The following is a 53,309-nucleotide window of genomic DNA, read 5'->3' on the forward strand; positions in this document are numbered from 1 at the left end:
CTGACCCCGTTGTCGCGGCGTTCATGGCATTGGCGAAGTCTGGGGTACGCTTCTCTGGGGGCAGCGCGGATCTGCTCTCCGCATTAGGTAGGTACAAACCCCGCAGCATCTCGGGCCGCACGAAATGGCCGGAGAGTGCAGACCAGCTCGGCAAGGCCATCTCCCGCGTAAAGGATGAACTCGCAGAGTGGGATGTCTTCCTGGAGACCAAGAACTCCAAGAAGGGCAGGCGTTATACTGTTGAATATGTACCGCCAGCGCCAGAGGCCGATAATATCGAGGCAACCGAGACCGGCGAGGGTGATGCCCAACAGCCTCAAAGGCTCGAGATTGTAAACCCGGTCACGGGCGAGGTCACATGCCCCCCCGCGCCGATGCCTTGGGAATCGCCTGAATCGCCTGACTACGTCCCACCGGCCCCATTCGGTCCTGAGGTGTCTTCGGCGGTCCTGGATGCCTTCTTCGTCGACGGCCTTAGCTTTGAAGCATCGTTGGGTCGGAACCATGTCCCAATGGCCCCCTTTGCTGTCGTGTCCACTCGCGAACGTCCAACCACTGATGACGTCTGGAGCTACGAGGAGGTTCAGACTACCTATGCCCAACAGACTCATCCGGGGTCCGGGAGCGATGAGCCTTTACCCACGGGCACAGCGGTACCAGATAACACCCCTACCGCTGAAAATGGCGGAGTGATGTGCAAGGGGTGTATGTACTACGATGGCCGCAAACAGGCCTGCTACGATAAGGGCGAGAACGTGCCGATTTCAAGTCCATTTGTGTTTCGTTTCTGCGGAAGGCACCTCAGCACTGATACATATGACAGGGAAGAGGCGGAGAGGAAGCTCGCTGAAGCTGAGATTGCTCATCAGAAGAACGTGCAGGACCTTCGGGGTCAGCTTGCTGAGGCTGAAGAGAGCCTCCGTCTTGCACTGATGACCGAAGAGGAAAGGCGTGCAGAAATTGATGCGTCGTTCGGTTCTGACGGGATCGACTTTTGATGGTTATCCTGGCTTCGCAATGTGAGTGACCATCTGAAGCCTTATGCTGTCCCATGGGGGGAGCCTTCTCCCCCCCCCTCTGGGATGCCAGTGGACCGGTGTGGGTTACCACCCTTCACCCAGTTTAAGTGTCTAACATATTGAAATATGTAAATAAATTTACGAGGTGGAGGGTGAAGGATGAACAATGGGATTTATTATTTTATTCAAAATAAATATATAATATAAAATTCAACCCTTCACCCTTCACCCTTCACCGTCCACCCTGTAAAAATGAAATTCTATGTTAACACTCCACGTAATGTTATGGATTCTAACAATTTAATCTTGAAGAGTGGTTCTATTGTTTGACTCTGACTACTAGGACAACTAATCTGGATACAATACTACGAACGAGTTCAATCTGACGACTTGATCAATATTTATGTAGTTATCAAAAATTCAGACGAAATTTGTATGGCTCGGATTTCCATGTTTTGATAGCAATAATTTTGTTAGTCTTGCCAAGTCTATCATGGCTGTATATTCTCAGGTTATATAGACAAATTATAATACCATACAATCTTGATTTTGCTTAACAAATCTTTCAAGAATATATTTTCAATAATACAGGTTCAATTGCTATGGGGGCCTTAATATTTGTCAACGTCAAATGCCACTGCTTTGTGGACGTAGTCTTTAAGATTGCGAGGTCAAAAAATACTGTAGTCTTTAGATGTAATAATAACTGATCGTTTCCATCGAATCAATATTCTGAAGATGAGCCTACTTGGTACTGCGCAAACAGGCCAGGGGAATTGGCTGAGACCTGCGAGACAGCCCGTAACATTCTGCTTAGGTAGATTGTGAAGCCAAGGTGGCGCACGCGTAGAGCGATGCTCATAGCAAGCAGAAGTTCAATATACGACACGTGTGTATGCGATTAGGAGCAGGATGTTTCTGAAGAACGATGACAAAGAACGAAGGGAAGTGATATATCAGTTCCGCGTGCAAACCATTTGGGAGCTCTTCTGGAAGAGGGTTCAATGATTATCACGGCTGCGTTTCGTAAGGAAACATCGTAAAGTGTGCAAGGAGATATATTGAGAGATTTTGCCGCGCAAGAATCAATCAATATTGCAATTCAATAACAACAAACAAAATTAACAATAATCATTAAGCACATTTTACGATTTCGCCGGATTCGGGAAAACCGAACATCCGGTGGAGACGGGCGCTGAGACTGGTGACAGGTTCTTCGACCCTATCTTGAAGCACCCAGTCGGGTCAGAACATCTATTCTGGCCTAGCTGGGTGCTTTGAGGGCCTGTATCTCAGGAGGCTGACCGCATCTGCGGCTGGCCTCCTTTTTTTGCGTGGATCCATCTCGCCCTGGAGGCACCGGCAGAGATCCCCACCGCCCAATTCCCATCCCGGGGGGAGCCCTTCCCCAAAACGGCCCCCTACCGCTCCCAACTGGACCGAGCCAGGGTTTCCCTTCCCCCGTGACCTTGGACCCAGGAGGGGGCAAATATGGCCCAAAGACTGAATTTGAGGACCGTGAGTGGGCTCAATTCTGATGAAATCGTCGTTTTTTGCGCGTTTTTTTTGCTGTTTTTGCGGCTAATAATGTATTTTCGACGCAATTATAGAGAAATATGGTGATCAATTACCAAACATCATTACATGGAGAATGTTATGGCAAAGAAGAAGAACCAAGACGGAAGTGAAGGTTCATCCGGCATCCCTGAATCCAGGTACAATGCCAGAGTTCTTCGTGAACTCATCAACGCTGGCGACAGTGCCACTGAGATCATGGAGAAGCTGAACATTCGGCACAAGCAGACTTTGAGGCAACACGTTCTCAAGCTTATCAGCGATGATAAGCAATACTACGAAGTTCGAGGTTTATACATGAAGTCCTCTTCAAGACCAAAGGTCAAGAAGAATGGAGTCCTCTGTATCAACCTGAGCGGCGTGAAGTTCGACGGACGTGACGTTGTCGAGGGAGACGAGTTCGTTGTGAACATCGAATCCGACCACATAGTCTTGCGCATGTAATGATGCAATTGGAACGTTGTGGGTCTCGTTGAAAAACGAGGCCCTCTTTTTGTTTTTGATGGCGAGCAGAGTTTGAATATTGTGCAACTACATAGAGAAATCATCACAATAGGAAAGTACGTTTTGTACTAGAAACGTACTTTCCAGGCATATCTTGGGCTAAGCCTATTGATTTTAACGAGTTACCAGGTGTTCTCTGGCAGGAGCCCCTGGAGCTGACGTTTTCAATGTCAGTTTCCGGGGCTTTTCCAATTGTAAACATGCATTGGAGGTTGTGATGAAAGTCGAACCGTTCATTGAACTGAAAGACATCAAGAGCATCAAGCGGATGCTCAAGGACAATCCTCGGGATTTTCTGCTCTTCATCATGGGAATTAACTCAGGACTGCGAGCACAGGATCTTCTTGAACTTCGGGTGCGAGACATCCAGGACGTCAAGATCGGGTCGCGCATTTCGCTAAGAGAGAAGAAGACGGGCAAGGAGAACGTCTTGATCATCAACCATGAGATCAAGGCTGCTGCCGATGCCTACTTGGGTACAACCCCGGCAGAACCGGAGCATTACCTGTTCAAATCCCGCAAGGGAAAGAACTATCCGCTGACTACCTTCGCCGTGACCAAATACGTGAAAACCTGGGCGGCCGCGCTGAACCTGAAAGGCAACTTCGGTGCGCATACGCTCCGTAAGACCTGGTGCTTCCATCAAAGGAAGACCTACGGTGTTTCCTGGGAGGTCCTCGCCAAACGGTTGAACCACTCGAGCCCCTCCATCACCCGCCGGTACCTCGGCATCCAGGAAGAGGAGGTCGAGGAGATCTTGCTCAACATCATCTGATCATCAGGGGCCATCCGGCCCCTTTTTTCGCGGAGGGGCTTTACATTTCCATGGAGGGCGCATAAACATTCCCTGCCCGGATTAGCCATAGTGGTTTGTATTAGAACCGCCTATTGCATATTCAACCTCATTCGAGGTGGATATGTCCCCAGCTCCCGCTTTCCTGACCCAAGCCCAAGCTGCTGAGTACCTGAGCTTCGCGCCCCGCACCTTCCGCGACCTGTCAAAGAAGTATCTCCTGCCGACCTACGGCCCTAAGCGCAACCGTTTCCGCAAGGAAGACCTGGAGGCGTTCATGTCCAATCCCGTGATTTTTCTGGAAGAGTCGGTGACCATACGCCGTCCCAGAAAAGCTATCATCTAAGGGAGATGGACCATGATACGTCAAAAGGGAAACTCCTGGTTCGTTCGCTGGCGCGAGAACGGTGCCCAGAAGCAGAAACACTTCGGTATCGGTCCTGAGGCGAAGCTCAAGGCTGAACTGTACGAGTCCGAAATCAAACTGGCCAAGAAGCGCGGCGAGGATCTGTCCCAGAAGCGCCACCGCCAGGGACTGTTTTTTAATGAACTGGGCCAACTGTACGTTGATAACTTACGGGCAACTGGCCGCTCCGAAAACCACATCAAGAACATGGTCACGCTCCTGAACAACGTGTTCGTCCCATTGATGCCGGACAGGCCGGTTGCGGAGCTGACCTTTGAGCACCTGCTTACGTTTGCTGGAGAGTTTTCCGGGAGGGCTCAATCGACCCGGAACCGGTACATGGACTACATCAACGCCATCTTCAATTTCGGCGTGGCGCACAAGCTGATCAGCGAAAATCCCATGGCGAACTGGAAGAAACCGAAGGAAGCCAAGCGGGACGTCCAGCTCTCCGTGAACGATCTGGGCCGGATCATCCAGCACGCAGAGCCGCATCTTGCATGGGCACTGGAGGTATCATTCAATCTCGGTGTCCGCACCGGAGAAAGCGAACTGCTTGCACTCCAATGGAGGCAGGTCGACTTCGGCCAGGGAGAGATCAAGGTATTTGCCCCTAAGACCAGGACTCACCGGATAATTCCTATCAAGGCTGAGTTCCTTGAAAGGCTTCGAGGGAAGATGGCCGAATCCGCTTCCAGCTCCGTCGTGGAGTACAAAGGGAAAGCGGTAAAATCCCTGCGCCGGTCGTTCCGGTCGGCCTGCGAGAAGGCACGGATTGAGTATCCGGTCCGATTCTATGACGTGCGCCACCTGTACTGCACAACGCTTCTGAACAATGGCGCGGATTTGGCCGCCGTGAGCAAGCTCATGGGCCACAGCACAATTAAGATGACCACGGATTCCTACTACCATACCCAGAAAATTGAGAAGACCCGTGCAGTGGGCCTCCTCCCCAACATTACTAGCGTTTAGGGGGATATCTCTATGGCATGGGTAAAGATCAAGAAAGGCTCTTTCGATCGCGCTTCGGAATGTCGCGTGAGCATTTCCAAGGGCGGGATTTTGTCCGTGGGCAAGGGGGCCATGAGGCAGTTCGGGTTCACCGGTGGTAAGATCGAGATGATCGCTGACGACGAGAACCCGGACAGGATCGGCTTCAGGTTCGTTGAGGAAGCCGATGATGAGGCGGATACCGTTTCGTTCCGGGAACTCAAAAAAGATGATGGCCAGATCACGGGCTATTCAGCTTCAATCGGGTCGTTCTTGTCTGAGTTGGACAAGTTTAAGGTCGAAGAGACGATGAGCTTTCCGCTCCTCAAGGACGAGACCGAGGGTGTGTTTTATTTCCTGAGGAGCCGGGGTCTTGCTAACTCGCGGAAGAAGGTGCCCGCACCGGATGCGGAGAGCAAGGAGGGCGAAGAGGTGGATATCGTCAGTGTCGAGGCTGGCGAGCAGTTGCAGTAAGCGGAAGTGAGGGCAGCAGGGCCGGGGGGTGACTCCCGGCCCTTTTGGCCTGTGGGGACATAGGGGCGACATAGGTTGTCATTTGTGGCGACGGTAGCCGTTCCAGGGATACAGGTTCATCAAGCCGGTAATAACCTCGATGAGGGGCCGTCACGGGCTTCCAGCGCGATGCGTAGTCCAAGATCGAGCGTGAGGTAGGCAACAGCGCCCCTCTCTGTGTGGTGACAACCCGAGTTTTGTCGCGAACGTCACCTGCTGGCGGCAGGCTGGTGCGCCTACCATTGTTTTGCCGTGATCTTCTTCATCACCTCGATTTCGAGGTCACGCTCGACCAGGAGTTTCTTCAGCCTGCGTTCTCCTGCTCCAACTGGCGGAGCTTTTTCACATCATCAGCGTTCATGCCGTTGAAGCGTTGCCGCCACGTGAAAATGGTCTGCTCGCTGATGCCGTGCCGCTTGGCCACCTGCGCCACCAGGTCGCGGTCAGCCTCACGCAGGATGCTCACCATCTGCTCTTCTGAAAAGCGTGTCTTCCGCATGGCTCCCTCTTCTTCGTCGGGAGCCACCTCCTCAAGTTTCAGCTGGTCCGAAAAGTGCCGATCAGGTCATTCCAATTCGCTCCCTTGGGGATAAAAACTAGAATGTCATCAGGTACTCGGAAAGCATGGCTTGAAGCCGGGAGAATTTGCCTGGGTTCGTCCTGGGTACGACTACGACCTGTGAGTTGGATTATGACCAGCAGTCGAGGGCGTTTTGCTTCTACCTGGGCACCGGTAACATTATGGCGCGCAAAAAGAAGTCCAAGGCCTCCGACGATTTTAAGGAGGCACATGGAGCCAGTGCGGTAAGCCCCGTGGCCGAGTACGTAGGAGCCAAGGAGGACGTCTCGTAGGGCGTCAGACAACGACCAGATAGCCATGCACGGGGGGAGACATTCGGATATTTAGGGGAACATGGTTGACATGGGCTGCACCATGTGGAAAATAAAAATAAAAAAATAATGATTGCACTTGGTTGGGCGGGATACAAATATTTCATAGTATTTGGTTGTGATTGTAAAAGAGAGGAAGGTTGGAAGTATGCTCTTAGAAAAAGTCAAAATGCTTTTAGAAGACAACCTTGCTAAGTGGTGTGAACTAGAAAAGCTGTGTCAGGAGCACGGTTTTTTTGATGAATTTGATTTTAGCGGCTTATCACCTGACTCTGGCAAGTTGTCTAAAATATACGAATTCCTAAGCTGCCCTCCACTCACATTAACCGTCGCGGGTACGACTTCTTCTGGCAAAAGTACTGTCCTCAATATGATGCTAAAGGCGCAGTTGCTTCCATCGGACCCGAGGGAAATGAGTGCTGGCATAGTAGAGATTGTAGACTCTAAGACAACTGAGTTTGAATGTTATTATGATTTAAAGATTGATGAAAATAGCGCACCATTCCTCAAGTACCATGATATTTCCCAGGATGATGTTTGCAAAAATCTTGAAATTTACATGAATGATGACAGGGAAAATGGTAGGAACCGGTTTTATCGGGTTAAGCACCCAATGCATGTCAAAGAGGTTCTTTCTAATGTCGTTTCGAAAAATATCGACATGCGACTTGTCGACTTGCCTGGATGGTCTCATGCCGCACACAATGTTGTTGATGACATCTATAGCTTAGTTGATGGGTCACTTTGGCTTTTTTTAATTGATTTTGTAGATCCTGATGAGGAGAAGTTGAAACAAAATGTGCAAAAAATGCTTTCGCGGGTGAAGCTTTTAGGTGCGTCACTCGACTCTATATTGTTTGTGTTTACGAAGTTTGATGTTTATTTGAAAAATAATATGAAGGGATCTGCTCAAGAGAGCGGTGATTCGCGCCTTGTGAAGGCGAAAAACAGCCTTCAAAAAATTATAACGAGTGTGGCAAGGTCGGTCTTCGCACAGGGAAAAGACAACAAAGAGATTGAGTTAAGTGACATTAGGTTTACTGCGATATCGCCAGAGCCAGCTCTCCATGCTCTTATTTGTGAAGAACTATTGAAAGGTGACCCTGGAGATGACAGGTTGATTGACTCGATTAGGTTCTTGCGCGGTAGTTATGCCTGTCTAATTGAAGCTGATTTCTTAGACAATCTACAGGGGAATCCTCGACTCTGGTCGCAGGAAGACAAAGTTCTGTTTGTTGAGCAGGTTAAGGAGAATAGTGGCGCAAATTCTTTTTATCTGGGTCTTCAGAATCACTTAAGAGATAGTTTTGAGGGTTTGGTCATGCCCTCATTTTTTAGACTTATCGACTCTGTTGTTGGCGTCGGTGCTTATGATGATATTGATGGTGGCACACTTAATATAGGGCCCCTTGCTCGATTTCAAATTTCCCTTGATAACGTGAAAAGCACCTTGGAGCATACAAAGGTAGAAATTTTAGAAAAATTTGAAAAACTACGCGCCAGCATTAATCAGGCTTATGAGAAAGACAAGGGCGTATTGAAGCAGTTTATAAATAATCTGAAAACTACTGTAAAAGAAAGTCTTAGGGATGACACGGCGACTCTTCGCTTTTCGCAGTCAGTAAAAGAAGAGGTTGCTAGTTTTCATTTGGCTCACGCAGCCAAATGGGGAATGAACATAAATGATTTATATGTATTTGGAGCATTGCCAGAGCGCCTGGACAGTAAATACAGGAGCCAAATTGACGTTTTGACAAGACAATTTTCATCACTAGACTTTGACGAACTATTGTCAATTTTTAAAGAGTCTGTTTTGCATGAAACATATATTAAAACAAAAGCAGATTTTGATGTGTTTAAGGGGTTTCTTCAGGGGTCTGCGATCGCGAAAAAGGCATACGAAGAAGGTTTGACTGGACATGTTGGAACAATTGGAGGCAGGGAGCCAGACCTTGATAAGTATTTAGTGTATTACGATGGAATTCGCAATAACGTTGCATATGCAATTGTCTTTTCTTTCGAGCAGGCACTTGACAGTATTCACCAAGATCTGAAAAGAGCAGTCACAACCTGTCTTGAGTGTTATCATTTAAATACAGTTACATCGATAAGGCTGTTGGCGATCGATCATTGCGTTAATCTTCCTTCATTGCCAACAGTGTCGTTTGATAAGTATGGAGCCATTAAGATACCAAAGTTCAGGCCGAAGTGTTTGATAGAGAGTGTTATTGAGCCGATGAAGATGTTTATACCCTATGTGGAGAAAGAAAAAAGAACAGTCTATTGGACAATAGATATATTCAAATGGTTCCCTCGAGAGAAAGTAGTTGAAGTTAATAAGGTAAAAGAGAGCGAAATTACAAAATATACTATTGCGCCAATCAGGAGTCTATTTGATGAAAACGCTGCATATATTAAAAATAGTAGCTTTGAGATGACCATGATTTTGCTGGATAACATTGTGGCTGCCTTTGAAGAGCAAATAAACAATCATAACACGTCATATGATACTATCATCTCTACAGTTATACAGGACGCTGTCAGAGAAAGGGAGTCGTTTGAAAATTTAGAGATTGAGCAAAGGCAGTGTTTAATTTCTTCGATAGCCACAAGTTTTGATGCACTTTGTGGTTCATATGATATGCTTAAGGGTGAATGCTTGACCGGGTATTAGTGCAAATCTCCCTGGAGGGGTCTTTCTATGAAGGCTTGGCGTGAAGCTTGTCTTGACCTGGAGAAAGAAACAGCAAAGCTAAAATTGCTGTATCAATTTTTTTGTGATTATTCTGCCAAAAAGGCTACTTACTCAAATTTAGTCAGTGATTCTAGATGGTCAGAGGCTTTAAATGCTCTTGAAAGTAGAATTAAGGACAGGCTTTTTAAAATTGCAGTAGTTGGGATGGAGAAGGCTGGCAAAAGTACATTTATAAATGCTTGGCTGGGCGATGAAATTTTGCCGTACGCTCCGGAACGTTGTACATATACAACTACAAATATTATATCTGTTGATTCTGACGACAAGCAAGCGCTTTGTGTAAATTTTCACACACGTGAGTCTTTCGAAGAAATGGTGCAGAATCTGACATGCGAGTCTGGGACTGAAACAGATGAACAAAGGCGAGCGCTATCTGACTTGAACAACATTAATACTTATAACAAATCCATACACGAGCAATTGAAACTCGCTGAGGCTTCGAATTTCAGTTGGCGTTATGGCTTTACTAACTTGTCCAGCATTAAAGATCAGCTTTCTAAGTATGTTTCAAACCCAGAATATATATATGCCGTCAGAGGTGTCACTTTATATACTTCCAGACTTATACAAGTTCATGATGTGGCCTTTTATGACGTTCCAGGATTAAATTCTGGGCTTAGACGTCACCAGCAAGAAACTAAAGACATCTTGAATGATTGCGATGCAATAATCATTGTTCAAGACATAGAGAGGCCAAGTTTAACGGATAGCGAAAAGAGAATCATTCAATACGCAACCGAAAAAGTGTATGGCTCTTCAATTTCAGATAAGGCGTTTGTTTTTTTATCGAAAACTGATAAAATAAGATCGGGAAGTGTTTTACGCTCAAATTTAGGCATTGCCAAGCAACAGTGGCTTGAGTTGGCGAGAATACCTGATAATAAAATTTTTTTTGGTTCCCCAGGTGCCCATTTAATTTTGAATACAAATGCGTCTGAGGATTTAATTGAGCAAGTTGGAAGTAAAGACAAAATTGCGCATTTCGTTAATTATCTTTCTGACGAATCTGGTTTTTCGAAGGAAGAGATTCTAGGCGTAAGTCGATCAGTTGAAAGGATTAACAACTTTGTTTTGAATGAAGCAACTCAAAATTTGAAACAATACTTTAACACTATAAAAAGTACCCTAGTTGCAGAAGTTAGCGCTGCTATCATTGATGGAGCTAGGGACGCCGAAAGCGCTGAACTTGTATCGCTTACTGATGAAGCTCATTACAAAAGCCTGCTTAAAGCGCATATGATGAACGTCATACGCGCACTCGATGCAAAGTTACTCAGTGACTTGAACGGCTCGGCAGGTGATGATTCGTTTACAGCTAGAGTTTCTAAATCTATGCACTCTGCGCTGATAAACTTAGTAGAGTCAAATCCTCTTTTCGCTGAATTTTCTTCGCAGAAGGCTTGCATAACCAATATTTTGCTTTCACTTGAATTGGCTAAGTCTTCTCCTGGTTTAAGTAATGAAGTTGTACGGCAGGCTGTATACCGTACTGTTTTATCAGAAATGGAAAACATTGCCTATAAGCTTTCATCAAGATTAGGAGACGAAATTGATTTGCTTTTATCGCGAAGGCAGGGCGAGCTTTATGATTTAATAGATCTTAGAAGGGCAATTGAAAATAATTATAAAATCTCAATCACTAAAGAATTGGCGGTGGCGTTTAGGTGCTTGTTCATGCGCTACGGCAAAATGCTCATGGATTTATTTTTATTGTATCCCTTGGGTAACGAACAGCGAGAAAACTTTGCTAAATATGAATCTGATCTATCTGCTTTTGAATCATATATAGTTGGCATAGAGGTTGACAATTCCTTGGATTTCAAAAAGATTCGGTCTCGTATTAGACCAGGAAAAGGAAATCTTTCCTCGGGATCTAATAATGATGATTCGGTTTCTGGAGCAATATTTGAAGAAATTTTGAATGACTTAAATGCTTTCAAGTATTATATATCTTACCCAAATTTTTATGCATCTGGTTTTACAGCGTTTATCGATATAGAATTAAATTCTTTGTGCGCTAAACTTACTGACGACCGGGTTAGAGATGCAATTTGCCTGCGCTTTATCGATTCTGTTTATTCAAACGAGCCTGCCGTAATTTCTCAGTTGCCTAAGGAATTAAAAGATTCAATGCATCGCGCCTCAGAGGCATTAGCGTCATACAACGCTATGTGCGAGTTTTATGATCAAAATTATATTGGCTAGCTGATTATGTACTTGTTGGAGTGCCCCGGGAATGGGATTTGCTATGCAAGCTCAAACGAACTAGCTCAGTATAAATGCATTTATTGCAATGGTTTTTTCATTTATAATGCTGTGTTGGATTGTTATGAGCATGCCCCTGGCGCTCTGCTCAGATGTTGCAAGTGTAATACAGTGTCATCGATACCGCTAAATATGTCAAAGCATTATTCCTGCAGTTGTGGAGAAGTTTATGAAAACACACTGTGTCTTCCTGATTTTGGTACAAATTTTTCAGCAGGCTCTTCCATGTATTTACTTCGAAATCCGCGATCAGAAAATACCAACATTAAATCGTTAGTCCTTGTGCATGGCTATCTCTCTAATGTCCAATCTGTTGGTGATAAATATTTTGAAAATTTTCTTGAGGTTTTGGCTGGTTCAAATTGGCTTGGGGCTGTGTATGGTTTTTCTTGGGATTCTTTAGGCATTGACACCTTGATAACCCAAGTTCTTTGGGGTGCATTGACGCCGATTGCTTTGCTACGTAAATTAAATGTTTTCTCATGGCCGCTTGCCTTGTTAAATGCGTATAGTAATATAGTTAGACATTGGGAGTCAGCAAAGCTGAACGCAAAAGTCGCTTCGAATTTCCTTCCTTCACTACTTGTGCAAGAGTTTTGCGGTCACAAATCTAGGCCTAAAATATCATTCCTAGCACACTCTTTGGGTGCTAAACTAGTGCTAGATGCCATGTCGATGCATGACAAAAGCAAATCACTTTTTGACATCGACAATTTAATACTCTGTGGGGCTGCCTGCGGAAATGATTATGATTTTGCAAATATTCTCAATAATATCGAAGGTTCAATTTTCAATTTTTTTAATTCTTCAGATTATGTTTTGGGGAAAATATTCGCTGCAGCTGAATCTTGTGTACCTTTAGGCATTTCGCCATTGACCATTGGCTCCAATCGCGTGATTAATATTGATTGCGAGGGTTGTGGTCATTCTTATTTGAAATACATCTCAAAATTTTCAAATAATTTGATTTTCATGAATTGAATTATGTCGCTCAAAAATTTAATCAGATCTGATCTTCACCCCTGTGAATTTTCTATTCTTAATAATTTTCTGAATACTTTATTTTATGACAAAGATTTAAAGCTCTCCAGGAGCACTTCTCTAGGTGGTGCAGATATTTCCCTATATCAAAGAGGGTCTACTATCACTAGAAAGGCCATAGGAAAATTTGATGATCTTTTTGATTCCGTCAACTATGATCATTTTATTCGCACGGCTTCTTTCGTAGGCAGTGGGGTTTCTAGGCTCGATTTTGCAAATTTATTTTTTGCCTCTGTATTGAATTCTAAGGTTACAGTTAATGCTGTTTTTGGCCACGATTCTTCTTGCGAGCTATATGATTTATGTAACGTGGCTGAGTTTTACTCAGAATATTGTAAAAATACATATTTTCCTTATGACATTGAAACTGCTAGGGCAGGTGGAAATTTATACATCAAATTTTCCTTCGATGTGTATGCAAACATTGTAGACTACTCTGATGATGTTTCTCCTGAGTTACGTGGCGAGTATAAAAATTACTTCTTGTCAGGTGCTTACAACTACGCGTTAACTAAATATTCATTAAGCAGGCTCCGGCAAAGGTTTGATAACTTTTTAGGATACGCACATTTGTTTCATGGTGTAAGTGATTTGAATTTTTCGAGTTTAAATCGATTTAGTGTGCTTGTAGAGTCTCAATCTGGAGCTATTTTCGAATTATGCTCACGAAAACCGTTATCATTGAATCCTCCACTGCGCTCACATCATTATTCACACGCTCCTGCTAATGTCAGGTCATCATTTTTTTTGCTCAACGATTTGAACTGCATTTTTTCTGCCGCTAATAACATAGTATCTTTTTATAATGGCGGACTCTTTGAGTACGCATATTTAGAGTCTTGGATCACCATCGAAAAGTATTTTGGTTGCAATTTTGATATTTCCGAGACCTTGTCTTCAAGGCTTGCTGTTGTTTTCCATGTTGCATGGCATACGAATTATAGTTTGGGGAAGCGCCTTTTTAAGTCTTTATATAGAATCCGTTCGACTATTGTTCACGAGCGTAATGCTTGCGCAGAGGATGTTCGCAAGGCTTTTCGCACGATTGCCAAATTTTTTGAAAAGAGTATTATTAGTTATCGCGCAGGAAATTCCATCACACTTCTGGATGAGTCTCTACATTTAATCTCGTACCCCGATAGATTCGTATTTCCAGATTTGTGCAGGTTCATGTTTTCGACACTGAATTTTCTTAGCTATTCTGTGGCCAACTATAACCTGCAAATCGGCGAGGAAAGTGATAGTCTTTCTTCATTTAGAAAAATCATTGACTCAATGTCAAGAGAATTGTATTCTAAAGATAGTTGCGACAAAACGGATTACTTTTCATCTGAATACTTGTCCATGTTAGAGCTTGGCTTTTCAGAATGCTTTCTTCCACTCTTGAAAAACTAGAATATTCATTGCATCAATTTTAAATAAATTTTTAATTTTTTCTTATACTTTAGTCTTTAAATTGAGATGTGGTTCTTGTGGCCTGATGTCACCACATTTCATAACTTTCTGCCGTTATTTACCACTTGGCGTGTGACATCACTTTGATAAACTCGCCGTATTTCAAGGTGTTACCACTTTGGCACCCATTCATGGTATTCAAGAGGTCGTCGGTTCGATTCCGTCCAGCTCCACTACACATTTCAAGGGGTTAGATCGCAAGATCTAACCCCTTCGACTTTTTTCGAAGTCAATATCGGTGGGCAAGGCCTATCGTCCCCCAGGCTGCGCTAGCCCAGCGACGCTCCATCACCCCTGCTAGGTCATCCCAGAAGTATGCCACTCGAGGGGTGCTCGATCCATCCCTCTGACGACGATAGATATCTGAGTTCGTCAGCCTGTTCTCCCAGGACGCTCATGATTGCGCCGTCAGTGCGATTTCCGAACCCGGTGCGCCATGCAGCAGCAGGTAGGCGCCATCGCCGGTTGCGCCCACGACTGTCTTTTCTCCCATGCCCCAGCCCTTGAGGTCGAATCCGGCGTCATACAGGTACCAGGATCGCGCGCCGGTCAGGCCGAGAGGGGCAGCCGCCGGCCACCGGAACCACTCGCCCAGCCCTTCGGAACCGATAGCCACCGCGCCTCGCCCTGGCTCAAGGGTGGGGACGGTCTCCAGCGGGCGATACCGGGTGCCGCACCAGGAGAGGCATTCCTCCCCCTCCCGCTCCTCGATCACCAGGTCGCTGAGGCCCCAGCCGTTGTCGATGGGAATTTTGAGACACATGCGGGCCACATGGTCGCTCTCTCCCGGACAGACGATTTGCAACAAGTCGAATCCCGCCGAGCGGAGCGATACGGCGACGTAGCCTTCCAAACCAGGGACCGTTGCCAGGGAGATCAGCGGGGGTTGCCGCCCCAGGGCCAGAAAGACGCTGTAAGGTTCATTGACGGCCAGCCAGCGTCTGCCGATGCGCGCCTGCCATCGGGCAGACAGGGGGGGAGCGGGGGGGAGCTCATGACCGGCGGGAAGCTCCATCGCGTAGTGCCTCATCCCGAAGGGGATGCGCACAGCCAGATAACGGCGGCCCGCTGCCGCAAATCCGCGGTAGGACGTGCCGGAGCAGCTGTCGGCCGAGAAGCGGCCATCCTGGCGGAGCCTGAGCCCTTCGAGGGCGGTTTGCCAGCAGCCGCCGGTGAAATTGGAGAGGGTCAGCGTGCGGTCCGCGCGGGCGTCCAGCCGCTGCACGCCGTAGCTGCCGGCGTAGATTCCGGCAATGGCGGCCAGGTCGCCGTCACTCGCCGGGCTGGCTGGAGGATCGGCTGGTTCCAGCGGCGCCGGGACATGGGTGATGCTCCTCCGCTCGGCTAAGGCATGGAGCAGCATCCGTTCGGCGAGGGGGATGGCAATGCTCCCCATACCCATGCGGTTGGTGACCATGACCACGGCCGCGAGGCGCTCGTCGGGGGCGACGATGAAGTAGCTGTGGTAATGGTCCGCGTCACCCGCCTTGTGCCACGCCTTCACCCCGGCCGCCGCGAGCCCTCCCTGGCGGACGCCGTCCCAGCCCAGGCCAAAGTGGGCATGGTGATCCGTGACCGGGTTGAACGGCAGGTTCACGGTCTGGTCCCGGCCCATCTCGGCCACTGCCGCCTCGGAGAGGATTCGGCGGTCCCCCAGCCGTCCGCCATTGATGAACATCATCGCAAACCGCCCCAGGTCGCCGGGTGTCGAAAAGAGACCGCTGGAATAGATGTTGGCATATTCCTGCGGCTCAGGCCGCCCTGCGCCGTCCAGGGCGGGGGCGAAGCTGCCCTGGGGAAAGGGGGACCGGGCGAAGCGGCTGCGGCTCATCCCGAGGGGTTCCAGGATCTCCTGCTCGACGAACCCGGTATAAGGTCGGCCGGTGAGGGCGGTGACCAGCAGCTCGACAAGCAGGAAGCCGTCGCTGCCGTACGCCGCCATTTCCCCCGGCGCGTGCTTGAGGCGCTCGGTTGCCAGCATGTCCCGAACTTGGGCGGCATAGCCTGGGCACGGCATGACGGTGAGGACGTTGGGGAAATGGACGCCGGGCAGCCCGGACGAGTGGTTGAGCAGCATCCGCACGGTGATGTCTCGCCAGGGTTCGCCGTCGGCCATGCGGAAGTCGGTCATGTAACGGACCAGCGGTGCATCAAGCTCCACCACCCCCCGGTCCACCAGGATCATCGCCGCGACGGCGGCGATCACCTTGCTGCAGGAGGCAATGCAGAAGAGGGTATCCGTCGTGGGCGCCACAGCACGGAGCCGGTCGACGGAGCCGAAAGCCTCAGCCCAGATGATGCGCTCGCCATCGACGAGGGCGACGGAAACCGCCGTCGTCTTGCTCTCGCTCCCGTCCAGCTGGTCCAGAATCTCGGCGCGGGAAGCTGAGATCGCGCCGGCATAGGTGAACGGCGGATCGTCTTGATGCTTGCTGTGCGGAGGCCGGGTGCGGCGGTGGCGTGGGCCTCGGGCGGAGGTGCTCATCATGGCTGTCTCCTCTGCGGATACCGGGGCGGGTGCTTTCATCCTGCCCCCAGTTTGACGAGCGGTTGCGCTGACTGAGTTTTCGCGGCTGTCCCAGGGGGGCAGCCTATGAAACGAGGAAGTGGAACCCGGAGCAGAAAGCACGCATCGTCCCAGAAGGCCTTCGAGGACCGTCAGTCGGCGAGCCATGCCATGAGCACGGAATGTCCCAGGCGCAGCATTGCCAGTGGTGAGGCCGGTCGCCTGGCAACGCCCGCCGTGTGTTCGAAACGGCCAGGGCGGCCGATTCCGGCCGGGCCTTCGCGTGAAGGCCCGGCCGGAGTTGTTTCAACAGGCCGGGTTACTTGACTTCCTTGACCGCGGGAATGGTCCATGAGCCGTCGAGGATCGAAGGCTTCGTCGCCTTGGGCCAGTAGAGCCGCATCATGAGGATGAATGTGTCCTTCGGCGCCGGAAGCCAGTTGGATTCCTTGTCCGCTCCGGGGCTTTGATGCTGGATGTAGAGGTCCACGGAGCCGTCCGCGTTCGGCTTCAGATTCTGCCTGGCGCTGATGCTCTGACGGTTGATCGGGTTTTTGACGAAGAAGTAGTCCTTATCATACATGGTCAGCGACCAGAATCCCTCCGCGGGAGGGAGCTGGCCCTTCTCGAAATGCATCACGTAGTTCTTCCCGCCATTATAGGACTCAAGGGCATTGGGGCCTTCAGAAGTGGGATAGACAGCATCCTGAGGCCTGTTGGCGCCCAGCCCGATGGCAGTGATCAGGGCGCGCTGGATGTAGTTGGTGCCGTAGAGGCCGGTCTTGGTCGTAAAGACCCAGCCGTGTTCAAGCTTCATGTCGCCCGCGATGATGCCTTCCTTCAGCCAGAGCATGATCTTGTCGTTGGCGATCTTCGGGACGGTTGCGAACGCTTCGCGCGCCAGCGGGTTGAGCTTGCTCCCGTCGAAGGTCTGCCCGGGCGCGATGCCGAGTTTGGCCAGCTTTGCGAGCATGGGCTTGTCGGCGGGGGCGGGCGGGTTGTCCTTCATGAGTTTCGCCAGCAGATTGAAGTAGTCGTGCGCGCTGAGAGCGTTGACCTGGTCGCGCACGGCGCGTTTCATGTCGATGGAAGGGTCCACTTTCCCGGCCGGGGGCGTGTAGGGCTTGCCATACGAGCTGAGCGGAACGAGCGAGATCTCGTCCTGCATCTTGTGCACGGCCGCATAGTCCTCGGGGGTTCCGGTGCAGTAGATGCGCCCGAGCAACCAGACGATGCCGGTGGGCGACTTGTACTCCTTCACGCCCGCAGGCAGCTTGCCTTTCCAGCCGGGGCCGGTGATGGCGTATTTCTGCGGGCCGGTGCCGGTGGTGCGTTTGCCGGGCACCTGGAACACATTCGTCCAGCCGTCGAGCATGGGGAAGAGGTAGTAGCGGTCCTTGGCGTCCGGCAGCGTGAGCACGTAGGGTTCCTGGCTCACGTCGATCCAGGCGGTGGTGTAGAGCGTGTCGGCGTTGGGAGCGGTCACGTCCCGGAAATCCGGCGAAGGGTACTCGCGCATCCGGACGAACTGGCCCATCGGAGCGCGCGAGCCTTCGGGTTTCTCGATGTTGGTCATGACGCGCCTGGTCATTTCCATCGTTACCAGCGGGTACCCGTAGATGTAGGCTTCCACGCCAAGTGATACGGCCTCGAAGGCGTTTTCCTTGGCCTGGCTTGCGTTCAACGGAACCGTTAAGGATGCCAGCAGGACGTACAAGAAGAGTTTCGTTTTGGACAATACGCTCATGAAGCTTTGCTCCTGTTGCAAAAGATTGTGTCCGCTTACGACGAGATGCATGCAGCTGGTACGGAAAATTCAGACGTTGAAGAGATCCAACCGCATCGATGGGCCTTGCGCCGAGGCAACACAACAGATTCACTCTCGAAACGTGAAGCCCGCGGCAAAGCCGGGCTTCAGCGTGGGCGAGAACGCGGGGCACCGCACAACCGCTATCGGACCTGTGATTATATAACCACAGGACGGTTTGCCGCGCAACAACGGGCGTATTGATTCTGCCTGTGCGTAAACTCAACCCGCGTCGAATGCCAGACGCGGGTTGAGTCTTGCAGCGGGCTGGCGTCCGGCCGACGCCCCCCGCAGCGCCATAAAAAACGGCGAGGCCCCTTCAACCGGAACCCCGCCGCGCTTGCCTTATCCCCTGGCCATCTAACGATTCGTCACTGCCCCTGCCTGTTGGCCATGGCCTTCTGGATCTGCTCCTTGACCGCCTCCAGGTTGAAGCTCGCGCCCGCCTGCATGGGCGGGAAGTCGAGCGCGGTCTGGGCCAGCTTGCCGACCTCCTGCTGGACGAACACGAAGCGCCAGAACTCGAACGTCCACCAGTTTGCGGCGTAGAGCGAATCGCCGATGCTCATCTTCTCGAACGGGTCGAGGCGCAGGTTGACGATGCCCGGCCAGTCCAGCTTCACCTTCGGGCCGAACCAGCCCTCCGGCTGGGCGATGAACGTGTACTTGAAGTCCCCGATGCGGGCGGCGGCCAGGGTCGACTCGGTGAAGTACCACACTTCCTTGCGCGCCGACTTGGCGCCCCTGGTCAGCATGTCCACCTGGTTGTAGCCGTCCAGATGGACCTTGTACTGCTTGCCGGCCAGCGTCCTGCCCTTCTTCAGGTCGGCGGCGATGTCCCCCGAGTATCCGGCCGCGGCGGCGAAGGTGGGGAACCAGTCCAGCCCGGACATGACCTCGTTGATGACCTGGTGCGGCTTGACCTTGCCGGGCCAGCGGATGACGCAGGGCGCGCGGAAGCCGCCCTCGGTGCCCATGCCCTTCCAGCCCTTGAAGGGGGTGGTGCCGCCGTCGGGCCAGGTGAATCCCTCGGTGCCGTTGTCGGTGGAGACCACGACGATGGTGTTGTCCGCGATGCCCATCTCGTCGAGCTTCTTCATCACCCCGCCGATGACGTCGTCGAACTGGGCCATGCCGGCCTCTTCCAGGCTCCAGCCGTTCTCAGCGGTCCGCATGCCCTGGTATTTGGGGGACAGGTGCGTGGCCACGTGCATGCGGGTGGGGTTGAGCCAGATGAAGAAGGGTTTGTTGCTCTTGCGGGCGTTGTCCATGAAGCCGAGGGTGCGCTCGAGGATCACCTCGTCCATGGTCTCCATGTTCAGCTTGATGCCTTCGGTCGGATGAGGCGGGAGGGGGCCCATGTCCACGATCTTCTGCTTGCCCACCTTGCCCCAGCGCGGGTCCACCGTGGGGTCGTCCTTGTCCGTGGCGAAGGTGTGCAGCACGTTGCGCGGGCCGACCTTGTCCAGCAGGTCCTTGGGGTAGTTGGGGTGGAAGGGGTCCTCCATGGCGTCGAGGTGGTAGAGGTAGCCGAAGAACTCGTCGAAGCCGTGGAGCGTGGGCAGATATTCGTTGCGGTCGCCGAGGTGGTTCTTGCCGAACTGCCCGGTGGCGTAGCCCAGCTCCTTGAGGGCGGTGGCGATGGTCGGGGCCTGGTCGGGCATGCCGACCTTGGCCCCGGCCTGCCCGACGGTGGTCAGCCCCGTGCGGATGGGCAGCTCGCCTGTGATGAAGTTGGCCCGGCCCGCCGTGCAGCTGGCCTCGGCGTAGTAGTCCGTGAAGATGGCCCCCTGCTCGGCGAGCTTGTCGATGTTGGGCGTGCGGCCCGCCATCATGCCCCGGTGGTAGGCGCCGATGTTCCAGATGCCGATGTCGTCGCCCATGATGAAGATGATGTTGGGTTTCTGGTCCGCCAGGGCGGTGTTGGAGATGAGCGTGAACAGAAGCGTTGCCAGAACGGCCGGCAAGGCTTTGCATGTACGGGACATAGCGGCCTCCTCCGTGGCTTCGATTTTCAGCATGTCTTTCATAGGCGACACGGGCCAGAATGCAAGCCGAATTCGGGAGGCTGAATGCAGGATCGTCCGTGCGCAATGCGATTCTCTGGTTTTAGAAATAAGGACATCCCGGTGCCGAAGCTCTCGGCACTGCGGCGAACCGGCATGTGGCCCGGTACGGCACGAAATGGTGCGGCGCACGGGCAAAAGCCGGAATCGGACCCGCCAGCGCCCGCGTTCCGCCGGAATGCGCCCGAAGCCCAGGCTTTGCAAACGGGGGCCGACCCACCTGTTCCATGAACAAAGTTTCACGTAGCAGGCGACCAGCCTTGTTCCGCAACAGGCTGATTTTTCGAAGGAATATGCCTGGTTGGCGCGTGGCCGCTTTGCGTTGACCGCAAGAGTGACTCTGTTTATCCTTCCGATCAAGCCTTTAGAATCTTTTCATTCGCATAAGCTCATTTCGGCCAGCATGTAAGCTCATCGTTGTATTGCAGGGGCTGGTTCGTTCTTATTATTCTAAGTTGCTGAACAAAGCTGCCTTGCGTGTCTTTGCATCGCCGGGATTACGGCTTCAGAGACGTGGACGTCGAGCGTGTTGGATTACAGAGTTTCTGACTGCCGTTGGAGTTGCTTAATCAGTTGCGGATGCAATGTGTTTCGCTCACCATTTCGGATGTACGTCAAATTGCGGGTGTACCAACCCGGGAACCCGTGCAGGGCTGAGGGCAGCCGGGAATTTCCCGGAGTCTGAGGCTGGCGCCACTGCCCGGCCGGGGCCGACGCGGACCGCAATCGCTCCGCCCGGTACACGGTCCGCACGGTATTCATGCACGGACGCACAGCCCAACCCGCCATCAGGAATAGCAATGTGGTATAAAGATACAATCATCTACGAACTTCACGTACGCTCCTTCGCGGACAGCGACGGAGACGGCATCGGCGACTTCAACGGCCTGACATCCAGGCTGGGCTATCTTGAGAGGCTGGGGGTCGGCGCGCTGTGGCTTCTGCCGTTCTATCCTTCGCCCCTGCGCGACGACGGGTACGACATCGCCGACTATACCCACATCCATCCGGACTACGGCACCATGGCCGATTTCCGGCGCTTTCTGCGCGAGGCGCACGAGCGCGGCTTCAAGGTCATCACCGAACTGGTGCTCAACCACACATCGGACCAGCACCCCTGGTTCCAGCGCGCCCGGCGCGCGAAGCCCGGCTCCAAGGCGCGCGATTTCTACGTCTGGAGCGAAACCCCGGACAAATACCGGGACGCCAGGATCATCTTCAAGGATTTCGAGCAGTCGAACTGGGCCTGGGACCCTGTGGCCAAGGCCTACTACTGGCACAGGTTCTACTCCCACCAGCCGGACCTCAACTTCGACAACCCATCCGTGCGGAAGGCCGTTTTCAAGGTGCTGGACTTCTGGCTGGACATGGGGGTGGACGGCTTGCGCCTGGACGCCGTGCCCTACCTGTTCGAGCGGCGCGGCACCAACTGCGAGAACCTGCCGGAGACGCACGCCTTCCTGAAGGAGCTGCGGGCGTACGTGGACGCCAAATATCCCGGAAGGATGCTCCTGGCGGAGGCCAACCAGTGGCCCGAGGACGCCGTGAACTATTTCGGCAAGGGCGACGAATGCCACATGGCCTTCCACTTCCCGGTCATGCCGCGCATCTTCATGTCCCTCTGGACCGAGGACCGCTACCCCATCATAGACATCCTCGAACAGACGCCGGACATCCCGGCCAACTGCCAGTGGGCCATATTCCTGCGCAACCACGACGAGCTGACCCTGGAAATGGTCACTGACGAGGAGCGGGACTACATGTACCGGGCCTACGCCAGCGACGCCAAGGCCCGGATCAACCTGGGCATCAGGCGCAGGCTCGCCCCGCTGATGCAGAACAACCGCAGGCGCATGGAGGTTATCAACTTCCTGCTGTTCTCCTTCCCGGGAACGCCCATCATCTATTACGGCGATGAGCTGGGCATGGGCGACAACTACCACCTTGGCGACCGCAACGGCGTGCGGACCCCCATGCAATGGAGCCCTGACCGCAACGCGGGTTTCTCCAAAGCCAATCCGCAGAAGCTGTATCTGCCGGTGGTCATCGACCCGGAATACCATTACGAGGTCGTCAACGTGGAGACGCAGGAGCGGAACCAGACGTCGCTCTTCTGGTGGATGCGCCGCATCATCGCCATGTACAAGTCGCTTCCGGCCCTGGGGCAAGGTACACTGGAGTTCGTGCGGGGGGAGAACACCAGGGTGCTGAGCTTCCTGCGCATCCACGAGGACCAGCGTCTGCTGGTTCTGGTCAACCTCTCGCGCTACGCGCAGGTGGACACGCTGGACTTGTCGCACATGGCTGGCAGCACCCCCGTAGAAGTGTTCGGCCAGTCCAGGTTCCCCCAGATCGAGCAGTCGCCCTATACGGTCATCCTCGGCCCGCACGACCATTTCTGGCTCCTGCTGGAGGACGTTTCGGCCAAGTCATGCCCCATGCAGCCAAAATCACTGGGCAAGCTGTTCCTGGACAGGGGCGTCCCCTCGCTGGACGAGCTCAACGCCGAGCTGGGAAAGGTCCTCCCCATGCTGCTGGCGCCGTCCGGCGCGGCGGTGTCGACCTCGGCCTTCTACGAGGAGGCGAACATCGTCGAGTCGCTGCATCTGGGCGGGGGGGAGTTCATCCCGATCATGGCGCTGGTGGAGGGCAGGCACCGCCAGAACCACCTGAGCACCCACCTCGCCATGCCCGTCGCGGTCCGGGGCGGCGCGCTCCAGGAGACGGAGGCCCACCTTGCGTCGGGCCTGCTGGGGCGTTCGGAGCATCGGGGGGAAACCGCCGGGCTTGCCAACGGGTTCGAGAACGCCAGGGCCATGAGCGTGCTGGCCGAACTGGTCCTCAGCGGGCAGGAGAAGCATGCCCAACACGGCGTTTTCTCCTCGGAGCTCTACATCCCCAGGAAGGAGCGGAGCGCCCTGACCGTGCAGGCCGACACCTGCCGCCTGGTTCTGGATACGCGCCACTCCGTGTGCTGGACCCTGGGCGACCAAGGTTTCCTGAAGGTGTTCAGGGAGTTGGGCGAAGGGGTCAACCCCGAGCTGGAGATGCTGCGGGCCTTGGACCGCCAGGATTTCCCCGGCGTGCCCCGCCTGACGGCTAGCCTCACTTACAAGAGGCGGCGCGGCAAGGGCTTCACCTTGGCTGTGATCGAGGAATACTTCCAGGGCGCTGAAGACGGGCAGAGTTTCGTGGCGCAGGCATTGGAGCAGATGTCCGAGCGGGCCCTGGCTTCCGGGGTCGAGCCGCTGGACGTCTCGGCCCTGCCGGTATTCACCCCGCCCGAGCTCGGCAAGGGCCAGCGCGAGGTCATCGGCGAATACACGCTGGACTTCTTCCGCAGGCTCGGCGTCAGGACCGCCCAGTTGCACGAGTCCCTCGCCGGGGTTCCGGGCCAGGCGTTCCAGCCGGAGCCGTTCAACAAGCTCTACCTGCGCTCCTGCTACCAGAGCATGCGCAATACGGCGCACCAGGCCAACAACGTCATGCTCACGCACAGGTCCAACCCGGCCGAGGAGGCGAAGCCCTTCCCCCTGGACGTGGTGCTGCGCCGCTTCGCCAAAGTGACGCACCTGACCCCTTCGGGCCTGAGGATCAGGATCCACGGGGACTTCCAGATGAACAACATCCTGCACCGCGGGCGGGATCTGTTCATCGTCGACTTCGACGGGGACGACTCCCTGCCTCTGGGCGAGAGGGTCATCAAACGCTCTCCCCTGCGGGACGTGGCCAGCCTGCTCGTATCCATTGGGGCGCTGGTGGCGGGGTGGAAGCGCCGGCAGTCCGGGCTGCTCACAGCCGACTCCGACAGGCTCGGCGCCTGGATAGCCTTATGGCGTCGCAGCGTCGCCCATTGCTACCTCCAGGCCTACCTGGAGACCTGCGGCGACGGGCCGCTGCTGCCCGCGACCCGCGAAGACACGCACACCCTGCTGGAGGTGTTCCTGCTGGAGCAGCTTCTGCGCCACATCATCCGCGACTCCGAGGGCGCGGGCGATGAATTCGAGGATCTCATGTACATGTTGCACGCTTACCTGAAGGTTTTCCCATGAAAGATACGCTCCCCGGCCTGGGTCAACTGCTTGAAGACCCGCTGGCGAGGCAGGTCCTTTCCGGCAGGCGGCCCTGGGTGCTGGCACTTGATTACGATGGGACCCTCGCGCCCTTCCGTCCCGACCGGGACCACGCCTGCCCCTACGCGGGCGTGCGCGACGTGCTGAACCGCCTCCCCACCAAGGGGAGGAGCCGCTTCGTCATGATCAGCGGGCGCGACGCCTCGAGCCTCTCCCGGCTTCTCAACATCCATCCCATTCCTGAGATCTGGGGCTGCCACGGCGCGCAGCGCCTCATACCCGGGGAGGGCGAAGCCGTGATCCCGCTCACCCCGGAGCAGCAGGCGGCCCTGGAGCAGGCGCGCGCCCTCGTTGAGGATGAATCACGCACGGAGACGAAACCCTGCGGCATTGCCTTCCACTGGCGCGGTCTCGCTCCCGACGAGAAGCGGGAGTTCATGGCCCGCCTCGAACCGCGACTCATGGAGCTTGCGGGGCGGGCCGGGTTCGAGCTGCATCCCTTCGACGGAGGCCTGGAGCTGCGGTTGCCGGGAGCCAGCAAGGCCACGGCCATCCGCTCGCTTCTGGAGGAGCACCCGGAGGCGCTGGTCATCTACCTCGGAGACGACCGCACCGACGAAGACGCCTTCAAGGCATTGAAAGGGCGTGGCATAGGGGTGCTGGTCAGCGCCCGGCCGCACGCTTCGGAGGCGTCCTTCTGGATCAGGCCGCCGCAGGAGCTGCTTGCGCTGCTCGGACGGTTCACCAGCCTCAACCCCAAGGCGAGGAGGCCAGAGTATGCCCAATGAAAGCAGGAGAGATAAACGCCTCGTCGTGGTTTCTAACCGCTTGCCCGTCAGCGTGGTCCGCGAGGCAGGGGCACTGCGCCTGAAGCAGGGGGCCGGGGGCCTGGTCACGGCCATGGCCCCGGTCTTGCGGGATAGGGGCGGGCTGTGGATCGGCTGGCCCGGGGCAGTGGAGAAGGACATGGCCAGCCTGTGCAGGGAGTTCTCCCGCGAGGCCGGATACCTCCTGCGCCCGGTGGAGTTGGACGAGGAGGACGTGGACGGTTTCTACCACGGCTTCTCCAACGAGATTCTCTGGCCGCTTTTCCACGAGTTCCTGATGCCGTGCAACTTCGACCCCTCCTTCTGGGAGGCATACAAGCGGGCCAACGCCAAGTTCAGCGCGGCAGTGGCCGCGGCCACCAAGCCGGGCGACTTCGTCTGGGTGCACGACTACCACCTCATGCTCCTGGCGGCCCAGGCGAAGGAGGCCGGACGGGACACGCGCATGGGTTTCTTCCTGCACATCCCCTTTCCACCGGCGGACATCTTCCTCAAGCTCCCCTGGCGCAAGCAGATCATCGACGCCCTGCTGGAGTTCGACCTGCTCGGCTTCCAGACCGTCCGCGACCGCGTGAACTTTTTCGAGGCCGTACAGCGCATCTACCCCAAAGCCTACAAGCGTGGCAGGGGGCAGGTCATCTCCGTGTCCGCCGGGGGGAAACAGACCCGACTTGGCAGCTTCCCCATCAGCATCGACTTCCGGGCCTTCGTCAATGCAGCCTCCCAGCCAGCCTCGCAGGTTGCGGCGGAGCAAATCCGCAAGGACGTGGGCGACAGGTACCTGCTCTTCGGCGCGGACAGGCAGGACTACTCCAAGGGGATCCCCGAGCGCATCGCCGCCTTCGGGCAGATGCTGCGCATGTTCCCCGAGCTCAAGGAGAAGGTCTGCTTCATCCAGATCATCGTGCCAAGCCGCGAGAACGTTCCCATGTACCGGGAGATCAAGACCCAGGTGGAGAGCATGGTCAGCGAGATCAACGGGCGCCACGCCACCCCGGGCTGGACCCCGCTGCACTACTTCTATCGCAACCTGCCCCATGAGGAGCTGATCCACTATTACAGGGCCGCGGACGTGGCCCTGGTCACACCGCTCCGCGACGGCATGAACCTGGTGGCCAAGGAATATGTGGCCTGCAACACGCGGGAGAACGGCACCCTGATTTTGAGCGAATTCGCTGGGGCGGCCATGGAGTTCCACCGCCACGCGCTCATGGTCAACCCCTTCGACACCCTGGGAACGGCCGAGGCCATACGCCGGGCCATGGATATCAGCCCCGCCGTCCGGAAGAGGCACATGCGGGCCCTGCGCGACATCGTCCGGCGCTTCGACATCTTCCACTGGGTCGACTCCTACCTCATGGCGGCAATCTCCAAGCGACTCGGAGACTTCCCCACGAAACAGGGGGACTTCTATCAGACCATTCGCGACAGGCTCGGCCCCCCCTGGGACGCCGAGGACGACTCCGCCTCCGACAGCAGGTTATAAGCGAGTGCCCGATGCCCGCCTGCCATCCTCCGGGGCATGGTGGGCGCCGGTATTGAGCGTTTGACATCCCGATGGTATTATCAACGCCTTGAACGCGCGGCGGCAATGCCGGGCGGGAACGGGATCGATACGCACGCCGGACGGAAAACTCCATGAAGCTCGACATCATGACCCTTCTGGTCATGAACCTCATCATCGTCGCCGTGAGCGTCTGGGCCACGGCAATCCTCTGGGTTGAGCACCGGCGCAGATATCGCGGCACAGGCTTCTGGCTGGCCAGCATGGTCTGCCAGTCCGCCGGCCTGAGCCTGGTGCTGCTCAAGGGACTGGTGCCGGATTACGCCAGCATCGTGCTGGCCAACCTGCTGATCCAGTCCGGCTCGGTGGGCCTGCTCGCCGGGTTCGCCGCCTTCGTGGGGGAGAGCGCCGGACAATGGCGCAACGTCGCGCTCCTGGCCCTGTTCACGGGGGCCATGGCGGTGTTCACCTACCTCCGGCCGGACATGCAGGCGCGCCAGATCACCGTTTCGGTGGTGATAATCCTGATCATGAGCCAGGCCTGCTGGCTGCTGTTCAGGAAGGCTCCGCCCCGTTTCAGGGCCATCACCAATCTCGCGGGCTACGTGCTGTCAGGCTACATCGCGGCCAGCGCGCTGCGCATCGCCATGACCCTGGCCAACCCACTGCACACCAACGATTTCTTCATTTCCGGCGTGGCGGACGCGCTGGCCATCACCTTGTACACCACCCTCAACGCCTGCCTTTCCATCTGCCTGACCCTGGTGGTCAACAGGCGGCTGCTCGCGGACGTCCAGGCCCTGAAGGACGAGATGGAGGTCATGGCCACGCACGACGCCCTGACGGGGCTGCCCAACAGGTCGCTCTTTCGCGACAGGTTTGCGGTGGCGCTGGAGAACGCCAAACGCGGCGGGACCATGCTGGCCGTCATGTCCATAGACCTCGACGGCTTCAAGCAGGTCAACGACACGCTGGGGCACGCCGCCGGCGACGAGCTGCTGGTGCAGGCGGCCGGGCGTATCACCGGCGTCCTGCGCCGGGTGGACACCGTGGCCCGCTTCGGGGGCGACGAGTTCGTGCTCCTGCTCTGGGAGCTGGAAACGGCCCAGGCCGCCGGGCTTGTTGCCGAAAAGGTCCTCGCGTCCCTGCGAAGCCCGTTTCTTCTGGATGGGACGGCCGCTTCCGTCACCGCGAGCATAGGTATCGCCCTGTTCCCCCAGAACGGGGACGACGCCGAGGGGCTTGTCAAGAAATCGGACCAGGCCCTCTATCTGGCCAAGGCGGACGGGAAGGACGGTTTCAGGTTTTCCAGCTGAGCCGGGCCCGCAGGCATCACGCGATGCGCCGCCCTTGACGCGGTGCTCCCCGGGGACGACAAGGGCGGGCCAGGGCCGGGCGCCTCGCTGTCCCGCCCGGGCGAAGTCTCCAATTCACGAAGGGCCGAGGAATGTTTCAGGATATCGATCCCCACACGATCACATACGACCCCGGCAGGGGCGCGCCTGATGGGCAGGACCACGTCGTCTTCGTGAGGGACGGCCAGGTCCTGCTCTGTGACAGCGGCGGCGGGCCGTCGCTCCCCCGGTTCGGGGAGCTGCCGCCCGCGCTCCAGGGCCGGGCGGACGCGCTGACCTACATGTTCTCCATGGATGGCGCGGGTTTTTACGGTTTCACCTCCGAAGCCGAGGCCTTCGGGCCGTTCGGGTATTCGAACATGCGCCTGTTGTTCAGGTTGGAGCCGCCCCAGCTCGCCTTCGCCTGCGCCACGGCGGTCCACATCGCGGCCTGGTACGGCAGGAACCGCTACTGCGGCCGGTGCGCCGCGCCCATGCGGCCCAAGGCGGACGAGCGCGCCCTGGCTTGCCCGGAGTGCGGGGTGGTGAAATACCCGAACATCCACCCCGTGATCATCGTGGGCATCGTGGACGGCGAGTCCCTTCTGCTGGTGAAGACTGCGCGGGGCGAGTACCGCAATTACGGGCTGGTGGCCGGGTTCGTGGAACCGGGCGAGACGCTGGAGGCCGCCCTGGCGCGCGAGGTGATGGAGGAGGTGGGCCTCAAGGTGGCCAACCTGCGCTACTTCAAGAGCCAGCCCTGGGCCTTCTCCCAGTCCCTGCTGATGGGCTTCTTCGCGGACCTGGACGGCGACCCGGCCGTGACGCTGGACACCGCCGAACTGGCGGAGGCGCGTTGGTTCGGCCGGCACGAGCTGCCCGCTGCCGAATCCCTGATGAGCCTCACCTGGGACATGATCGAGGCCTTCCGCAACGGCGGGGCGTGAGCGGCGGCTTGCCGGGGCCGGGCGAGGCGCGCAGGCACGGCGAACCCATCCGGGCGGGGCGACGGGCAGCGCGGCACCGGGTTGCGGAGCCCGGGCCGGAGCAGCCGCGCGAAGGCTCAGCCGATGGCGGCGCAACGGCGGGATGGTCCTGCGCCCCCTCGGGGGCTTGGGCGCTCAGGCCATCTGGAGTTGCGGCACGCCGAACTCTATGAAGGCGTCCATGTCCTGGGGGCTCAAGGGGCGGGAAAAATAGAAACCCTGCACCAGCCTGCACCCCAGGCTGAGCAACAGCGCGACCTGCCCGGCGTTCTCCACCCCTTCCGCGACCACCTCCTTGCCCAACGTCCTGGACATGGCCAGCACCAGCTGGACCATGTCCTCGGTTTTCTTGTCGTGGCAGAGCCTGGTGATGAACGAGCGGTCGATCTTGAAGGTGTCCACGGGGAAGTCGCGGAGGTTGCCAAGGGAGGAGTAGCCGGTCCCGAAGTCGTCCAGGGAGAGGCCGACCCCCAGGTCCTTGAGCCTGTTCATGATGCTCAGGGCGTTGATGGTGCTGGCCATGAGCATGGTCTCCGTGATCTCCAGGTTCAGCAGGTGAGCGGCCAGCCCGTTGGCGTTCAGTTCGCGCGCAACCTCCTGGACCAGCCCGGCGTTGCAGAACTGCTTGGGCGAGAGGTTCACGTGCACGATCAAGGACTGCCCGGGGCCGAGGGCCCTGTTCCAGCGGGCCGCGTATCCGCAGGCCCGGGCGAGCACCAGCCTGCCCAGCGGCAGGATCAGCCCGGTCTCCTCGGCCAGGGGGATGAACTTGGAGGGGGGGATGGCCCCATGATCCGGGTGGCGCCAGCGGGCCAGGGCCTCGAAGCCGTGGAGCCTGCCCGTTTCCAGCTCCATGATCGGCTGGAAGTATACCTCGATTTCCAGCCTTTCGATGGCCTGGCGAAGGTCCAGCTCCATGTTCAGGACGCGCAGGGCCTGTTCGCCAAGGCGCGGAGTGTAGACCTTGAACTTGCCCGCGCCCTTCTTCTTGGCGTCGTACATGGCGATGTCGGCGTCGCGCAGGATGTCCTCGGGCTTCTGCCCCTTGGGGTTGATCGAGATGCCGATGCTCGCCTGGACGATGAGCCCGAACCCGGACACCGAGATGCGTTTCGATATGCGGGCCCTGATCCGCTTGACCACCTGGATGACCTCCCGCCGGGTGCGCAGGTTCTCCAGCAGGATGGCGAACTCGTCGCCGCCGAGTCGGGCCACCGTGTCGCCGTCGCGGACGCACTCCCCGAGGGTGCGCCCGAAGGTCTTGAGCACCTCGTCCCCGCACTCGTGCCCCAGGCTGTCGTTGATGATCTTGAAGCGGTCGAGGTCCAGGAACACCACGGCGAAGAAGTAGTCCGGGTTCTTGCGCGAGGCGATGATCGCTATTTCCAGGCGGTGCAGGAGGTGCGTCCTGTTGGGCAGCCCGGTGAGCGTGTCGTTGAACGCCAGGGAGGTGAGCTGGCCCATCTGACTGCCCAGAGTCCCGGCCATGGTGTTGAAGGTGATGAAGACGGCCTGGAATTCGTCGAACCATGCCGAATCCGCGTCCACCCGGTGCCCCAGGTCCTTCTGGAGCATGTGGGCCTCGCTGGCGATGCGCTTCACCGCCTTGGACAGCTGGGAGCAGTAGGCGATGAACAGGACCGCGAACACCATGATGACGGCGATGAAGGTGGTCTGGAGAATGTCCGACCGGAGCTGGGCCTTGCGCACCTCGGCGTCCTGTTCGGCGAGGAATTTCAGCGTGGTGACATTCAGGGCCGCCTTGCTCTCGGCCAGCTGCCGCAGGAGGCGCACGCGCTCCCTGGCCATCTCCACCAGCCCGGAAAAGGACTGCTCGAAGTTCTTGCCCGTGAGCAGCAGTTCCTCGATCAGCAGGCCGTCCTGCGCGTCCAGGGAGTAGTCCTCGAAGGAGGAGATCGAAGCGTTGAACCGGGCCATGTGTTTGTGGAAGAGTTCCCCGACCCCCTCCGGCCCGGCCTGCTGCAGCTTGAAGAACACGGCGTGGATGTCGAAGAGGGACGTATAGATGTTCAGGGACTCGCGGATGATGGACAGCTCCGTGTTGGCGGACTCGTTCAGCCTGCGCCGGGAGTCGCGGTCGGAGGGAGAGGCCACCGAGATGGCCTCGCGGTTGACCAGGTTCTGCAGGTAGGCGGCATGGTGCTGGTGGATGTAGCGGATGGCGTCCGTGATATCCAACAGCTTGGAGAAGACCCTGGTGTGTTCGTCCTCCATGCGCCGGGTCAGGGTCAGGAGCTGGTCGAAAACGGCACCGCGCGTGGCCAGCATCTGTTCGACCTCGGGGGTCAGTTGGCCCTTGAAGTTCTCGGATACCCGCAGGTGCCCGGAGGGCATCGCGAGGGTCTCGCCCCGCAGGGCCGCCTCCTCGTCGGCGTCGAGGCTGCTCAGGGCCTTGTCGAGCCGGAGCGCCTCCTGCGTCCGCTCCTGAATGTGGGAGTCGACCCGTTTCAGCACCAGCATGGAGATGGCCAGCCCCACGAGCAGGCACATCAGGACCACAAGCTGGTAGAGGCGGGTTCCTATGGAGGGCAGAGGCATCGTCTTCCCTAGGCTATTCTATGGGCAGCTTGCTCTTGATCCATCCGCGCATGCCGAACTCCAGACCCTTCACATTCGTGTAGCCGAACAGGCTCAGGTAGCGCATGGCTACATCGTCCCGGTTGCCCGTCTCCGTGATGGTGACCACGAGCCCCTCCTTGGGTATGCGGGCCCGCTGTTCCGGCAGGCGCACCTCGTCCAGCAGGCAGGTGATCACAGGGCAGCGCGTCTTGATGCGCTTCAGGCCGCCGTCCGCCTCCTCCAGCGAGTTCTCGATGCGGAAGTCGAGGATGGTCAGCAGCGGGTTGCCGTTTTCGTCCGTGCAGTTCTCGCTGCGCTGCATGATGGCGTAAACCTCCTCCCCGGTGACCATCGCGCCGGAATATTCCGGCAGGGGTTCGATGGAGGCCACGGGCAGCCCGGCCTTTTTCCAGTCCTTGATGCCGCCGTTGTAGATCTTGATGTTCGTGTAACCCTGGTTCTTGATGGCGACCGCCACCTTGTAGGCGAATACTCACCTGGAGCCCATTCAGTAGAAGACGAGGCACTTGGCCTTGTCGCCGCCGAGCACGGGCTCGTAGTCGGCCACCCGGGTCCAGGGCAGGCTCACGGACCCGGGGATGTGCTCGTGATGGTAGATGATGTCGTCCAGGGTGTTGACCAGCAGGAAGTCCTCGCCGGTGCCCGCCTCGCGGGCGGTGAGCATCTCCCGGACCTGTTCGGTGGTCACGATGTCGAAACGGTCGAAGGCGGACGCAGGGAACGGCCACAACAGGAACGTCATCAGGGGGACCATGAGGAATTTCATCGATCTGCCCTCGCAACGCGTTGAGGTTGTCCAGTAGTCCTGACGCCATCCACATTGCGGAGATGTACGGCACACGCAACGGCCGGGCGTCGCCCGCGAGGGCTTGCCGCCTGGCTGCTTGCCCCAGAGCTCCGGCCGTGCGTGCAGATGTGCGCCCCGGGTCGCGATCCGCAACCCGTTTGGTTTGAGTGACCATGAATATCAATTTGAGTCGACGTGGCAACAGAAATATTCGCCAAGCGGCATCGTCAATGGGGTAGGCGCCGGTGCGGCGGGGAGGCGCGTCCCGAATTGTCTGTCCGAGGACGGGCTTGAATATTCGGGGCCTTCGGGTGCATGTTCATCCCCGTGGCGGGGCAACGCCGCCTGCGGGCCGTCCGGCTCGCCAGGCATCAACAACAAGGCGTAGGCTGCTTCCGGGGGCGATTGTGCGAACAGGTTGGTTGTGGAGGGCTCTGGCCTTGACCCGCACCGTCTCCGGCGTGACGTTCGCCCTTGCGGTCATGCTGTCCACGCTGGTCTTCCCTGCCCCGGGGCTTTGCGCGGAGGCGGCGTTGACCGACCTGGAGCGCTATTACCTCGAGAAGGAAGGTGATGTGGCGCTCTGCGTGGATCCAGACTGGGTCCCCTTCGAATCGATCAACGAGAAGGGTGAGCATGAGGGCATAGCGGCCGACCTGCTCAAGCTCGTTTCGGAGAGGACGGGCCTGCGTTTCCGCCTGGTCCCGACAAACTCTTGGGAGCAGAGCCTGGACTACTCCAGGAACGGTCGGTGCCAGGCCCTGAGCTTCCTCAACGAGACCCGCGCCAGGAGCGAATGGCTGTCGTTCAGCGAGCCAATATTCACGGACGTCAACGTCTTCATCACCCGCGAGGAGCACGACTTCATCTCGGACCCGGGGGGCCTGGTGAACGAGACCCTGGTGCTGCCCAGGGGCACCTCCATCGAAGAGTTCATCAGGAAGGACTACCCCAACATCAAGGTCGTCATCGTGGAGAGCGAGGCGGACGCCTTCAGGATGGTCTCGGAGCGCAAGGCGGACATGGCCCTGCGCTCGATGATCATGGCCGCCTACACCATCAAGAAGGGGGGCTGGTTCAACCTCAAGATCGCGGGCCAGCTGCCGGAATACACGAACAAGCTGCGCGTCGGCCTCGTGAAGGACAAGGAGAAGCTGGTCGGCATCGTCAACCGCGGCATCAGGTCCATCAGCGGTCAGGACCGCGGGGCCATCGTCAACAGGCACGTCTCCATCAACGTGCAGACCGTGGTGGACTATTCCCTGCTGTACAAGGTTTCCGCGGTGCTGCTGGGGGTCGTGGCCCTGGCCGGCGCCTGGGTCTGGCAGCTCAGGAGGCACAACAGGGAGTTGGAGCGCATCTCCAGGACCGACGCCCTCACGGGTCTGGCCAACAGGACCAAGCTCAACGCCGTGGTGGCTACGAGTGCGCCAGGGCCAAGCGCAGCGGGCGGCCCCTCTCCCTCGTGCTGATCGACCTGGATTTCTTCAAGCTCATCAACGACGAACTGGGGCACCTGGCGGGCGACCGCGTGCTCGCGGAAGTCGGGGCGCTGCTGCGGGCCAACGTCCGGGATATCGACGTGCCCGGCAGGTGGGGCGGCGAGGAATTCCTGATCGTGTGCCCCGAGACGGACGCCGAAAGCGCGCTCAAGGTCGCGGAAAGGATCGTGGCCGTGATCGCTGGGCACGGCTTCTCAAGCAAGAGGCCGCAGACGGCCAGCGCCGGGGTGGCGGCCCTGGCCGATGGCGACGAGCCGGACGGCCTGCTCTCCCGGGCGGACGCGGCCCTGTACTAGGCCAAGAAGGGCGGCCGCAACCGCTCCTGTTGCGCCTGAGCGCGCCGGAAACGGCGGCTCCCTGATCCGTCCGTTCTCGGGGCGGAGCGCCTCCTCATCCCGCGGGCCCCAGCGCGCTCCGTACAGGAATCCCTGGAGACCGCCCAGGAGCGCCGCCTGCCGAAGTGACCCAGTTTGCTCCAAGCGGATTCGCTGTTCCTAAGGGCCTTCGGCCCGTGTTACGGCATGGCAGCCCGGCCATGATTTCCGCTCCGGCCGGGACTGCTCAGGCATGGCCACCGCGGCGGGGAGGCTCCATGAAGAGGATGAGACGGACGGTCGCATACGCCGCCCTGGCGGCGCTGGCGCTTGCGGGCTGCGCGCCCAAGACCAGCGACGGGGTGGATCTGGCCAAGGGCTTCGGGGTGAGGGTAGGTTTCAAGGCCGTGGAGATGTGCCAGAACATCTCCCCCGAGATGCACATCGACAACATCCCGCCCGAGACCAAGAAACTCAACGTGAAGGTGCTCAACTTCGAGTTCGGGTCCGAGATATTCAACCAGGATTTCGGCTTCACCACCACCAATACGGGCCTTTACATCAACGGGGCCCAAGCCATGGTGCCCAAGGGATCGATGTACGGGCCCGGGCAGATGCCCTGCCCCAAGGAGAAGCCGGGCCAGGTGCAGGTGCAGGTCAAGGCCCTGGACGCCAGGGACCGCGAGCTGGCCAAGATTTCCGTGACCAATAGCGTCGAACCCGCTCCCTGAACGGGCCGCGCGCAGCCTTGAGGCCGAAGTGCGGCCCCAGACGCCCGCGGCTGTGCGCGGATATCGGAACGAAAGAGGCCGCCCGGTGACGGGCGGCCTCTTTGCGTTGGTTGGCCGGTTCGGCTATTCGCCGCCTCCCCCCTCCCGCCGGGCCGCCTCGGCCGCCTCCACCAGGGCTTGCACGCTCACGTAGTCGGTCTTGCCGTTGCCCAGCAGCGGCATCTTCCCCAGTACCTGAATGGCCTTGGGCGCCATGAGCTCCGGCAGGCCCGCCGCCCGGAAGTGCGCCAGTATCTCGGAGCGCGTGGCCCCGGCATTTGTGGTGGCCAGCACCAGGCGCTCGCCCTTGCCGCCATGCAGGGCGACGACGGCGTGGGCCTGCTTGGGCCAGAGCGCGGAGATCTCGCTCTCCACCCGGCCCAGGGGCACCATCTCCCCGCCCACCTTGGCGAAGCGCTTGGCCCGGCCCAGGATGCGCACGTAGCCTGCCTCATCCACCGAGACGATGTCCCCGGTGTCGTACCAGCCGTCCGCGGGCGGCTCCAGCACGCCGGGCTTCGAAGCCCACAGGTAGCCGAGCATCACGTTGGGGCCTTTGACCCACAGGCGGCCGCCTTCCTCCACGCCGGGAACCGGCTCCACGCGGCGTTCGATGCCGGGCAGCAGGCGGCCCACGGTGCCCGCCTTGTAGTGCATGGGCGTGTTCACGGCCAGCACCGGGGCGGTCTCGGTGGCCCCGTAGCCCTCCAGGATGCGCAGCCCGAACGCCTCCATCCACTGCCGCCGGGTCTCGTCGCGCACCTTCTCCGCGCCCGCGAACACGTAGCGCACGCTGTAGAAGTCATAGGGCGAGGCCACGCGCGCGTAGCCGGCCAGGAAGGTGTCCGTGCCGAAGATGATGGTGGCGTTGGTGTCGTAGGCCATCTCGGGCACGATGCGGTAGTGCAGGGGCGAGGGGTAGAAGAAGGTGCGCAGCCCCGAAATCAGCGGCAGGATCATGCCGCCCGTGAGCCCGAAGGAGTGGAACACGGGCAGGGCGTTGAAGACCACGTCCGAGGCGGAGAAGGCCACCCGCGCCGCCAGCTGGCCGCAGTTGGCCAGGATGTTGGCGTGGGAGAGAGCCACGCCCTTGGGCGCGCCCTCGGAGCCGGAGGTGAAGAGGATCACGGCCGGGTCGTCGCAGGAGCGGCGCAGCCCCGGGGCGAACCTTTCGGGGAGGAGCGACGCGCCCAGCCCGTACAGCCTGTCGGCCAGCCCCATCCGCGCCTTGAGGTCCTCCAGGAAGACGAGGTTCACCTTGGCGGCCAGGGCCTCGGCCAGGGCCTGCAGTCCGGCCTGCTCGATGAAGCGCCGTGAGGTCAGCACCGTGGCGATGCGCGCCGTGTCGCAGGCGGAGAGCACGTTCTGCACGCCGGAGGTGAAGTTGAGCATGGCCGGGACGCGTCCGAAGGCTTGGCAGGCGAAGAATGCCACGGCCGAGGCGTTGGAGTTGGGCAGCATCAGGCCCACGGTCTCGCCCGGGGCGGCCATGGCGGCCACGCGTCGTCCCAGGGCCATGACCCCGGCCGCGAGCCTGCCGCAGCTCAGGGGCGAGCGGTTCACGTCCTCGCAGGCCACGGCCCCGCGCCCCCGGGTGCGCATGGCCTCCAGCAGGGCGGCGAAGAGGGTGCGGCGGCGGTCGTAGGTGGCGAACATCATGTCGGACATGATGTCGTAGAGCTTGAGCCCGATGACGCGGCGGCGCTCCCGCCCCTTGGCCCCTTCGGGCAGCTCGAAGCGCTGCGGGGGCTGGACCGTGATGGTGATCTTGGGGAACAGGCGGCGGCGCACCTTGCCCCCCAGGCGCGAGAAGGGCGTGTACTGCGCGCCCTCGATGCGCACGGGCACCAGGGGCGCGTCGGCCTTGTCGGCGATCATGCCCGGCCCGGCGTAGACTTTCATCAGCGCACCGGTGGTGGTGATGCGCCCCTCGGGGAAGATCACGCAGACCCGCCCGGCCTGCACGGCCTGGATCAGGCCCCTGGTGGCCATGGGGTTGGTGGGGTCCATGGGGAAGGCCTCCACCAGCCTGAGGAAGGGCCTAACCCACCAGAGCCGGGCCACGAAGCTGTTCACCGCGAACACGGGCCGCCCGGGCAGGAAGGCCGCCAGGAGCACCGGGTCCAGGAAGGAGACGTGGTTGACCACCACCACGGCCCGCTCCCCGGCGGCCAGCAGGTTCTCAACGCCCCGGACCTCCACGCGGTAGAGCGCCCTGAGCAGCCAGACGAAGAAAGCCTTGAACAGGGCGTCGGGCAGCAGCTTGCAGATGTACACGGCCACCGCCAGGGTGGCCACGGCCACGGCCAGGAAGACCTGCTCCACCCCGAAGCCCAGGGCCAGCATGCCCGCCCCGGCCAGGGAGGCGGCCACCATGAAGGCCGCGTTCATGATGTTGTTGGCGGCCACGATGCGCGCCCGCTCGTGCTCCTCGCTGCGGGCCTGGAGGATGGCGTAGAGCGGCACGATGTACACGCCGCCGGCCACGGAGAACAGCAGCAGGTCCGCCAGAACCCGCCACGCGCCGGGCATGGCCAGCAGGGCGGAGAGCCCCATGACCGGAGCCTCGGCGGGCAGGTGCGCGAAGTGGGCCGAGGAGAGCCAGAGGTCGAAGGCGAAGGCGCTCATGGCCAGGGCGGCCAGGGGCACGTGCCGGGCGGAGATTTCGCCCTTGAGCATCCGGGAGCACAGCGCCGAACCCAGGCCGATGCCCACGGAGAACACGGTGAGCATGAGCGTCACGGCGTGCTCGCCCGCGTGGAGCACGTCCTTGGCGAAGGCCGGGAACTGCGAGAGGTAGGTGATGCCCACCAGCCAGAACCAGGAGATGCCCAGCACCGAGAGGAACACGTCGCGCCTCTTTTTGGCCAGGCCCATGACCGCGAAGGTCTCCCGCAGGATGTGCGGGCTCACGGTTACGCCCCTGTCGCCGGGCCTGGCCTTGGGCAGCATCAGGCTGGCCGCGAAGCCCAGCGCCGCGAAGCCCACGAGCATGACGCAGATGGTGGCGATGCCGCCCTGCTCCAGCACAAGCATGCCCCCGGCGATGGTGCCCAGCAGGATGGCCAGGAAGGTGCCGCCCTCGATGAGCGCGTTGCCGTCCACCAGGTCGCCCTCGGGCAGCTGCTCGGGCAGGATGGCGTACTTGAGCGGCCCGAAGAACGTGGCCTGGGCGCCCAGCAGGAAGAGCACGGCCAGCATCCCGGATACGCTTTCGGCCAGCAGGGACCAGGCCCCCAGCGAGACGATGGCGATCTCCGCGAGCTTGACCAGCCGGATGAGCCCGCTCTTCTCGTAGCGGTCGGCCAGTTGCCCGGCCGTGGCCGAGAACAGGAAGAAGGGCAGCATGAACAGGCCCGAGGCGATGTTGACCAGCACCTGCGGAGGCATGGCCGAGGCCTCGCCCAGGCGGTAGATCACCAGGATGGCGATGGCGTTCTTGAACACGTTGTCGTTGGCCGCGCCCAGGAACTGGCTGACGAACAGGGGCCAGAAGCTGCGCTTGCCGAGCACGCGGGTGATGCCTGCGTTCATACTACAAACCTCCCGGGAAATTGGCCGCGGCCGGGGTCACTGCCGGCTCGGGCGCGCCTCGCCAGATGAATGCGGCGTGCTCCACGAAAACGGAGGCCGGAAAGCGCGCCCCGGTCTTCGGGTGGCGCAGGGTGCGCTTGAGCACGAAATCGAAGAGCAGGGGGTTGGCCCTGTAGATCTCGCCAAGCTGGCGGCGCTCGCGGTCCGTCAGAAAACCCGCCAGCCATAAAACACGCGGCTGCATGAAGATGTCAACGGCGGGGAGCGGATAGTCGCTGCCGTTTATGAGCCTCGGGTGCAGGTCGGCGCGCTCCAGCAGGATCTTGAGGTCGCCGGTGCTGCGGGCGGTCTGGGCCAGCATGGAGATGTCGCCGTAGAGGCGGCCCGTGTAGCGCGGGTCGTCCATCATGCGCAGGAAGAGGTCGAAGTTGCGGGCGCGGCGGCCCGGGTTGTCCAGATCCTCACTGGTGCCCCGGTTCCCGGCGTGGGCCATGATCACGGTGACGCCCAGGTCCAGGGGGCGGCGCAGCAGCAGGGGGTTGCCCAGGCGCTGGTCCGTGGAGGCCACCGAGGCCTCGTGTCCGGTGTGGCAGAGCAGGGCCATGCCGTGGCGGATCATGGCGCGATAGAAGGGGTCGAAGCCGGGGTCGGAGGGGTCCATGCCCTGGGAGTTGGGCAGCCACTTGATCACGCGCACGCCTTGCGCGGCAAGGCTCTCCAGCCGGGCCAGGGCGTGCGGGTCGCTCGGATGCACCGAGGCCACCGGGACGAAGGTGTCCGGGTGGCTGCGGGCCAGGTCCAGCACGTAGCCGTCGGGGATGCGGAACTCGGTGCGCGCGAAGTCGCGTTCGCCGCCGGGGGTGTAGCGGCAGTCGAAGGCCAGCACGGCCAGCCTGGGCTCCACGGGGAAATCGCGGGCCAGGGCCAGCAGGCGCGCCACGTACTGCTGGTCGGCCAGGGCCGGGTCCTTCACGCCGGAAGCGGACAGCACCATGTCCGCCTTGAGGCGGGACCAGGGGCGCAGCCAGCTGCGCAAAGCCGGGCTGGCGTACACGCCAGTGCCGCCCGTGCCCAGGCCCAGGATGTGCACGTGGCAGTCCAGGGGCCTGCGGCCGTCCAGGTCCGCGAAGGCGCGGTCCACCAGGGCCTGGGCGCCTGGGCTCAGGGGCTTGGCGCTGCGTGCGGGGCTCTCCCCGGTCCTGGCGGCGGGCGTTGCCTGGGCCTGGGAGACGAAGGGGATGAAAAGTGCGGTCAGGGCTGCGAGTACGATACCGGCATGCATGGGTGCCTCCTTGTTTTGAACATTGTTCAAAATGGTGCCGCTTGTTTATTGAACAGCGTTCAAAATCGGAATAGCTTGCTTCTGAACAATGTTCAATATAATTTTCATCCATCCGCGAAGTTCCGGCCCGGACCCCGGAAGCGGCAGGAGGCGAGGCATGGCCAGACGGTCGGACCACACCCGCGAGCAGTTGACGGAGCTGGTGCTGGGCGAGGCGCAGCGGCTGGTGGAGGCAGAGGGCTTCAAGGCCCTCACGGCCAGGCGCGTGGCCGAGGCGGTGGGCTACTCCCCGGGTACGCTCTACAACCACTTCAAGAATCTGGATGACCTGGTGGTGCAGGTGAACGCGCGCACCCTGGAGCTGCTGGACGGCGAGCTCGCCGGGGCCGCCCCCACGGGCGACCCGCAGGCCGACGCCCTGGCCCTGGCCCTGGCCTACTTCGCCTTCGTGGAGCGCCACCCCAGGCTGTGGGAGCTGCTCTTCGAGTACCGCCTGGGCCAAGGCTCGGAGCTGCCCCGGTGGTTCACAGGCAGGATCGAGGCCATTTTGGCCCGCATGGCCCGGGTGCTTGCGCCGCTGTTCGCGCCCGGAGATACGGCCGGGGTGGAGGAGGCCGTCCAGGTGCTCTGGGCCAGCCTGCACGGCATCGGCTCCCTGGCCACCAGCGGCAAGCTGGAGGTGGTCACGGCGCGCAGCGCGGCCCAGCTGGCGCGCTCCCTGGTGGTGCACTACGTGGGCGGGCTCGGGGCCGCAAGGAGTGGGGAATGACCGGAGCGAGGGGCTCCGATGGACGGGCGACAGGCGCGTGAAGGTCGCGAAATCCGAAGGGTAGGGCAGCCCGCACAGTGAAGCCGGGGCGCGGGCTGGCCCGCGCCCCGGCCGCGCGGAGGCCTAGAGTTTCACCGTGACGTGCGAGGCCGCGCGGATGGCCTTGGCCTTGGCCTCCTCCACGTCCTTGCCCAGGGCCAGGGCCACGCCCATGCGCCTGGCGCCGTGCACCTCGGGCTTGCCGAACAGGCGCAGGGAGGTGTCCGGCTCGGCCAGGGCCTCGGGGGCGACCTCAAAGGCCGGGGCCGTGCTGTCGCCCTCGGCCAGGATCACGCGGGAGGCTGCCGGGCCGTAAAGCCGGATGGCCGGAATGGGCAGGCCCAGGATGGCTCGCACGTGCAGGGCGAACTCCGAGAGGTCCTGCGAGATGAGCGTGACCATGCCCGTGTCGTGCGGCCGGGGCGACACCTCGGAGAAGAGCACCATGTCGCCCTTGATGAACAGTTCCACGCCGAAGATGCCGCGCCCGCCCAGGGCTCCGGTGACGGCCTTGGCCATGCGTTCGGCCTCGGCCAGGGCCGCGGCGCTCATGGGGTGGGGCTGCCAGGACTCGCGGTAGTCCCCCTTCTCCTGCCGGTGGCCGATGGGCTCGCAGAAGCTTACGCCCCCGGCGTGGCGCACGGTGAGCAGGGTGATCTCGTAGTCGAAATCCACGAACCCTTCCACGATCACGCGGCCCGCCCCGGCGCGCCCGGCGGTCTGGGCGTACTCCCAGGAGGCCGCGGCCCCGGCCGCGTCGCGGGCCACGCTCTGGCCCTTGCCCGAGGAGGACATCACCGGCTTGACCACGCAGGGGAAGCCCACGGCCTCGCAGGCGGCCAGGAATTCCTCCTTGGTGTCGGCGAAGCGGTAGGGCGAGGTGGCCAGGCCCAGCTCCTCGGCGGCCAGGCGGCGGATGCCCTCGCGGTCCATGGTCAGTCGGGCGGCGCGGGCCGTGGGCACCACGGTGACTCCCTCGGCCTCCAGGGCCAGCAGCTCCTCGGTGGCGATGGCCTCGATCTCGGGCACCACGAAGTCGGGCTTCTCCTGCTCGATGACGGCGCGCAGGGCGGCAGCGTCGAGCATGCTCACCACGTGGGAGCGGTGCGCCACCTGCATGGCCGGGGCGTTGGGGTAGCGGTCCACGGCGATGACCTCGACGCCGAGGCGCTGGGCCTCGATGGCCACCTCCTTGCCCAGCTCGCCGGAGCCGAGCAGCATGATCCTGGTGGCCGAAGCCGTGTTGGGCGTGCCGATGCGGGCCATGGAAACCTCCTGAAGGGGGAAATTCGAAAGGGCGCAGCCTACCCGGAAGCGTCGTGGAGGACAATACGCCGCCCGGGGGCAGGCGGCGTGGGCCAGACATATGGGCCAGACAATGGGGCGAAACAGGGGAGCCGGAATGAACAGGCCGGAACGGCATGGGCCGAAACGGAGCGAGGGCTACCGCGCCGCGCCGGAGCCCAGCAGGGCCTTGGCGTCCTCCCATTCCTGGGGCGGGCACCTGCCCTCTTCGATGATCTCGAAGAACTCCCCCGGCCCCAGGTGCAGCAGGGGGCTGTCCGGGTGCTGGTGCCTGAGCCAGGTGGGGGCCTCGCGGGCTTCCTGCTCGGAGTCGGCTGTGAAGAACGTCACAGGGGTCCTGTGTCCGGCTTCGCCGCAACGGTAGAGGAGGTAGGTCTTGGGCATGGGGCCTCCAGGGTCGCTTGGCCGCGCCGGAGACGTCCCGGCGGGCGCGCGTGGGTGGAATCCTGGCCCAATGGTAGCCGAATTATAACTCCAGGTCTTCCCCCAAGGCTTCAGGAAGGGCCCTGACCCATTCACAGCCCGGCAGAGGAGTGCTATGCCGGGGGCAAGCATGACCAGTCGTTCCCATGCGTTTGCGGTACAACTCAAGCTGTAAACACCCCTGCGGAGCGTCGCCATGTTCACAAGACCGGCCTTCCTCGCGCTGATCGTGTCGCTGCTCGCCCTGGCTCCCGCCTTCGCCCGGGCCGACGCACCCTGGAAGCTGCTCAACTACGCGCCCACCGCCAACACGCTCCTGTCGGTCTACACTCCCGATGCCGGATCCACGGTCTACTTCGCCGGCGACGGCGGTGTGATCGTGAAGAAATCCGGCACCGCCTTCACGCTGATGGACACCGGCACCATGGCCCCGTTGCGCGGCATTTCCGGGTCGGGGCCCGCCGACATATGGGCCGTGGGCGGAAGCTCCTTCACCGAGTCGACCACCGACGCCGAGCGCAGCGTGCTGCTGCACTACAACGGCCAGACCTGGACGCGCACCACGCCGCCCTCCCTGCAGGGCCTGGCCCAGAACTACGTGGTCAACGGGGTCTGGGTCAGCCCCACGGGCAGCGCCTTCGCCGTGGTCGAGTACTACAACGCCCCGGCGCGATTCGACGCGGGCCAGAACAGGTGGGACTTCGAAGCCCTGACCATAGACTACCAGGCGCACCCCAACGCCCGGTCCGACTTCTCCTGCTCGTCCATCTTCGGCTTCTCGGATACCGACGTCTACGCCGTGGGCTCCTACGGCACGGTGCTGCACCGCGACGCCTCGGGCTGGAAGCTCATGGCCCAGTTCGAGACGGACGGCGGCTCCGGGGGCACCTTCACCTTCAACCTGCTGGAGAGCGTCTGGGGTCCCGGCGCGGGCACGGTGTTCGCCAGCGGCAACTTCGGCCAGATGTACATGCTGGACAACACCGCCCAGACCCCGGCCTGGAGCATGGTCAACCAGGGCGGCGGGCTGTTCAACGGCTACGATCTGGCGGCCATGAGCGGCACCGGCCCGAACGACGTGTGGCTCGCGGGCCTGGGAGGGACGCTGCGCCACTGGACCGGCGCCGTGAACCAGCTGGGCAATTTCGACACGGTCCCCTTGTCCGGTCGGCACGCCATCACCAGGCTCACGGGCAACAGCTACCTCCTGGCGGGCGACCTGGGGCTCATCGAATCGTTCAACGGGGCCACGGCCGCGCGCACGGCCCTCTCCAGCAAGACCACGGCCGGGAACAACCTGTCCTGGGGCGGCGCGGGCCTGGGCTCCCGGTTGTGGCTCGCCCCCATGTACATCTCCCAGGCCACGGGCATCTATTCCTGGAGCAGGGGCAAGCTGCAAAGCCACCCCGTCGCGGGATTGAACGACAGTTTCCTGCGGGCCTTCAAGGTCTTCGCCTCCAACGACATCTGGCTCTCTGCCGTGGCCTTCAGCGACGGCGCCAATTACCTGAAGCGCTTCAACGGCTCCACCTGGTCCGACTGGCAGCCGCCCGGCTTCTTCGGGCAGGCCCAGGCCATCAACGGGGTGGCCAAGGCGGCGGGCGGCTACGCCGTCCTGCTGTCCTCCAACAACCTGGGACAACCCTGCTTCGCGGGCGCGGCCTCCACCACCTGCCTCGACCAGTTCGACCCGAACTCCTACACCTACTCCGACATCGCCGCCGGGCCGGACGGGAGCGTCTACGCCGTGGGGCAGGAAGGCCGCCTGGCGATCTGGCGCAACGGGACGTGGACCACCAGCATCGTGGGCGCGCAGGGCCTCTCCCCCAAAGACGGCCTGACCGCGGTGGCGGCGGGTCCGGGCATGGTGGTGGCCCTGGGCGAGAACCAGGCCGCCTTCTACTCCACCGACGGCGGCTCCAACTGGCAGCCGGTGGCGGGCATCACGCGGCGCCCCCCGCAGGAGGCCGGCCCCCTGGCCTTCTTCAGGAGCGTGGTCCACGCCGGGAACGGGGTGTTTTGGGCCGCGCTCATCACCAACGGCGGCTACACGGACGGGGGCAAGTCCTACCTGTACCGCATCCAGAACGGCGTGGCCGAACTGGTGCAGGGCGGGTTCAGCTCCATGGTCTACAATCTCTCCAGCGCGCCGGAGCAGCAGGCGCTGTTCGGCGTGGGCGAAAACGGCGTGATCTGGACCACCAACCCGAACTTCCGGGAGCCGGGGTTGTCCCGGGGCCTGCCCGGGGCCTTGATGCTGCTGGTGAACCAGTAGGCGGGCGGCTCACATACGGGCTGGAGCGGGTCTCCCGCCTGAAAAGGCCCCCGGCCGTTGCCGGGCGCAGCGCGTGATGGGCTGGGCTGTCCGCGAAGGATGACCGGAATGCCGGGCGTACGTTTCCGCAAAACCGCAACGCAGGGGGCAGGCTTCATGACCACCGAGGAGAAGCGCAGGCTGACGGAAGCCAAGGAGGGCGGCGTTCCCTGGAGGTATTGGGGGCCCTACCTGAGCGATCGCCAGTGGGGCACGGTGCGCGAGGACTACAGCCAGGACGGCGACGCCTGGAACCACTTCAGCCACGACCAGGCCCGCTCCCGGGCCTACCAGTGGGGCGAGGACGGCCTGGCCGGCATAAGCGACAGCCACCAGGTGCTCTGCTTCGCCCTGGCCCTGTGGAACGGGCGCGACGCCATCCTCAAGGAGCGCCTCTTCGGGCTGACCAACAGCGAGGGCAACCACGGGGAGGACGTGAAGGAGTACTACTTCTACCTCGACAGCACGCCCACGCACTCCTACATGAAGTACCTCTACAAGTACCCGCAGCAGGACTTCCCCTATGAGCAGCTGGTGCGGACCAACTCCCGACGCACGCGCCTGGAGCCGGAATACGAGCTGCTTGACACCGGCGTCTTCGACCAGGACCGCTACTTCGACGTGTTCGTGGAATACGCCAAGGCCTCGCCCGAAGACATCCTCATCCGCGTCACCGTGTGCAACCGTGGCCCAGAGGCGGCCGTGCTGGACGTGCTGCCCACGCTCTGGTTCCGCAACACCTGGTCCTGGCCGGAGGGGGGCTCCCGCCCGGTGCTCCAGGCCGTGGACAGGGGCTTCGGCAAGGAGATCCTGGCCCGCCACACCGACCCCTTGTTCCTGGAAAGCCTGCCCGAATACGTGCTCAGCTGCGAGGCGGACCCGGAGCTGCTCTTCACCGGGAACGACACCAACCGCGCCAGGCTCTACGGAGAGTCCAACGGGACGCCCTTCGTCAAGGACGGCATCGGCCGCTGCGTGGTGCATGGCGAGCGGGATGCGGTGAACCCGGGCCTGACCGGCACCAAGGCCTCGGCGCGCTACCGCGTGCTGGTGGAGCCCGGCGCCGGAGCCGTGCTCAGGCTGCGGCTGCGCCCGGGCGGGGCTGCCGCGGAGCCCTTCGGCGAGGACTTCGACGAGCTGTTCGCGCTGCGCGAGCACGAAGCGGACGAGTACTACGCGGCCCTGACCCCCAGGCAGGCAAGCGAGGACGAGGCCCGCGTGCTGCGCCAGGCCCTGGCCGGGATGTTCTGGTCCAAGCAGTATTATTATTTCGACGCGGACAAGTGGCTCGAACAGCACCATGCCCATCCGCTGCACCGGCAGGAGCGGGCCAGCCGCAACCGGGAGTGGTTCCACATGGTCAACGACCACGTGATCTCCATGCCCGACAAATGGGAATACCCCTGGTACGCCGCCTGGGACCTGGCCTTCCACGCCGTGGCCATGTCCTCGGCGGACCCGGACTTCGCCAAGGAGCAGCTGGAGCTCATGCTGCGCGAGAGCTACATGCACCCCAGCGGCCAGCTGCCCGCCTACGAGTGGAACTTCAGCGACGTGAACCCCCCCGTGCATGCCTGGGCCGCCCTGTTCCTGTACCTCACGGAGAAGTCCAGGGACGGCAAGGGGGACACGGAGTTCCTGCGGCGCTGCTTCAGCAAGCTGACCCTGAATTTCACCTGGTGGGTCAACCGCAAGGACCGCTTCGGCAAGAACGTCTTCGAAGGCGGCTTTCTGGGGCTGGACAACATCGGCGTGTTCGACCGCAGCGCCTCCCTGCCCACGGGCGGCCACCTGGAGCAGGCCGACGGCACGGCCTGGATGGCCTTCTTCTGCCAGAACATGATCGAGATCAGCGCGGAACTGGTGGAGGAGGACCCCTTCTACGAGGACCTCTGCACCAAGTTCCTGGAGCACTTCCTGTGGATCGCCAACGCCGTCAACCAGGGAGGCGGCGAAGGCATGTGGGACGAGGAGGACGGCTTCTACTACGACATCCTGCGCCTGCCCGACGGCTCGGCCCAGCGGCTCAAGGTCCGTTCCATGGTGGGGCTGCTGCCCCTGTGCGCGGTGACGGTGATCGAGCCCTGGCAGCGTGAGCGCATGCCCCGGGCCGCAACGTCTGTCGTCAGGCTCATGCGGCGCATGCCCGAGCTGCTGGAGAGCATTCACCTGACTGGGCCGGGCCACTACGGCCACGGCGGGCGCGGCATCATCGCCCTGGTCAACGAGCAGCGCCTGCGGCGCATCCTCGCCCACATGCTCGACGAGGAGGAGTTCCTGAGTCCCCACGGCATCCGGGCTCTCTCCCGCCACCACCTGGGGCGCCCATACAAGTTCATGGCCAACGGCGACGAGTACCGGGTCGGCTACCTCCCGGCCGAATCGGACACGGGCATGTTCGGGGGAAATTCCAACTGGCGCGGGCCGGTCTGGATGCCCGTGAACGTGCTCATCGTGCGCGCGCTGCTCAACTACTACACCTACTACGGGGACACCTTCAAAATCGAGTGCCCCACGGGCTCGGGCAGGATGATGAACCTCTTCGAGGTCGCCCGGGAGATCGCTTCTCGGCTCACGCGCATCTTCCTGCGCGGGGAGGACGGCCGCAGGCCCGTGTTCGGCGGGGCGGACAAATTCCAGACCGACCCCCACTGGCGCGACAACATCCTGTTTTACGAGTATTTCCACGGGGACAACGGCGCGGGCATCGGCGCGAGCCACCAGACCGGGTGGACGAGCCTGGTGGCCAAGCTCATAGAGATTTTCGGGCTGATCGACCCCGAAACCTACCTGGAGCGCGGCAAGCACAGCGCCCTCAGGAAGGATGTGAAACCAGGGCCCTGACGGCCCGCAACCGCGGCAAGAACCTTTCGCAAAAGGAAAAGACGGAGATGAAGACGCATCGCGCGGCCTGGGGGGCCTTGCTGGCCTCCCTGGCCCTGACGGCCCTGCTCTCAGCCACGGCCCTGGCCCAGGAAACCGAAACGCCCCCCACTTTCGAGGCCCGGGCCGTGCTGCCCAAGGCCGTCCTCTCAGGGCCGTCCTACAACGTGGACAGCGTCGTGACCAACGACGGCTACCTCAACGCCTACACCATCCACTCCCGCTACGGGGATTTCCGGGCCGAGTCCACGGCGCTGCTCTACACGCGCATCGCCGAGATCGCCGCCATGGACAAGATGGAGCAGCTGGCGGGCACGTCGGCCTTCGGCGGCTCCCTGCTGGGCAAGGGCAAGCAGACCGTCCAGGGCGCGGTGAACCTGGTCACGGACCCGCTGGACACCGTGGGCGGCGCGCTCTCCGGGGTGGGCAAGATGTTCGTGCGCGCCCAGGAGAGCCTGGTGGAGAGCACCCCAAGCAAATACGAGGACGGCCGCCTCCAGAACCTCATCGGCTACTCGCAGACCAAGCGGGACTACGCCAAGCAGTTCGGCGTGGACCCCTATTCCACCAACCCTGTGCTCCAGGCCAAACTCAACGCCATTGCCGAGGCGGGTTACGCCGGGAGCATCACCGGCTCCGCGCTGCAGGCCCTGATTCCCGGCGGCGTGGGCGTGGCGGTTTCCGGCGTGAGCGGCACGGCCTTGATGGGCAGCGTGGACGTCTCCGTGCCCCCCACCGACCTGCGCAGGCAGAACCGCCAGGCGCTCCTAGACGCGGGGGTGCCCGAATCCCTGGCCAGGCTGTTCATCAACAACGAGCAGTTCACCCCCACCCAGCAGACCGTCATCGTCAAGGCGCTGTCCTCCATGCGGGGCACGGAGGGCTTGGCCGAGTTCGTGGAGTTCGCGGCGGGCACCCAGGAACAGGACGTGGCCCTGTTCCGCCAGCGCATGGCCCGCATGTACGCCGGGTACGACAACACCGTGGCCAACCTGGCGCGTTTCGTGCGCCTGGGCAGGTTCGTGGGCGCGCAGCGCGGCGACGGGACCCTGGTGCTGGCCTTCCCCCTGGACTATCTGGTCTGCACCAGGACGAACGCCTCCATCATCGAGGCCATGGCGGGAAGGGCGCGCGAGCTTTCCGCCAGTGGCGTGGAATTGTGGCTGACCGGCAAGGCCAGCCCCATGACGAAAAAACTTCTCAAGCGCATGGGCTGGCGGCTCAACGAGGAGAGCGGCAAAAGACTCCTCGGGACCTGGTATTGAGGGGCGCCCTGACAGGGCCGAGGACAATTGACTTGTGGCGCAAAATGTTTGCGGGTATTGTAAGAACTGTTTGGCATTTCATAATAGATCCGATCGACGGGGCCTCTATGAAACCCGCCAAAACAACCAACACCTAGGAGTATGGCATGAAGATTCTCGCCGCTGTCGCTCTCTCGCTTCTCCTCTCTGCCGGAATGGCCTTCGCCAACGCCGACGACGCCAAATGGATCGCCCAGTGCCTCAAGGACAACAAGGACGCCAAGGTGCCCGTTGAAGTCATCACCAAGTACTGCACCTGCATGAACAACAAGATGAGCGACAACGAGACCCAGTCCATCACCCAGTGGGAGAAGACCCACCCCAAAGAGCGGGCCGAGTGCGACAAGGAGTCCGGCTGGAACTAGGCCGAGCCTCCTGCTCCTGATCAGAAACGGCGGGGCCGGGTGAAGAACCCGGCCCCTTTTTGTTGCGGAACGTTGGCGGGAGGGGCTCAGGCCAGCACGAGCCTGATCTCCACCGAGATGTGGTCGTACACCACGTGCATGCCCAGGTGCCTGAAGAACCTGGCCGAGCCGTAGATCACGCCCCAGTCCGTGCGGTCGAAGTCGAAGTTGGCGTGCAGGCCGATCTTGCCGTCGTCGAGCATGCGCAGGTGGGCCGGGAAGAAGATGGTCTTGCCCACGCCCCGCAGGGAGAGCTGGCCGGTCATCACGTAGTTGGGCCTGGTGGCGGTGCCCTCGGCGGCGGGGGTGGCCTCCGTGAGGGTGAACACGGCCGTGGGGAAGAGAGAGACGAAGAAGAAGTCGTCCGAGGCCAGGTGGGCCTCCAGTACGTCCTTGAGCGGGTCGCCTTCGAGGTTCTTGTCGGCGATGCTGGTCATGTCGATCTCGAAGATGCCCTTGAACCCGCTGCGCACGCCCTGGGTGAAGTCCATCTCCGCCTTGGAGACGGAGAGGGTGCCGTGGTGGCTGATGTTGTGGTTGCGGCCTGTCCAGAGGATGGCCGTGTCGCCGCTGGTGAGCTTGTAGAGCCTGGGTTCGGGGGCGAAGGCCGGGAAGGGCTGGTCCAGCGTCCGGGCCGCGCTGCCCTCCAGGACGTAGCCCGCCTCGGCGCACTCCTCGATGCCGCCGGGGAAGACGGAGATGTTGGCGTATCCGGCCCGGCGCAGCTTCTGGGCCGCGGTGTGAACGTCCATCGAGCCAGCGCCCGCGCCCGCGAGGATGATGGGCATGGACTTGTCGGGCGCCAGCTTGGCGACCTCGTCCAGGAAGACCACCTGGTACACGCAGGCGTTGAGCGCGCCCGGGATGTGGCGGCGCTCGAAATGCTCTGGGGGAAGAACGTCAATGAGCGCCGCGCCGCCGGATTCGACCGCCAGCCTGACATCCTTCAGCGTCAGCTCGGGAAAGTTCTCGGTGGTCATGGATGCCTCCTGGGGATGGCCCGGGATGATAATGGTAGGCGCTCAATAGCAGAACGGATGGGTTTTGAGAAGCGGCACGGGCGCAGAAACATGATTCCGTACCTGGACCTATGCCGTTCTATGCAAGGGCGAGCATTCCCCATATGAGGCGGAAGAGAACCCGTCACCCGATTTACGTGAGGAGTGCACCCATGATCTCGAGAGCAAGCATCGATTTCCGTCGGCTGGCATTCCGTTGCCTGGTGCCGCTGGTGTGTTTCCTCCTGGCCGGTCCAGTCCACGGGCGCTGCGCGGCGGACGAATCGGAAGCCATCCTGCAGGTATATCGGCCGCTGCTTGCGGAATACTCGCGGCTGGTTCTGGGAGTGCGGGACTCGGAGGCCATCGCATTCGCGCTGGAGAAGAACATGGCCTCCACCGCGTTGCAAAAGCTGTTCAAGGCCGAACAGCGGCTCAGGAACAAGGAAGGGATGGGGCGGCTCGACTTTGACCTCTTCTTCAACGCCCAGGACGAGTGCGGCAAGCCGTTGCGTATTCTGGGCCTGACGCTGGAAACGCAGGTAGCCCTCCTGACCGTGAGCAACGGCTGCAAGGGGATGAAGCCCTACGTGTTCGTCCTGGTCAAGGAGTCGGGCCGCTGGGTAATAGACGACGCCCGGTATGACGTCGACGGCAAAATCTGGACCCTGCAGGGCATCCTGAAAGCGAAATAGCCCTCCCCGGGTGGGTTCCAGCGCCGGGTCCGCCAGCCGGTGCCAGGAGTCCCGTGCCCGGCGCACGCGGCGGGCCTGCCTGCCCACCCCTGCCCTGGCGCGGTGGCGGATTGGGCTAACAGTCCGCTGAAAAAGCAGATTTTCGCAGCCCGTTCAAAGCAACCTCTGGCAAGGCGCGAGAAAAAGCCAAACCCGGCGTGTAGTTTTCCCACGCGAGGGTTTGGCTTTTTGGAGCAACGATGTCAGCAGGAATCATGCGACAGGCTGTCAAACGCCTGCGCCCAGCCGCTCCAGATAATCCTTCAGCACCAGCGCGTGGTTCCGTTCCCGGTCCCGGGCCGCGTAGAGCAGCGTCACCGTGCCTTCCCGGGCCTCGGCGGCGACCCTGGCGGCCAGGGCGGCGGCTTCCGGGGCCTCCAGCTCCTGCCGGTAGCGCGGGGCGAAATCCTCCCAACGGGTGGGGTCATGGTGCAGCCAGGCGCGCAGGGCGCCACTCGGGGCCAGGTCCTTGAGCCAGCCGTCCAGCGGCAGGGCCACCTTGGCGATGCCGCGCGGCCAGAGCCTGTCCACCAAATAGCGCTTGCCATCCTCGGGGGAGGGTTCGTCGTAGACGCGTTTCACCAGCAGCATGGGCGCACCCTCGGTTTGTTGTTCCGTCCCCGGCGAAGGCCGGTCCGGCCACGGCGCAGGCCGATCCTGAGGTGTCACGCTACCCCGGCGGCGCGTGTCGGGCAACCCGCCGGGAGGGATTTCCGCCTGCGCGACAAAACAGAGGGGGCTCCTTGCGGGAGCCCCCTCTTCTCGTTGATTGGCGTCAAACGGCTAGCGCACGGTGACCAGGGTCTCGGCCTTGCCCTCGGCGTCGATCAGGTGCACGCCGCAGGCGATGCAGGGGTCGAAGGAGTGCACCAGGCGCAGGATCTCCAGGGGGCTGTTGGAGTCCGCGATGGGCACGCCCACCATGGAAGACTCCACGGCACTGGAGGCGCCCTGTGCGTCGCGAGGACCGAAGTTCCAGGCCGAAGGCACCACCATCTGGTAGTTCTTGATCTTGGAGGTGGCGTCGGTGGACAGCCAGTGGCCCACGGCGCCGCGCGGAGCCTCGCCCAGGCCGACGCCCGTGCTGTTGGCGGGCACGGTGTTGCTGGCGTAGGTGCTGAGGTTGTTGGCCGCGATGTTGCTCTTCAGGGTGTTCAGCCAGCCCACCATGGCGTCGCCGATGACCTTGGTCTCGATGGCGCGGGCAGCGGTGCGCCCGATGACCGAGAACATGTCGTTCATGGTCAGTCCCAGGGTGGAGAGCAGGGAGTCCACGGCGGCCTTCACCTGGGCCTGGCCCTTGCCGTAGGCAATCAGCACGCGGGCCAGGGGTCCGACTTCCATGGGCTTGCCCTGGTAGCGCGGGGCCTTGAGCCAGGAGTACTGGGCCGACTGGTTGTAGCCGGTGTAGTTGGGCGAAGTCACGCCAGAGGCCGGGTTGAGCGGGGTGGAGGTGTTGTACCAGGCGCGGGAGACGTCCTCGGTGATGGAGGCCGTGTTCACGGCGGCCACGCTGCCCACGTTGCGGCCCATGATGACGCCGCCGGGCATCAGGCAGTTGCCCGTGCCGTACTTGTCCAACGGGAACTCGCCGAAGGCCAGCATGTTGTCGAACCCGCCGATCTTGGCCCACTCGGGGTACTGCTTGGCCAGGTAGACCACGTCAGGGATGTAGAAGTTCTTGATGAAGTCGTTGGTGGCGGTCAGCTGGGTGGCGAAGTTGGTGATGTTCGCCGCCACGGCCAGCTCGTTGCCGCTGGTCACGCCGCCGGGGATGGTGACGTGGGGGTGCGGGTTCTTGCCGCCGAACAGGGCCATCATCTTGGCGGTGTTGGCCTGCTGGGCCAGGGCCTGGAGGTAGTGGGCCACGAACAGCAGGTTCGCTTCCGGCGAGAGCTTCATGGCCGGGTGGCCCCAGTAGCCGTTGGAGAACGGCCCCAGCTGCCCGGAGCTGACCAGGCCCTGGAGCTTGGTCTGCACGGCCGCGAAGTCGATGGACGGGGCCGAGGGGGAAACCTGGGCCGCCAGGGTCGCGG

General features: G+C 60.4%; 38 protein-coding genes and 1 pseudogene (1 of these 39 only partly in view). 25 read left to right on the plus strand and 14 right to left on the minus strand.

What is annotated here, in order from left to right:
- From MLE18_RS07530 to MLE18_RS07555, 6 genes are all read left to right on the plus strand, one after another.
- On the plus strand, positions 1–998 hold the 3' end of the coding sequence (locus MLE18_RS07530) for a hypothetical protein (protein WP_243438177.1). 1,159 nt of this gene lie to the left of the window's left edge; 998 of the gene's 2,157 nt are visible here — the last part of the coding sequence; the start codon falls outside the window, past its left edge; the stop codon is at positions 996–998.
- Between the two features lie 1,677 nt (positions 999–2,675).
- A complete protein-coding gene (locus MLE18_RS07535; RefSeq protein WP_243438178.1) occupies positions 2,676–3,038 on the plus strand; it encodes a hypothetical protein in 363 nt (120 codons plus the stop codon).
- A gap of 277 nt (positions 3,039–3,315) precedes the next feature.
- Entirely contained in the window at positions 3,316–3,873 is a 558-nt protein-coding gene (locus tag MLE18_RS07540) for a tyrosine-type recombinase/integrase (RefSeq protein WP_243438179.1), read from the plus strand.
- A gap of 142 nt (positions 3,874–4,015) precedes the next feature.
- Positions 4,016–4,237, plus strand: coding sequence for a helix-turn-helix domain-containing protein (locus MLE18_RS07545; protein ID WP_243438180.1), 222 nt, complete (start codon positions 4,016–4,018; stop codon positions 4,235–4,237).
- A gap of 12 nt (positions 4,238–4,249) precedes the next feature.
- Positions 4,250–5,269, plus strand: a complete 1,020-nt coding sequence (locus MLE18_RS07550) for a tyrosine-type recombinase/integrase (protein ID WP_243438181.1) — start codon at positions 4,250–4,252, stop codon at positions 5,267–5,269.
- Positions 5,270–5,335: 66 nt separating this feature from the next.
- Positions 5,336–5,761 carry a hypothetical protein gene (locus MLE18_RS07555; protein ID WP_243438182.1) on the plus strand — a complete coding sequence of 142 codons (426 nt, stop codon included), beginning with the start codon at positions 5,336–5,338 and terminating at the stop codon, positions 5,759–5,761.
- 87 nt (positions 5,762–5,848) lie between these two features.
- Here the strand turns inward: MLE18_RS07555 and MLE18_RS07560 are convergent.
- A pseudogene (locus MLE18_RS07560) lies at positions 5,849–6,299 on the minus strand (transposase); the annotation flags it as partial.
- Between the two features lie 540 nt (positions 6,300–6,839).
- Here MLE18_RS07560 and MLE18_RS07565 point away from each other — a divergent pair.
- The 4 genes from MLE18_RS07565 to MLE18_RS07580 all read left to right on the plus strand — a co-directional run bounded on the left by MLE18_RS07565 (position 6,840) and on the right by MLE18_RS07580 (position 14,147).
- Positions 6,840–9,365, plus strand: coding sequence for a dynamin family protein (locus MLE18_RS07565; protein ID WP_243438183.1), 2,526 nt, complete (start codon positions 6,840–6,842; stop codon positions 9,363–9,365).
- Positions 9,366–9,392: 27 nt separating this feature from the next.
- Complete coding sequence (locus MLE18_RS07570; RefSeq protein WP_243438184.1) at positions 9,393–11,651, plus strand: dynamin family protein; 2,259 nt, start codon at positions 9,393–9,395, stop codon at positions 11,649–11,651.
- 192 nt (positions 11,652–11,843) lie between these two features.
- On the plus strand, positions 11,844–12,692 hold the full coding sequence (locus tag MLE18_RS07575; protein WP_243438185.1) for a DUF726 domain-containing protein: 849 nt from the start codon (positions 11,844–11,846) through the stop codon (positions 12,690–12,692).
- Positions 12,693–12,695: 3 nt separating this feature from the next.
- Positions 12,696–14,147, plus strand: a complete 1,452-nt coding sequence (locus tag MLE18_RS07580) for a hypothetical protein (RefSeq protein WP_243438186.1) — start codon at positions 12,696–12,698, stop codon at positions 14,145–14,147.
- Between the two features lie 454 nt (positions 14,148–14,601).
- Here MLE18_RS07580 and MLE18_RS07585 read toward each other — a convergent pair whose 3' ends face one another.
- Positions 14,602–16,695, minus strand: a complete 2,094-nt coding sequence (locus MLE18_RS07585) for a serine hydrolase domain-containing protein (protein ID WP_243438187.1) — start codon at positions 16,693–16,695, stop codon at positions 14,602–14,604.
- 71 nt (positions 16,696–16,766) lie between these two features.
- Here MLE18_RS07585 and MLE18_RS18180 point away from each other — a divergent pair, with 71 nt between their 5' ends.
- Positions 16,767–16,925 (plus strand): transposase, encoded by a 159-nt coding sequence (locus MLE18_RS18180; RefSeq protein ID WP_419714888.1) that lies wholly within the window; start codon positions 16,767–16,769, stop codon positions 16,923–16,925.
- 107 nt (positions 16,926–17,032) lie between these two features.
- On the opposite strand, the gene MLE18_RS07590 is transcribed toward MLE18_RS18180, so the two are convergent.
- Together MLE18_RS07590 and MLE18_RS07595 are read right to left on the minus strand one after the other, a co-directional pair.
- Positions 17,033–18,460: a DUF1254 domain-containing protein gene (locus tag MLE18_RS07590; protein ID WP_243438188.1), complete on the minus strand. Its 1,428-nt coding sequence runs from the start codon at positions 18,458–18,460 to the stop codon at positions 17,033–17,035.
- 431 nt (positions 18,461–18,891) lie between these two features.
- Positions 18,892–20,508: an arylsulfatase gene (locus MLE18_RS07595; protein WP_243438189.1), complete on the minus strand. Its 1,617-nt coding sequence runs from the start codon at positions 20,506–20,508 to the stop codon at positions 18,892–18,894.
- An 878-nt stretch (positions 20,509–21,386) separates the two neighbouring features.
- Between MLE18_RS07595 and treS the strand changes: the two genes are divergently transcribed.
- The 5 genes from treS to nudC all read left to right on the plus strand — a co-directional run bounded on the left by treS (position 21,387) and on the right by nudC (position 29,271).
- Positions 21,387–24,638 carry a maltose alpha-D-glucosyltransferase gene (treS, locus tag MLE18_RS07600; protein WP_243438190.1) on the plus strand — a complete coding sequence of 1,084 codons (3,252 nt, stop codon included), beginning with the start codon at positions 21,387–21,389 and terminating at the stop codon, positions 24,636–24,638.
- A complete protein-coding gene (gene otsB / locus MLE18_RS07605; protein WP_243438191.1) occupies positions 24,635–25,447 on the plus strand; it encodes a trehalose-phosphatase in 813 nt (270 codons plus the stop codon). Before treS ends, otsB begins: the two co-directional genes overlap by 4 nt.
- The gene (locus MLE18_RS07610) at positions 25,437–26,972 is read left to right on the plus strand and encodes an alpha,alpha-trehalose-phosphate synthase (UDP-forming) (protein ID WP_243438192.1); all 1,536 of its coding nucleotides are present in this window, start codon (positions 25,437–25,439) and stop codon (positions 26,970–26,972) included. The genes otsB and MLE18_RS07610 overlap by 11 nt, the downstream gene beginning before the upstream one ends.
- Positions 26,973–27,124: 152 nt before the next feature.
- Positions 27,125–28,306 (plus strand): GGDEF domain-containing protein, encoded by a 1,182-nt coding sequence (locus MLE18_RS07615; RefSeq protein WP_243438193.1) that lies wholly within the window; start codon positions 27,125–27,127, stop codon positions 28,304–28,306.
- Between the two features lie 131 nt (positions 28,307–28,437).
- The gene (gene nudC, locus MLE18_RS07620) at positions 28,438–29,271 is read left to right on the plus strand and encodes an NAD(+) diphosphatase (protein ID WP_243438194.1); all 834 of its coding nucleotides are present in this window, start codon (positions 28,438–28,440) and stop codon (positions 29,269–29,271) included.
- Between the two features lie 174 nt (positions 29,272–29,445).
- Here nudC and MLE18_RS07625 read toward each other — a convergent pair whose 3' ends face one another.
- The 3 genes from MLE18_RS07625 to MLE18_RS07635 are packed head-to-tail and all read right to left on the minus strand — an operon-like array spanning position 29,446 to position 32,677.
- Complete coding sequence (locus MLE18_RS07625) at positions 29,446–31,869, minus strand: putative bifunctional diguanylate cyclase/phosphodiesterase (RefSeq protein WP_243438195.1); 2,424 nt, start codon at positions 31,867–31,869, stop codon at positions 29,446–29,448.
- Positions 31,870–31,882: 13 nt separating this feature from the next.
- Positions 31,883–32,368: a rhodanese-like domain-containing protein gene (locus tag MLE18_RS07630; RefSeq protein ID WP_243438196.1), complete on the minus strand. Its 486-nt coding sequence runs from the start codon at positions 32,366–32,368 to the stop codon at positions 31,883–31,885.
- Between the two features lie 30 nt (positions 32,369–32,398).
- Positions 32,399–32,677 (minus strand): rhodanese-like domain-containing protein, encoded by a 279-nt coding sequence (locus tag MLE18_RS07635; protein WP_243438197.1) that lies wholly within the window; start codon positions 32,675–32,677, stop codon positions 32,399–32,401.
- A gap of 461 nt (positions 32,678–33,138) precedes the next feature.
- Between MLE18_RS07635 and MLE18_RS07640 the strand changes: the two genes are divergently transcribed.
- The 3 genes from MLE18_RS07640 to MLE18_RS07650 all read left to right on the plus strand — a co-directional run bounded on the left by MLE18_RS07640 (position 33,139) and on the right by MLE18_RS07650 (position 35,245).
- The gene (locus tag MLE18_RS07640) at positions 33,139–34,170 is read left to right on the plus strand and encodes a transporter substrate-binding domain-containing protein (protein ID WP_243438198.1); all 1,032 of its coding nucleotides are present in this window, start codon (positions 33,139–33,141) and stop codon (positions 34,168–34,170) included.
- Complete coding sequence (locus MLE18_RS07645; protein ID WP_243438199.1) at positions 34,164–34,496, plus strand: GGDEF domain-containing protein; 333 nt, start codon at positions 34,164–34,166, stop codon at positions 34,494–34,496. The genes MLE18_RS07640 and MLE18_RS07645 overlap by 7 nt, the downstream gene beginning before the upstream one ends.
- Before the next feature lie 296 nt (positions 34,497–34,792).
- Positions 34,793–35,245, plus strand: coding sequence for a hypothetical protein (locus MLE18_RS07650; protein WP_243438200.1), 453 nt, complete (start codon positions 34,793–34,795; stop codon positions 35,243–35,245).
- Between the two features lie 123 nt (positions 35,246–35,368).
- Here MLE18_RS07650 and MLE18_RS07655 read toward each other — a convergent pair whose 3' ends face one another.
- Both MLE18_RS07655 and MLE18_RS07660 read right to left on the minus strand, forming a co-directional pair.
- Positions 35,369–38,818: an acyl-[ACP]--phospholipid O-acyltransferase gene (locus tag MLE18_RS07655; protein WP_243438201.1), complete on the minus strand. Its 3,450-nt coding sequence runs from the start codon at positions 38,816–38,818 to the stop codon at positions 35,369–35,371.
- A 1-nt stretch (position 38,819) separates the two neighbouring features.
- Entirely contained in the window at positions 38,820–40,100 is a 1,281-nt protein-coding gene (locus tag MLE18_RS07660) for an amidohydrolase family protein (protein ID WP_243438202.1), read from the minus strand.
- Between the two features lie 157 nt (positions 40,101–40,257).
- On the opposite strand from MLE18_RS07660, the gene MLE18_RS07665 reads away from it, so the two are divergent.
- Entirely contained in the window at positions 40,258–40,869 is a 612-nt protein-coding gene (locus MLE18_RS07665) for a TetR/AcrR family transcriptional regulator (RefSeq protein ID WP_243438203.1), read from the plus strand.
- Positions 40,870–40,992: 123 nt separating this feature from the next.
- On the opposite strand, the gene purT is transcribed toward MLE18_RS07665, so the two are convergent.
- Both purT and MLE18_RS07675 read right to left on the minus strand, forming a co-directional pair.
- A complete protein-coding gene (purT, locus tag MLE18_RS07670) occupies positions 40,993–42,174 on the minus strand; it encodes a formate-dependent phosphoribosylglycinamide formyltransferase (RefSeq protein ID WP_243438204.1) in 1,182 nt (393 codons plus the stop codon).
- Positions 42,175–42,351: 177 nt separating this feature from the next.
- Entirely contained in the window at positions 42,352–42,597 is a 246-nt protein-coding gene (locus MLE18_RS07675; RefSeq protein ID WP_243438205.1) for a hypothetical protein, read from the minus strand.
- A gap of 235 nt (positions 42,598–42,832) precedes the next feature.
- Here MLE18_RS07675 and MLE18_RS07680 point away from each other — a divergent pair, with 235 nt between their 5' ends.
- The 4 genes from MLE18_RS07680 (at position 42,833) to MLE18_RS07695 (ending at position 49,502) form a co-directional block, all read left to right on the plus strand.
- On the plus strand, positions 42,833–44,911 hold the full coding sequence (locus tag MLE18_RS07680) for a WD40/YVTN/BNR-like repeat-containing protein (RefSeq protein ID WP_243438206.1): 2,079 nt from the start codon (positions 42,833–42,835) through the stop codon (positions 44,909–44,911).
- A 156-nt stretch (positions 44,912–45,067) separates the two neighbouring features.
- Complete coding sequence (locus tag MLE18_RS07685; protein ID WP_243438207.1) at positions 45,068–47,794, plus strand: MGH1-like glycoside hydrolase domain-containing protein; 2,727 nt, start codon at positions 45,068–45,070, stop codon at positions 47,792–47,794.
- Between the two features lie 47 nt (positions 47,795–47,841).
- Positions 47,842–49,098: a hypothetical protein gene (locus MLE18_RS07690; RefSeq protein WP_243438208.1), complete on the plus strand. Its 1,257-nt coding sequence runs from the start codon at positions 47,842–47,844 to the stop codon at positions 49,096–49,098.
- A 146-nt stretch (positions 49,099–49,244) separates the two neighbouring features.
- Positions 49,245–49,502, plus strand: coding sequence for a hypothetical protein (locus tag MLE18_RS07695; RefSeq protein WP_243438209.1), 258 nt, complete (start codon positions 49,245–49,247; stop codon positions 49,500–49,502).
- Positions 49,503–49,588: 86 nt separating this feature from the next.
- Here MLE18_RS07695 and MLE18_RS07700 read toward each other — a convergent pair whose 3' ends face one another.
- Positions 49,589–50,521 carry a YceI family protein gene (locus MLE18_RS07700; RefSeq protein WP_243438210.1) on the minus strand — a complete coding sequence of 311 codons (933 nt, stop codon included), beginning with the start codon at positions 50,519–50,521 and terminating at the stop codon, positions 49,589–49,591.
- Positions 50,522–50,712: 191 nt separating this feature from the next.
- Between MLE18_RS07700 and MLE18_RS07705 the strand changes: the two genes are divergently transcribed.
- Complete coding sequence (locus tag MLE18_RS07705; protein ID WP_243438211.1) at positions 50,713–51,234, plus strand: YqhG/Tai3 family protein; 522 nt, start codon at positions 50,713–50,715, stop codon at positions 51,232–51,234.
- A 267-nt stretch (positions 51,235–51,501) separates the two neighbouring features.
- Here MLE18_RS07705 and MLE18_RS07710 read toward each other — a convergent pair whose 3' ends face one another.
- Both MLE18_RS07710 and MLE18_RS07715 read right to left on the minus strand, forming a co-directional pair.
- Positions 51,502–51,864, minus strand: a complete 363-nt coding sequence (locus tag MLE18_RS07710) for a DUF488 domain-containing protein (protein ID WP_243438212.1) — start codon at positions 51,862–51,864, stop codon at positions 51,502–51,504.
- Between the two features lie 192 nt (positions 51,865–52,056).
- Positions 52,057–53,309: nickel-dependent hydrogenase large subunit (locus MLE18_RS07715; RefSeq protein ID WP_243438213.1), on the minus strand; the 1,253-nt coding region annotated here is incomplete at its 5' end.

Origin of the sequence: Fundidesulfovibrio soli, from assembly GCF_022808695.1 — a bacterium.
Classification (GTDB): Bacteria; Desulfobacterota; Desulfovibrionia; order Desulfovibrionales; family Desulfovibrionaceae; genus Fundidesulfovibrio; species Fundidesulfovibrio soli.

Excerpts from the sequence above, each read along its gene's own strand:
- MLE18_RS07535 (WP_243438178.1), top strand. The coding sequence starts at position 2,676 with ATGGCAAAGAAGAAGAACCAAGACGGAAGTGAAGGTTCATCCGGCATC.
- MLE18_RS07540 (WP_243438179.1), top strand. The coding sequence starts at position 3,316 with ATGAAAGTCGAACCGTTCATTGAACTGAAAGACATCAAGAGCATCAAG.
- MLE18_RS07545 (WP_243438180.1), top strand. The coding sequence starts at position 4,016 with ATGTCCCCAGCTCCCGCTTTCCTGACCCAAGCCCAAGCTGCTGAGTAC.
- MLE18_RS07550 (WP_243438181.1), top strand. The coding sequence starts at position 4,250 with ATGATACGTCAAAAGGGAAACTCCTGGTTCGTTCGCTGGCGCGAGAAC.
- MLE18_RS07565 (WP_243438183.1), top strand. The coding sequence starts at position 6,840 with ATGCTCTTAGAAAAAGTCAAAATGCTTTTAGAAGACAACCTTGCTAAG.
- MLE18_RS07570 (WP_243438184.1), top strand. The coding sequence starts at position 9,393 with ATGAAGGCTTGGCGTGAAGCTTGTCTTGACCTGGAGAAAGAAACAGCA.
- MLE18_RS07575 (WP_243438185.1), top strand. The coding sequence starts at position 11,844 with ATGTCAAAGCATTATTCCTGCAGTTGTGGAGAAGTTTATGAAAACACA.
- MLE18_RS07580 (WP_243438186.1), top strand. The coding sequence starts at position 12,696 with ATGTCGCTCAAAAATTTAATCAGATCTGATCTTCACCCCTGTGAATTT.
- MLE18_RS07585 (WP_243438187.1), bottom strand. The coding sequence starts at position 16,695 with ATGATGAGCACCTCCGCCCGAGGCCCACGCCACCGCCGCACCCGGCCT.
- MLE18_RS07590 (WP_243438188.1), bottom strand. The coding sequence starts at position 18,460 with ATGAGCGTATTGTCCAAAACGAAACTCTTCTTGTACGTCCTGCTGGCA.
- MLE18_RS07595 (WP_243438189.1), bottom strand. The coding sequence starts at position 20,508 with ATGTCCCGTACATGCAAAGCCTTGCCGGCCGTTCTGGCAACGCTTCTG.
- treS (WP_243438190.1), top strand. The coding sequence starts at position 21,387 with ATGTGGTATAAAGATACAATCATCTACGAACTTCACGTACGCTCCTTC.
- otsB (WP_243438191.1), top strand. The coding sequence starts at position 24,635 with ATGAAAGATACGCTCCCCGGCCTGGGTCAACTGCTTGAAGACCCGCTG.
- MLE18_RS07610 (WP_243438192.1), top strand. The coding sequence starts at position 25,437 with ATGCCCAATGAAAGCAGGAGAGATAAACGCCTCGTCGTGGTTTCTAAC.
- MLE18_RS07615 (WP_243438193.1), top strand. The coding sequence starts at position 27,125 with ATGAAGCTCGACATCATGACCCTTCTGGTCATGAACCTCATCATCGTC.
- nudC (WP_243438194.1), top strand. The coding sequence starts at position 28,438 with ATGTTTCAGGATATCGATCCCCACACGATCACATACGACCCCGGCAGG.
- MLE18_RS07625 (WP_243438195.1), bottom strand. The coding sequence starts at position 31,869 with ATGCCTCTGCCCTCCATAGGAACCCGCCTCTACCAGCTTGTGGTCCTG.
- MLE18_RS07635 (WP_243438197.1), bottom strand. The coding sequence starts at position 32,677 with ATGAAATTCCTCATGGTCCCCCTGATGACGTTCCTGTTGTGGCCGTTC.
- MLE18_RS07650 (WP_243438200.1), top strand. The coding sequence starts at position 34,793 with ATGAAGAGGATGAGACGGACGGTCGCATACGCCGCCCTGGCGGCGCTG.
- MLE18_RS07655 (WP_243438201.1), bottom strand. The coding sequence starts at position 38,818 with ATGAACGCAGGCATCACCCGCGTGCTCGGCAAGCGCAGCTTCTGGCCC.
- MLE18_RS07660 (WP_243438202.1), bottom strand. The coding sequence starts at position 40,100 with ATGCATGCCGGTATCGTACTCGCAGCCCTGACCGCACTTTTCATCCCC.
- MLE18_RS07665 (WP_243438203.1), top strand. The coding sequence starts at position 40,258 with ATGGCCAGACGGTCGGACCACACCCGCGAGCAGTTGACGGAGCTGGTG.
- purT (WP_243438204.1), bottom strand. The coding sequence starts at position 42,174 with ATGGCCCGCATCGGCACGCCCAACACGGCTTCGGCCACCAGGATCATG.
- MLE18_RS07675 (WP_243438205.1), bottom strand. The coding sequence starts at position 42,597 with ATGCCCAAGACCTACCTCCTCTACCGTTGCGGCGAAGCCGGACACAGG.
- MLE18_RS07680 (WP_243438206.1), top strand. The coding sequence starts at position 42,833 with ATGTTCACAAGACCGGCCTTCCTCGCGCTGATCGTGTCGCTGCTCGCC.
- MLE18_RS07685 (WP_243438207.1), top strand. The coding sequence starts at position 45,068 with ATGACCACCGAGGAGAAGCGCAGGCTGACGGAAGCCAAGGAGGGCGGC.
- MLE18_RS07690 (WP_243438208.1), top strand. The coding sequence starts at position 47,842 with ATGAAGACGCATCGCGCGGCCTGGGGGGCCTTGCTGGCCTCCCTGGCC.
- MLE18_RS07695 (WP_243438209.1), top strand. The coding sequence starts at position 49,245 with ATGAAGATTCTCGCCGCTGTCGCTCTCTCGCTTCTCCTCTCTGCCGGA.
- MLE18_RS07700 (WP_243438210.1), bottom strand. The coding sequence starts at position 50,521 with ATGACCACCGAGAACTTTCCCGAGCTGACGCTGAAGGATGTCAGGCTG.
- MLE18_RS07705 (WP_243438211.1), top strand. The coding sequence starts at position 50,713 with ATGATCTCGAGAGCAAGCATCGATTTCCGTCGGCTGGCATTCCGTTGC.
- MLE18_RS07710 (WP_243438212.1), bottom strand. The coding sequence starts at position 51,864 with ATGCTGCTGGTGAAACGCGTCTACGACGAACCCTCCCCCGAGGATGGC.